Below are 57,671 nucleotides of genomic sequence, written 5' to 3' on the forward strand. Positions count from 1 at the left end.
CTATTTATCCGGCGGCACTTCTTTTTGATTTAAAAAGGTTTCATTATTGATCAAAAACTAAATCCTGAGCTTTTTTGAGCTCCGAATAAAAAAATCTCTTTTATATTAAACTTTTGTAACGATTGTTTACAATCCGCCGTCTTATAAAAACACAACAATGCATTGCGATGAAAAAACTCTTTTTTATACCTGTCTTATTACTATTTATATTGACCGCGTGCGAAAAAAATGAAACTGATTTCCTGGATGACGAAAAAACCCCAGCAGCTTCTACCAGCTTGAGCCGTAGTTTTTATTATCCTGAAGAAGATTTAACACTAGCACAAACCTATGTTCAGCACATAAATCCATTATTTAAGTTCGATGAAAATGACAATCTGGTATTGGATTTCGATGTTCCATACACTTACGGGCATGACGATGTAACTCTTATAATCAATAAAAATAATTTGAAAGAAGGCTATTCCGGCACATATAATATAACATCTTCACCAGCCAGCGATGTTGCGGCCTATTATTTATATCGTATAACCGGTTCTTCTTCAAACAGATTTTTACCAGGAAACTCTACAGGATCACTTAAAATTCTCGCGTATGACAGCCGCTTTAAAACCTTTACAGGAAATTACAATTTCACGATAAACAGCATTAATGATCCGGTTTCTTCTGCCATTAATAATTTCAAAGAAACTACTATTTCTATTTCAGGAAGTTTTGAAAACATTAAGTTGAAATAGGGGAATCTGCGATTGGATTTGGCCGAAATATTATTTATCTCAGATTCCTTCCACTATTATTTCATTGGCTTTTTCGGTGTTAACAGCACTCATTTTTATTTTCTGCTGTACATAGCTGTTGATAATATAAACCAAACCAATAGCTATCACCATGGAAAGTATTACTACCATTCCTAATGTATCGTAGTGATCTATTTTCCCGTCATTCCTTTGCACAACAATTAAGCCCGCAATAGCAGAGGCGATCCCTCCGGAAAATTGTTGTACGGAAGAGTTGATACTCATGAATGCACCACGGTCTTCAGGCTCGGGAATAGCAGTCATCAGTGCCGAAGCAGATATCATTCGTGAAGCTATCCCAACAAAAAGTACAACGTTTATGGATATTACCATCCACAGAGGAGTAATGCCTAACCTTGTATAGATCGCAACCATCATCATACTTATTACTGAGCCTGTAATAAACACGGTGTACTTTCCTATTTTATCACTTAATTTCCCAATTAATGGACCAAAAACCATAGAAAAAATTCCGGTTACACCATAAAGAACCGGCAATTGTTCACGTGTTAAACCCATATTATTAACCCCGAATGCGGTACCAAAAGGCATCATCATAAAACCACCCGTGGCAAGACAGGTTGTTGCAAGAAATGCTTTTAAATAATTTGAATTAGACAGGGTTTTAAACATATGTTGAAAGGGGTTGCGATCGGATATAAACCTCAAATGGGCTGTAACTGGTTTTAAGTAAATCAGAATAACAATACCCAGCATTACCCCGAATGAAGCTATCATCCAGAATGGGGCATGCCATCCGAAATGATTTGATAACAGCAAACCTATTGGCAGACCAAAAATCTGACTGGCGGCAAAAGCCGATTGAACGAAGCCCATTACCCGGCCGCGCTGATCCATTCGAAATAAATCACTGATAATTGCGAAACTTACAGAACTTATTACTCCTCCAAAAATTCCGGTTATAATACGTGCGAGGAGTAAAAAATGATAGGTTGGGGCAATAGCGCAAAGTATTGTACCCAAAATAAAACCTGTATAAAAGAATAATAATAGTTTTTTCCGATCCCATTTATCTGCAAAGCCAGCTGCAAGCAATCCTGAAGCGCCTGCACTGAAAGCGTATGCAGAAACTACCAAACCAAACTGAGAAGTGGTGATGTGTAATTCTTCAAGAAGCCGCTCCCCCAGGGGGGAAAGGACCATGAAATCGAGGACAATAGTAAATTGCAATATTGCCAGAATAGCAATTACTGTGATTTGATATTTTGTAAATCCATTGTTCTTCTCAGCAATTTCGGAACCACTCATTTCTTATATCTTCGCTAACCTAAAATGGTAAATAATCATTTTAAAATGTGTCGGTAAATGTAACAAATGAAGAGTGCTTATGCTTTTGAAAAGACGACTATTCCCTTCTTTAAAAAGACTAAAGCCAGATCTTACAAACTGGCTTCAATCTACTTATGAAAACATGCCTCTTAATGGACAATCAATAATATAACGCCTGCGAATCTAGTATATGACGCTTAAAGGAAATTATTTTATCTTCTTTATGTAAGATTTATTTTTCCTGAATTGAATAACCGTAATTTCCGGCCATATGCCTACTCTCCCCGCAAATCCCAAAAAGCCAAATCCGCGGTTTACATATAAATACCTGTTATTATAAGTGGCTAAACCCGCCCAGTTAGGATATCTGTATTTAACCGGACTCCATTTAAACCCAAACAATTCTATCCCGAACTGCATCCCATGTGTGTGACCAGATAGTGTTAGATGGACTTTTTCAGGATAATTTTTCACCTGGGCGTCCCAATGTGAAGGATCATGCGAAAGAAGAATTTTAACCGATCCATCTTCCGTGCCCTGCAATGCTTTATTTAAATTCCCTCTTTGGCCAAAGCCCAAACCCCAGTTTTCAACCCCTAATAAAGTAATACTATGTCCTTCCCTTTCAATCTTTACATGCTCATCCATTAAAAGTCTGAAACCAAGCTTTTTATGATTTTCCATTAACCGCTGGAGATTTAACACCTTTTCCTCCTGACTATTCCAGGTGATATAATCGCCGTAATCGTGATTTCCAAGTATGGAAAACTTTCCCGATTTGGCTTTAATTTGTTTAAAAACCGATATCCAGGGTTCAATTTCAGAAGCTTTATTGTTTACAAGGTCTCCGGTGAATACAAACACATCTGAACGCTGCGCATTAATCAAATCTATGCCCCTTTGAACGCCTTTCAGACTATCAAGGCTTCCTGAATGGATGTCGGAGATTTGAGTGAGCGTAAACCCATCAAATTTTTCCGGCAAATCATCAAAAAACAGCGTTGTCCGCCTTACCTTATAATGATATTTTCCCCGGGTTACTCCAAAAATGAAAGAAAGAAAAGGAACTAACGCTACTAACAACCCTATCTGGCTGAGGGTCTTGGATCGGGGGGGATAATGATTTATAAGACCTGCAAATGCGCGGTAAACGTCCTCAGCAAAAAGCACGAATACAAAGGTTAGTTTGGTAATGAATAAAGTAATAAAGACATTGAAAATCACGGTAAACAAGGGTGTAAATTTTCCGGTAGGAATAGCCTTATAAAAATTAACACTAAAGGCATTTAATACAACAAAGCTCGACAACCAAAACATAATGTAAACCAGACTTCTCCCCTCTTCATTAAGAGAGGTAGTTAGCGATCTCACTCCCTGAAAAACATACCAGTCGAGCACTAATGAAATGATACAAATAAATAAAACGGGGACATAGCTTAATCGGTGCATACAGCAATGATGTGAATTTTATCAATAGTCAAAGCGGCTATTAACTTAAATGACGAATGAATAACCAATATATCTTAGAGTTTTTGATTTATTTGCAGTTCTTTACAGAATTCAATAAAAAATGGATCAAAAGAATAATCCGCTGCACGGCAAAACACTGGAAATGATTTTAACTACGCTCGTAGAAAAATACGGATGGAAAGAATTAGCACGCTTAGTTCGGATAAACTGTTTTATTAGTAATCCAAGTATAAAATCAAGCTTAACTTTTTTGCGCAAGACGCCATGGGCGCGGCAGAAAGTGGAGGAACTGTATCTAAAAACAAATTCCTAATTTATACTCTCCAAAATTTTACACAAGTTATAATTTGGGAACCTGATATTTGACTATCAATTACCAAATATGCTTAAGCAAATCGCCCTGCTGTCTTTCCTTACTTTAATAACATTATCAGCGTTTCCATTAACTTATTATGTTGCCGTAAAAGGATCCGATCAAAATCCAGGAACAATTAAACAGCCTTTTGCGACTGTTCAAAAAGCGCAAAAGCTTGTAAAAGCTGGCGATACCGTATATATCCGCGGAGGTGTATACATGATGAATGAATCTCAAATTGCCAAAACACAAGGAATCTACTCTTATGTTACCGATTTAAGTAAAAGCGGCACTGAGAAAAGAAGAATTAATTATTGGGCATACCCGGGAGAAAAACCGGTGTTTAATTATTCAAATGTAAAACCTTCTACCCGTATAATCGCCTTTTATGTCTCCGGCTCTTACATCCATCTAAAAGGGTTTGAAGTTGTAGGGGTCCAGGTCACGCTTCTCAATCATACCCAGTCAGAATGTTTTGAAATTCGCGGAAGCAATAATATATACGAGCAGCTGAGTATGCATGACGGAAAAGCAATTGGCTTTTACTTACTCTCTGGTTCTAATAACCTTATTCTAAACTGCGATGCTTATAATAATTACGATTCGACTTCCGAAAGTGGGCGGGGTGGCAATAGTGACGGATTTGGTTGTCACGGGAAAAAAGGAGATGTAAATAATATTTTCATAGGGTGTCGGGCATGGTTTAACAGCGATGACGGTTATGACTGCATAAATTCTTTTGAACCGGTAATATTCGAAAATTGCTGGGCTATTTACAATGGTTATTCAACTACATTTAAAAGCCTGGCCGATGGTAATGGCTTCAAGGCTGGAGGTTATGGAGCAAGGGCAGCAAGTGACCTGCCAAAGCCTATCCCCAGAAATGTGGTCAGATTCTGCCTTTCGGTACGGAATAAAGCCAATGGATTTTACTCCAATCACCATATATCAGGAAGCGATTGGTATAACAATACAGCAGCTTTTAATGGCATAAATTTTAACTTACTGAACCGTTTACCTGATAATAAAACCGATGTTCCGGGCTATGTACATAAAATGAGAAACAACCTGGGTTTTATGGCTCGAAACAAAGAAGTAGATAATTTAAATACAGTGGAATCTGATGTTAATCATAATTATTTTAACCTTCAGGTAAAAGTTGATTCAAAGGATTTCATTAGCGTCAATGAAAAAGAACTCTTTAGGCCCCGAAAAGCTGATGGTAATTTACCCGATGTGAATTTTCTTCTGCTTACAAAAAACAGTGATTTGATTGATGCAGGGATAGGAATCGGGTATCCGTTTAAGGGTAGTAGCGCAGATTTGGGGTATAATGAATATTAGAATAAAGCCATATTCATAACTAACTAGTCGACAAATCGTTATAAGCATTTATTTTCCGGAAACAAATAGGTTTTTTATTTGGTCCCTTAAATTATGCCCTTTGGAACAGTAATTGTTCTAACAACCGAAATCAATTAACATCTATCAATTATGGAAACTACAGAAATAAAAAGCGAAATTCTGCACGATCTGGTTCAGATAAATAACGATCGGATTGAGGGCTATAGTCGCGCGATTAAAGAATTAAAAGATGGTGATGCTGACCTAAAAGAGTTGTTTTCAGGTATGATTTCAGAGAGCACAGAATACAAATCACAACTCGTTTCTGCCGGTGCCAAACCTGATAACGACACGACAAATAGTGGTAAGATTTACCGTGCATGGATGGATGTAAAAGCAATATTTACAGGCCACGATCGGAAAGCAGTATTATCAAATTGTGAATTTGGTGAAGATGCAGCTCAAAAGGCCTATAAAACTGCACTTGAAGAAGAGAATCTTCCTTCAGATATTCGGGCTCTTCTCTCTCAACAAAAACTAGCATTAAAAGCGTCTCACGACAAAATTAAAATGCTTCGCGATTTTCAGGATTAACAAATATCAAGTTTTATTAACGACTAACGAAGCACAGCTAACCTGTGCTTCGTTTTTTTTTACAAACTTAACCGTATCTCTTTTTTAAATTTTATTTGGGAAAAACAAACATTGGCACTCTCTTTCAGAACTATTTTGACATAACAAAAAAAGTCTTCAAACGGGGAGAATGAAGACTTTTTAACTAACCAATTATAAACCTGTCACAAATATACAAGTATTATCATTATATCAAAAATTATTTGAAAAAAATATTGAAATATCAACAGATCAAAAACTTTGTTACCTAAAACAAAATAAAACCAAATGAAATCCGCGTTCCACTAAAACTATAATCCTCGTTCTCACAGCAAAAAAAAACTCCTTCATTTCTGAAAGAGTTTTCTTATATTTTATTTATTCTTATTGAATCCGGCCAGTTCTTCTGTCTTTTCCTCTACCTATTACATAACCTGTTCCTGCGCCAATAACGCCTCCTATTATTGCTCCTCTGGCATCCTTTTTATCAATCAAAATACCTGTTATAGCACCAGCTCCTGCTCCAATTGCAGCGCCCTTAGCAGCATGACTCCAACCTTTTTTACGCGCAGCTTGTGGCTGAGAATAGGTATAAGTTTCTTGTACACCTTTAACATATGTTCTTCTTGGCGATGAATTAGAAGCATAAATAACTCTTTCTCTTACAGGCATTGATTGTTGAAGAGCGAGAATTCGTTCTCTTTCTTCAGCTATCTCAATTTCCTTCGCTTCAGCACGTTGAAAGCTATCTAATTTCAAACTGTCCCGAACTTGTCTGTAAGCCTCTTGTTTCAATTGCGAACTCGTTTGCGAGCTGTTATTGCAAGCTGCAAATATTGCAGCTACTGCAAAAATCATTACGAATCTTTTCATAATACTATTTATTCTGTGTGTGTGTGTTGTGTGTATTAATTTAACGATTACATTTTAACCTTATTGCCGTTATCGTATTTTTAATACTTCTGATATATACTTTTCAAAAACCGGTCCAAAAAAGAAAATACGGCACTCTAAAAACAAATTTTCAAGAAAACGATTCTATCTAGAAAAGCAGTATGGATTTTAGTACAGAACTGTATAAAGTCAGGGAAAAACAACAGGTAAGTCTGAAAGATTTTCCAACGTCGGCTGATGGAGGTATGGATAAAGAAACCTCTGTAGAACTTTTAAACAACTTAAAAAAAGAACTCTTTGAACTGCAGGAAAAACTGTATGCGGACAATAAAAAATCTTTGCTTATAATTTTTCAAGCCAAAGATGCGGCTGGAAAAGATAGTGCCATTAAACATGTGATGAGCGGACTTAATCCCCAGGGTTGCCAGGTTTATAGCTTTAAACAGCCCAATTCTGAAGAACTTGATCATGATTTTTTATGGAGACATTATAAAGCATTACCTGAAAGGGGAAGAATAGGTATACATAACAGGTCTCATTATGAGAATGTGTTAGTATGCAAAGTTCATCCCGAATATGCAGCAAAGGAAAGCAACGTTCCGATCACGCAGATTGATAAAGATTTTTGGAATTCAAGATATTCAAGTATCCGGAACTTTGAGGAACATCTGACTGAAACAGGCACCGTAATTCTTAAATTCTTTCTGCACATATCTAAACATGAGCAAAAAAAACGTTTTTTAAAACGGATCGAAGACGGTACTAAAAACTGGAAATTTTCTTCAGCTGATCTGGATGAACGTAAACTCTGGACAAATTATATGGAAGCCTATCAGGATGCATTCACAGAAACCAGCACCGAAAAAAGCCCCTGGTTTGTTATTCCCTCTGATAAAAAATGGTTTGCAAGGGTAGCTATTTGCCAGATTATTCTTGAGAAGTTTAAAGCAATGGATTTAAACTATCCAGTCTTAAGTCAAACGGAATTAGAAAATCTGGAAGTTCAGAAAGAAACGCTTCTTTCTGAAAACGATTCAAATAATTAACCCTTCCGAATCTATTAAATTAGAGAACGAGGTACGATCCAGATTTATAGAGCAATTAAATCAAATTAGCTAATAAATTCCGTACCTTTGCGCCAACGGAATACAAAAATGCTATTCTTTCTTTCCTGCTAATCATCTTTGATTAAAATTCGCCTTGCCGCTAAGCCGTTGCCGCCCGGGAATTATTTTCTATTTAGTTGCTTCTCTTTACAGGGAATCCTCTGAACTCCGGAAATCAGTACAAGAAGAATAAATAAAAATCAATACCATGGCGAAATCTCAGGCAACCTTCATGAAAAAGCAACTCGAAAAAAACAGGCAAAAAAAGAAAGAAGATAAAGAACAACGTAAACAGGATCGTCAACAAAATTCTACAGGTGGTGATTTAGAAAACATGATGGCTTACGTCAATGAATTTGGGGAGCTAACAACAACCCCTCCGGAGAAAAAATAATTTTCAAACAGAATAAAAAGACTGTCAATATCATGAGGGTCTTTTTTTATGGCCTTAATTGAGGAATTATGTGCATAAAGTCGCAGATCCAATCAGCCTCAATCCTAATACCGATTACTTAACTTTCGATTCCTTTAGCCCGTTTATCCGAAATAATAATAAGAATCCGGCCAGTGTTAATAGCTCCGACTTATAAATTTGAGAATTTAAGAATTTTTAACTTCAAACAATTCGCTTATACTTTTGTATCTTGTCACATTGCTTTTGTGTATCATGAAGAAAAAAATCCTGGTTGTAGAAAAAGACAAAGAAATCCTTAACATTATTTCTTACATATTAGAGGATGAGGGGTATGAGGTGGAGAGTTTGCGATCTGTAAAGGGACTTATTGAAAAAATCTATACGTATAAGCCCGATGCAATTCTACTAGACATAATAGTTCCCGGTGTTGAAGATTCTGACATATGCCAGGCAATTAAACAGACAAAAAACATCAATCATATTCCACTGGTTGTTTTAACCACACATCCGGTGGTCACTGCATCAATAAAAGAAATATGTGCTGATGAAGTAATTTCGAAGCCGTTTGATATAAACAACCTGGTTCAAATTATAAGTAATCAACTCGCGGCCTGATAAGCTAAGCTATCTGTAAACGATAAGCTTTCTCAACCATTCGGGTTAAGATATCAAGATCGAATGGCTTTGGCAATGCTAAATCCGCTCCTGCTTTCTCTGCAAGAGTCTCAATATCATTATTTGCAGTTAAATAAATTACAGGAATTTTATGATATTCGGGATGATTCTTAATTGTTTGCGTAGCTTCAATACCACCTACTCCCGGTATCCAATTATCCATAATTATTACTGAAGGATTAGCATTTTCAACCTTCTCAATGATATCATCTACATTAAAACTTTTGACAACTTCCCACCCGGAATCAGTTAATGCATACTCAAGTATATCCAATATATCCAAGTCGTCATCACATACAAGAATTCGCTTCATTAGAATTTTATTAGGTAACTAATATAATTACATTGATTTTATTTATTTGTTTTTAATTAAACAAAAACCATACCGATATTTTTGTAGAGTCTTATTAAACAAGTCGTTACCCAAATAAAAAATATTTTTTTTGGCAACAATTCTGTATTTCAATCCGTAGAAAAAGTAATTGAAGAATAAGATGAACATTAAAGATATTAGAGAAACAAATCATTATGTTGTATTTAGGATAGGGGCCGATACTGACATTAAAAACGGACGGATTAAAATGGTTGAAAGGGCGTTAAAAGCACTAGAAGCAAAAGAAGACTATATTGCTTGCCAAGCTCTCCTGGATGCATTAAAATATCAGGAAATTGAAATTAAGCAGGCTATTTAAAAATAAAGTTACTGGATTGCCTCTTGTTTTAGAGACAGATTCATATATCAAACCTTTTTTTAAGAAGAATAAGCATTTGAATGATGGGTAAATTCAACCTCACTCAGATGCTTATTTTATACAGAACAAATATTGAATCTTACTTCTGCCTTAAAGTTTGTACTTATTTCAAGATAGCTTTTGACAAGTTGATCACGACTCCTTTGTATTCTTTGTAGGTTCTATATCATTGTCAACCTCAAGCTGCTCTTTAACCTCTTCAGTTTGAACCCGCAATTCAGGGGCGTTCATCGGATTCTCAGGAGGCAATTCGTCACCTAACAATACTCCCCAATGCTTAAAAATCGTTGACCGGTCGAAAGTAACTTTGACAATCGCGATGATTGGCAACGCTAAAAACATACCCGAAATACCGGCAATACTGCCACCGATAAATACACCCAGAATCGCTGCGAGAGCGTTGATTTTCACTTTCGAACCAACTATTCGTGGCATCAAAATATTATTATCCAAAAACTGCACAAATGCAATTGTTCCAAGCACGGCGAGAATGGGCCAGATTTCTTCAGATGAGGTCAGCGTTAACAATACTCCGATTACATTTCCGATCAATGCACCCACATATGGGATAAGATTGAGAAAGGCAAAAATAACCGCAATAAGTAAAGCATGTTTAATGCCGATCAGTAATAAAATGCCTCCCAATAAAACAGTTACATAGCTAATTTGAATCAGTAAACCCAAAAGGTAACTCTTGATAATTACCTTAGTCTCCAGCATTGCCTCACGCACTTTTTGATGGTTCTCTTCGGGAAACCACAAAAAGACGAAACGTAATAAAAGATTCTTATAAAACAGAAAAAGATATATATAGATAGGTAATAGTCCGATGAAAATCAGGGTTGATGTTACTGAACCTGCAGCACCGGAAAGCAGGTTTCCGCCATAATTCAGTAGTTTATTCGCTTGTTCATCCAGAAGTTTAGCTTGCTGCTGAGTAGAAAAATCGCTTATTTCATTAATCCAGTTGCTAATGGAAATAAGATGTTTATTTACATTCTTTTTTATCTCTGGAAAGTCTGCGATTAAAGAAGAGACCTGTGAAGAGAAGAACCAAACTATTAAAGCAACTACAATAGCGAGCAGAAGTATTGAAAGAAATATTGCAAGCGCTTCCGGAATTTTCTTACGCTTCAAGAAGTTATATACAGGCAATAACATTATACTGATAAAGAAAGCCATCAATACCGGCATAATGAGCTCTTTACCTACTACTATTAAATATCCCAGTAGTATTATTCCCAATAGTTCGATAGACCTGCGAACGGTTACGGGCATTTCTTTCATATTATAAAATATTAAACGCAGAATCTTTAATCGGGCACTTGCGTTGATGGTATAAGTAAATGAAGGAAAAAAAGTTTTTTTAAGGATAAATATTTTGCAGGTCTTAACTAAGCTCTAACCTGTCCATCTCCTCTAACCACCCATTTATAGCTTGTAAGTTCATCCAGTCCCATTGGCCCGCGGGCGTGAAGCTTTTGTGTGCTGATTCCGATCTCTGCACCAAGCCCGAACTGCGCTCCATCGGTAAAAGCAGTAGAAGCATTAGCGTAAACAGCAGCTGCATCCACAGCATTCAGAAACTTTTCAATCGACTGGGCATCTTCAGAAATAATTGCTTCACTGTGCTTAGAGCTGAAATCAGAGATGTGTTCTAACGCTTCATCAAGATTTTTTACAGTTTTAACCGACATTTTGTAGGAAAGAAACTCTGTGCCAAAATGCTCTTCACTCGCATGCTGCAATAAACCATCAGGATAACTTCCTTTTAGCGACTCATAAGCAGGCCCATCAGCAAAAATTTCCACATCCGATTTAATTAAATCTTCTGTTATAGCTGGCAAATCATTTAAACGGCTTTCATGAATAATCAGGCAGTCGAGTGCATTGCAAACGCTAACCCTGCGTGTCTTACTATTGTTTATTATCGATGTTCCTTTTTGAACGTCGCCACTGGCATCAAAATAAGTATGCACAATTCCTGCACCTGTTTCGATTACCGGCACTTTTGCACTTTTTCGAACATAGTCGATTAAGCTCTGACTTCCGCGAGGAATGATTACATCTACATAACCCACTGCATTCAAAAGAGCCTCAGTGGCGGCCCTGTCGGATGGAAGAAGTACTGCAACGTTTTTATCAACGCCATGCTTTTCCAATACACTATGAATTACGGATATAATGGCCTCATTAGAATATGAAGCATCGCTTCCTCCTTTTAATATACAGGCGTTACCGGTTTTAAAGCATAGTGAAAAAACATCAAAACTAACATTCGGACGAGCCTCATATATTACCCCGATAACCCCCATCGGAACACTGACTTTTTTTAATTTCAATCCATTATCCAGATTTTTTTCTAAAAGAACCTTTCCTAAAGGTGATTGAAGATTTGCAACATTTTTAATATCATTTGCGATGTCATGTATTCGCTTTTCGGTAACCATCAAACGATCATATTTGGGATCTTCAACATCCATACGATCCAGATCCTTTTGATTTTCAGCCAGTATATTTGGAATTTGTTTAATGGCTTCAGCAGAAACCTCAAGAAGAATTGCACTTACTTTCTCTTTATCAAGAAGTCCTAAAGAGCGACTCGCCCGCTGCACATTATTAAATATATCCTGTAGTTCCATATTAAGCAATTTCGGAGTTCAAAAATAAGTAATCATAATGAACTAATGGTTTCTGTTTTTTCTGGCCGATGCGCTCCGCGGCTTTATCAGAACTATACTCCGCAATTCCCAGACCCACTTGCTTACCATTTTCATCAATTAATTTAATGATGTCTCCTTTTTGAAAGTCTTCTTTAATTTTTATTACGCCAACCGGGAGTAAGCTACTCGCTTTTGAAGACGTTAAAGCAATTCTTGCACCTTCATTTATCAAAACAATTCCCTTTGCGTAATTTTCAGAATGTGCAAGCCATTTCTTTTTACCTGATGCTATTTTCTGCGGCATAAATCGAGTGTTTACGACCTGCTCATCCAATACATCAGTGATGATATTTTCTTTCTTTCCATTTGCAATATGAACGGCGATTCCTAATTGTGCCACTTTATGTGCCATATTAGATTTTGTAACCATTCCTCCCCTGCCAAACTGAGACTTGTGGGTAGTTATGAATGAAGAAAATCCAGTCATTGATGAACTAACTTCCCTAATCACTTCCGATTTACTGTCCTTCGGATCACCATTATAAATCCCGTCAACATTGCTTAAAATAATCAGGGCATCTGCATTAAGCATAGATGCAATTAAACCGGCAAGCTCATCATTATCAGTAAACATCAGTTCCGTAACAGAAATGACGTCATTCTCATTTACAACAGGTATTACATTATGCTGGAGAAGAATATTAAAGCAGTTCTTCATATTCAGATAATGCAGCCGATCACGAAAATCTTCTTTGGTAACCAAAACCTGGGCACATACGAGGTCCTGCTTTTCAAATAGTTCAGAGTACTTATTGATCAGTTTAACCTGGCCAATTGAAGCAAAAAGCTGCCGGGTTGCAACAGCGTCGTATTTATCTGATACAGTTAGCAGGCTTTTTCCTGAAGCTACGGCGCCAGACGAAACAAGAATAACTTCTTTCCCCTGTTTTTTTATCACAGAAATTTGCTCAACCAAATGTGCCATACGCTCAAAGTCGGGTAAGCCGTTTTCTTTGGTAAGTACATTAGAGCCGATTTTTATGATTATGCGTTTGTATGATAAAGCCATATTAAAAGGTGAAATTAAGAAGATATGGTGAAAGGAAAAGAATGAAGGGTAGATTTTCTAGCAAAAGCAATGTTGCCAAATCTGGTTAATTGGAAATTTGACTGGTTCGGGATCTGCAAAGATTTGAAAACTCCCGAAAAGTTTTCAAATCTGTAAATCTTTATTCCAGCAACAAATCCGTCTCATCCAATAGATTCATCTGAATTGTGTCGCTGCCTGCAATTCCTTCAACAGAACCACGAATATGCGCGGCATTCAGCAAAACCTTATCCAGCTGCTTCTCACGTGATTTCCACAGCCGCTCCATTGCTTCGCGTTCCTTTTGAATAGAGAGCCTCATACTCATAAAACCTTCGCGTATAGCCTTCCATTGCTCGTTAAATTCTGAACTGGTAAGATAGTCGTACATCATGTGCATTTTATCGCCCTTGTTATCCTGAGACTTAGACACATTATACAATTTTATGATACTATCTCTTAATACAAACGCGACTGCTTTTACCTCATCAAATGAGCATATCCATACACCATCTTTTTCGCCAAAGCAATCCATACCTTTTGGATAGCACTGAGTAACGATTACGGCCACATCAACTCCTACACCACGCATGTCTTTTTTAAGTTTCTCTATCCAGTCGTTAGAAAAATCTTTTGTTCGCTTACTTTCAAAGATAATTCTGCCGCATTCCTGACCATATTGATTTCGAACTGTTTGTACGCAATCTGCGCCCCTTACACCTTTTCCAACCTCAGAAATAATATCAAAAGGGAAATTACTTCGCAACAGCTCTTCTAAAATCAACTCCTGAACTTCGCCCTGTAACTGCATAGAACCTTGTTCAGCCTTACGCTTCATTTCCTCTGCAAGTTTTTTCTGATCATCCAGCTGCTTTTCCAATTCGCGAACCTTGAGCTGAAATTCGGTTTCCTTTAAGGTGTTTTTTTCGTGTTCTTGTTTTCTGATCTGCTCGGTTAGGTCATTCCGCTGTTCCTGCAGCTTTCGCTGAAGCTGTATTTCGAGTTCTTCCTCCCTTGTTTTAAGAAGCTGCTCCTTTTTTAGAAACTCCAGCTCCTGTATGCGCGCCAGCTTAAGCTTCTCTTCAGTTTCTTTGTTCGCTGTTTCTAATAACTCAACTTTATTCTGAAAATCCTGAGATATCGTTTTACGTAGATTTTCCTCTAGCGAAAGCTGTAAAGTCTGTTTTTCATGCTGCAGCTTTTTGTCGAACTCCTGTAACTGCTGCTGCTCCCTATTGCTAAACTCTTCTAATTTCCTTTGGTACTCCTCTTCCTTTTGCTTGGTAAACGAAAGCATTTTCTCCCGCAGCTCTTTCTTATACTCCTCGGTCATAGCCTCTTCAATAGGAAAAGTATGACCACATCCCGGACATTTTACTTCTGTAGACATTTAATAATATTGAAATTTGAAGATATAGAAAATTTCCGCTTTTGCAGGGAAGGAATATTATTTAGCGTTGAAACGCATCAAAGCCTATAAGGTTTTTTGGGAACCTTATAGGCTTAAATATTTTAATTAACGGCCTATTTCCAGCCCAATAGCTTTTGCAATCATAGCCATTTTACTCAGCCATGTTTTTAATAACTGTTCTTTTCCTTTCGGATACTTAACAGTAATAAGATATTCACTTTTATCTGTTGCAGACTCCGTATTCAAGAAATCAAACGGAAGAGTATTATCTAAATATTTCCCGAAGTTATGCTCAAGAGCTATCGACGCAGCCTTAATATTGCCCGAGGTCCATTCCTCCTGTTCATATAATTCTAATATCTCTGTCTCTGTGCGTCCTGCCAGGACAGCAAAATCAATCGCTGAAAAACCCTGGGCATAAGCCACCCCTTTTACAATTTTTCCAAAATGCATTGTGTATTTTTTTTTAACCCATCAAATCAATCCACTAATTTTCAATAAACAGGTAGTTTATTGAAAATTTCCCCTAGTGTAACACTAATATAGTAATTTTTTAAAAAAATCTCGTATTTATTTTCAAACAAAAAAATCCCCCTTTTGACCTTTTTAACCCTCTTGACTTTGGCTTTTAAATCCAAACCAGCCTAGAATTCTCCGATCATGATTTTGACCTCATATAAAAAAGGTCCTGCCCCTGTTAAACATTGATTATAGCAGTAAACTCATTTAATTTTGTCTCAGGATAATACCTGTAGAAGAATTCATTGGAAAACTTAGCCATAATAAGCAGACCATAATGTTCAAGTAAATTCGAATTTCTGCTTATTTTACTTATTGAACAATCCTCTATCTCAAAAACAATATGATTTTCATTTTTAATTACTGCATAAAGGTTTGCTAAATCATCCTCATAAATTTTGATCTTTTCTCCGATATACATCTTTTCCAAGGATCGCGATACAGGAGACCAGCGGGTTTGGTTATTCAAATAAAATTTTCGGCCTTTATCACTTTTAGTAATTTCAATATTCATTCCGTTTATACACACAGATATAACAGTATTATCTGTTTCAGAATGTTTAACCGCATTTGTAAGTAGTTCTATTAAAATTTGTTTGCAGTTGCTAATTTTGAATGAATATTGTTCTGACGGAAGATGAGTTTTCAAAAACGATATGATCTCGTTTAACAAAGGATACATTGCCAATGAATCGTTGCTAAAAATGAATTCCTTCTTAACTTCTGTCATTGTGGCAACTGGTTCGTTTTCCCAAAACATAGTTTCATTATGAACTTTACTCATTATTATTATCTAGAAAAATTCTTAAAATCAGTTTAAATAGTTTTTATTCCGGTTTAATCCAGATTTGATTTTCATTAAGAATCATCGTATTTCTAAGAGAGTGTTGTGTGTGTACTTGAATTCAAAAACTACAATGAAACCGTTTTTTTATCTCTTACTGACTTCGATCAAAAAAGGTTTCATTTTTATTAAAGTAACACTTTCCCGGGGTGGCAAATCTCACATCTTAATCGGGAGATTAAGATTTTTCGATATATGAAAGCGGGTGCTTTTTACGAGAAAAAAAACAACCCGTTTTGAATTTCGTTGAAAAATAATCCCATCCAGACTCTTAATTCGGAGGCTAGACTATTTACTGGATGATCTGTACAAAGCTCAGCTTTCAGAATAAATACTTACAACCTGTTCGCGAAGGTTATATTTAGAAGCCATCACTTCTCCGTATGCGCCGGCTGTTCTAATTGCTATAAAATCGCCCCGGAACGATTCAGGCATCTCCACTTCTTTCCCAAAGCAGTCTGTCGATTCGCAAATCGGACCAACAATATCGTACTTTAAAATCTCAACATCAGCTTTAGTTTCCCTTGAAAGATTCTCCATCTTGTGGAAGGCCTGATATAAGGCTGGACGCATCAATTCAGTCATACCGGCATCTAACACTAAAAAGTGCTTTTTTATACCGTTTTTCACATATAAAACCCGGCTGATTAATGTTCCGCAATGAGCCACAATCGCTCTTCCTAATTCAAAATGGATCTCCTGCCCTGGTTTACGTTCCAAAAATTCATTGAATATTTTAAAATATTCTTCAAAATCAGCTATTGGTTTTTCATCAGGATTATGATAATCGATGCCCAAACCACCACCGACATTTAATATTTGGAGTATAAATCCGCGTTCTTCGAACCAGGCTTTGATCTCATTAACTTTAACACAAAGGCTTTTAAAAACATTCAGGTTTGTTATCTGAGAGCCTATGTGGAAATGAATTCCGATCAAAACAAGATTGGCTGATTTTTTTAATACTTCAGCACAAGCAGGCAAATCCCATTGATTTACACCAAATTTATTTTCCTCTAAGCCGGTAGTAATATTATGATGAGTATAGGCATCCACATTCGGATTTATCCGAATTGCTACTCTTGCCGTTTTTCCGACCTTTTCAGCAAGTTCATTTATAACCTGCAGTTCCTGAATCGATTCGATATTGAAACAAAAAATATCCTGTTCAAGTGCTTCAATAATCTCACGATCAGATTTACCAACTCCTGCAAAAACAATGTTATCGGGTGAAAACCCTACTTCAATAGCTTTTTTGACCTCATTTCCGCTTACACAGTCGGCACCAAATCCCGCTTCACGAACCATCTTTATTACCTTCTCATTAAAGTTTGCTTTCATTGCATAATGCACATGAAAATCGTACTTATCGGCCGCAGTCTTACACGCAGACAGAGTTTGCTGCAATAGATTAAGATCGTAATAATAAAAAGGTGTTTCTATTGATTGGAAACGATTAACAGTTTCGGTATTAAACATTATTTTATTGACATTTTGTTCCTGAAGAACAGATTAATAAGAGACGAGCTACGCTTAGTCATCCCAACAAAAGAATCCAATGAGATTTTCTCTTGTCGAATGGCAAGATGCAGTTAAAACAATCTGCTATGCAAACTCCTTAAAGCTTCAGTTTTATCTGAAGTGTCGACCAATACTGATATATTATAATGACTCGCACCATAAGAAATCATGCGGATTGAGATGTGTTTAATCGATTCAAAAACCCTCGCCGCATAACCATGCGACTCGTAAGAGAAATCTCCAACAACACAAATAATACTCTGATCTGTAGTTACATCAACGGTTCCAAAATCTTCAAGAGCCTTGACAATATCATTAAGGTATCGTGTATCATCAATAGTAACAGCTACGGCAACTTCAGAGGTTGTAATCATATCAATCGGCGTTTTATAACGCTCAAAAATCTCGAATACCTTTCTTAAAAAACCATATGCTAAAAGCATCCTGCTGGATTGAATTCTTATAGATGTAATGCCATCTTTAGCTGCAATAGATTTTATTGCATTTTTTTCACTTTCATTAGTAATTAAAGTACCCGGAGCGGAAGGTTCCATGGTATTTAATAACCTGACAGGGATTTTATATTTCTGAGCAGGAAATACACTTTGCGGATGGAGAATTTTAGCTCCGAAATAAGCAAGTTCGGCTGCCTCTTCAAAAGACAGCTGGGCAATAGGTTTTGTACCCTTAACAATACGAGGGTCATTGTTATGCATACCGTCGATATCCGTCCATATTTGAACCTCATCTGCCCTAATTGCCGCTCCGATTAACGAAGCTGTATAGTCACTTCCTCCCCTGCGAAGATTATCTATTTCGCCAAAGGCATTTCTGCAAATATATCCCTGGGTTATAAATAATATATTACCCGGATGTAAATCCAATAATTGTTGAAGATGAGAACCAATGTAATCTACTAAAGGCTCATTATCCTCATCAATCTTCATAAAATCTAAAGCTGGCAGCAATACGGACTTTTGTCCTATTTCAGAAAGATAAAAATGATACAAAGTGGTTGATAGCAATTCACCCTGTGCCAGGATAATTTTTTCTTCGACAGGTGTAAAAAGTTCAGATGCGTAAGAACCAATAAGAGTAAAATGGTAATCGATAAGTTCTTTTCCATTCTTCAACCCTTCCTCTGTGGAAAACAGCTCATTTATAAAAACAATATATTTTTCGTAAAGCGCATCTGTAAGTTCTTTTGCCTTTCGTTTATCTCCGTCTAAAAATGCCTGCGAAATTGCTACAAGACTATTTGTAGTTCCTGACACAGCCGATAGAACAACGATTTGCTTTTGCTTCGGATCGATGATATCTAATAAACTTTTCATCCTTTCCGGGCTTCCTACTGATGTACCTCCAAATTTTAAAATCTTCATTTGAACTAATATTTCTTTGTGTATGAAAGGGCCCCTGCTTCTTTTATTACAAGGGAAATTCAATTTTAACGGTTAAAAATCTTTTAATATCAGAAAATAGCATCTGATTATTGAGGCGCAAAATTAGTTAAATGCTTGATATTATAAGGGCAAGTAGAAAATTCTTTATTTTTTAATACCGTTGAAAAAAATCAATAAATAAACCAAAACCAAATCCAACATCATTTGTAATTTATTAACTGATTTGTAATTTATTTAAAGTCAATACCGATGGACAAGTCAAGATTTTTCGAAAAAACAGACAAAGATTTAATCAGCGTTTTTGCTGATGATGAACTTAATTATTGGGCACTTAAGTGGGGAGTTTCTAAAGAAACCATAAAGAGTGCTATTAAAGCCTCTGGAAGCAATTCCGTTTCAAAAGTCTACACATATCTGGCAAATGCTAATAAACTAAAGCTTAGCTAAAAGTTTAAACAATTTCGAAAATCCTGCAGAATACTCTGCAGGATTTTTTTTTAATAAGCCGAGTTTCATTTCATTCTAAACCTAATCAACAGTTCAAACTCATTGCCAGGCGATGCTCAGTTGATTAAATTAATCACGCTCCCAGAAAAAAGGTGGAGTAATGCCAAGCGAACGGAGATAAACATAAGCTTGCCCTCTGTGATGAATTTCATTATCAATCAAATATAGAATTGTAGAATAAGCTGGCCCTTCATATTGACCAAAGCCATTATTACTTCCTGAAAACGCTCCCGGGATATTTGAGGCCACAATGCATTGATTTGTGTCGTTACATTATCCCATTGCTTAAGGATTTCTTCTTTTGTTTTTGGCAAATTTCCACTAACATGCCCAAAATCATTCATTGATTTCCATAGATTTGAAACCAGCCCTGAAATACCTCCTCCAGCGAGGTCTATCATTTCCATTATCAGTTCGGAAAAGGGACGCATCCCTCTAATAGAATAACTGAAAATCTTATCTTCCGGAAATGTTTCTATTACTTTACGTGTAAGGCGGCGGTGCCCCTGCCAGTGTTCAAGTAGCTGGTCCTGACTAATTACCACGCCTGCTGTTTCTGTCAACTGATTTGTTTCCATGATTTTTTTGTTTTTTATACAGCACAAAGAAAGTACGGGCAAATGACAGCCCTATGTCAGCAGGAATAGCTCACTGAAAAAAATTCTCGGCTCGATTACGATAAAGATCTTTGATAACAGAAAAAAACTTTTTTTTACAAAAAGAGGCCGCCTTTTCCAGACAGCCTCGTTCCTAACAATTTAATCACCTTTTACATTTACTATTTCAGTTCTGACGCAAGAACAACACCTTCTTCCATTTTTTCGGCTTCTCTCTTTCCTACTACTTTCTCTTTAATTTTATCTATGTCGGCGTCTCTAACAAAATCAATAAGATTACTGTAAACTGAATGAAATCCAAAGTTTCCTTTTGTCATTTCATGTATCGCGTTCTCTTTGGTCCAGTTCTGAAACAGCACGCGATACATGGCTATAAGCATTCCGGTGCGATCTGATCCATGCCAGCAATGTATTAAGATAGGACCCTTTCTGTCATTAATTAATTTTAAGGCCTTAATTACGTCACGCTCTTTAATGTCGCCGGCCTTCATAGAGATATGATGAAGATTCAGGTCGGTTTTTCTGGCCTTTTTATTATCCTTCCAATAACGGCGCAGGTTCAACACTTCGGAAAGACCTGTCTCCTGTAATGAAATAAAATCGTTCTGATCAGGTTGTTCTGAACGATAAATCCCTTCATCTATCTTATATACATTCTTCAAACGCCCAATGGCTAGACGTTCAGCTTTAGTTATTAATGCGCTCTCACTTTCTGAACTTTTTGTAGAAGCAGAGGTAACGTCATCAGAAATTGCTGCGGATGATTTCTCTGCACTGACTAAATTACTCAAGGATTTATCCTGAGCCAGTAGTGTAAAACCAAAAAATGTTAATGGCATAAACAGTGTGCTTTCAATAAAACTCCCATACCGTTATGAACCCAAATTTAAACAGTTTATTATATCATAAATCACTCAATATCAGGTGTTACAATTTTCTGACAGAAAAAAAATGGCATTTTTTAGTGATAAATCAATGCCTTATATATAAAAATGATTCAAAAATAAAGGGTCTCTTAATCGGGTTCATCCATCAATAAATTACTTTCCTGAAATATTTTAAACAAGCAAAATATCCTTCAGACACAAAAGCCCTAAAATCTTTTCATAATGGTTATAACAGCTGCTTTAAATGTAAATATGACAGTAATAAATTTAAACTGCAACTTTGCCTAAATAAGAAAACCAGATCTTCATGCTGGCCTTCATTGTAAAGAAAATGATAGTTTTCCATCCTGAAAAAACATTCTTATATTCAAAAAAAGTATTCTAAATGAAAGGGCTCAAAATAGTTTGTACCATCGGAGTAATCTTCAGTATTCTGGCTTTCATAGTTCCTGAGGATATCGTCGAAGTATTGAACTCCCGCTTGTATCAATTTAATAAAGAGAATCCATCGACCAATCTTTTCCTGCATCTTGATAAAAGTGTTTATTCTCAGAATGAAGACGTCTGGTTTAAGGCTTATGTACTTGCAGGCGCAGTAATAGATAGTAAAGTTCTATATGTACGACTGACAAACGAGAAAAAGCAGATTATGATTGCTGAACAGTTTCCGGTATACGATATCAGGAGTCATGGCGAGATTCTTTTACCCGATACCCTTAAAGATGGCAACTATTATTTATACGCCTATACTGATCGTATGATTAATTTTAAGGAAGAGGATATTTTTGTTCAGAATGTCAGGGTTCAAAGAAATGTTGCCAAACGATTGCAAGCCAACGCTTCAGTTACGGACACTGCAAATATAAAAAGAGGCCAAAATATTGAAGTTGTGATTCAACTTAGCGAGGGAATAAAACTGCTCAAAGGCATTAGGGGGAAATATGAACTAATTGATGATAAGACGATAATAAAAAGTGCCCGTATAACAACCAATAATTTCGGAGAGGCATTTATCAATTTTAAATATCCTCAACTTGCCGACGAAAAGAGCCTGAAAGTAAGGGCAATTTTTAACAGGAATTCCGATTATGCTGAATTGGAACTTAATCTGCGGCATGAGACAAATCCCTTAAAAATTAAGCTTTTCCCCGAAGGCGGGCACTTACTTCCGGGTTTTTCTTCCAAAGTAGTCGTGGAGGCTTTGGATATCAATAAATATCCGGTGAGCACCTGGTTAAGTTTAATGGAAAATGACCGCCTTATTAAGCGATTCAAAACAGACAAATACGGTACCGGATCTTTTTTACTAAAACCTTCCAAAAACGCCATTTACACCATTAACTATACAGATGGTAAAAAGTCCAGTGCCTCGTATCCCGTTTTGGTTGAAGATAAAGGATATGCTTTATCCGTCGTCCACCAGGGCGACCGGCTTATTGCATCTATTAAAAATCATGGTGAGGTAGAAAATGCCGTACTTGTTTTTAGAACTATTGAAGATGTATTACTTGCTAAATCTATTGTCATTCCAACAGGTGATTCGGTAGTTGTACCTTTTGTTTTTAAGGATATTCCTAAAAATGTAGTGAGTGTTTTTGTGCTGAATGAAGCTGGGAATGTGCTGTGTGAACGTTTGGTTTTAAACAAACCCGGAAAAGAAGACTATAATGTAAACATACGCACAGAGCAGTTAAGTTATGGACCCCGGAAAAAAGTAATCGTAAACATAGAGGTTAAAGATTCGGATGGGAACCCGGTTACCTCAAACCTTTCAGTGGCCGCGGTAGAAAAATCAAGAATAGATCCTGAAGCATACCGCACAATCTTGAGTTCGTATTACTACCGTTTTCTGGATGGTACCAATTGCAACAGATACATTCCCGCTACCATTGAAAAGGATATTGATAATTTGTTAATTACAAAGCACTGGTTAAACAGCAGCACTCAGTATATCGCAAATTATACTTCTATAGGTCCTGTTCATTTAATTGAAAATACAGGTGGCATTACAGGATCTGTTAAATCTCTTTATAAAAGAAAGTTTGATTTAAAAAACCTTACTATATTATCTAAAGAGAAAGGTGTAATTGTACCTGTAAATGCAAACGGATCTTTTTCAATAAAACCTGAAAGTCTTGTTTCTAACCGGGGCAATAAATGGAAGATGCTGCAAAGTCTGGAATTTTTACAACAATACGAACTTAAATTTAATGCGTTTGATTTGGATTTTGATAAGCAAATTACCGGAGGGAATGCTTTATTTATACCCAATGTATTTAGTGCTTTTGCAAGTAACAAGCCAGTAGAAGTCACAAAAGTTGGCAACGTCATTCAGTTAAAAACTGTCGAAATAAAAGGAAAAGGATCACCTATAGATAGTTATGAATCCAGGACAGTACAAACAATCGGATGTGATGCATATATCTGCAGAAACAATATATTGAATTGTCCCAATCATACAGGTGATGGAGGCATTCCTGAAGAAGGAAAAGTTTATGCTTCTAAAAATGGGCCTGTGGTATACCGCTGTCGCACCAAATCAGATGAAATGTTTATTAAGAACATTATTAAGCCTAAAGATTTTCAGGCAACTGATTTCGAAAAAGAAAAAATTGAAGAACTGGCCCTGGAAACAACTGTTTACTGGGATCCCAATTTTGGAACTAATGCCAGCGGAAAAAACACCTTTAGTTTTTTCACCAATGATGCAAAAGGAGACTTCCTGATTATAGCACAGGGTATCGATGTAAAAACATTAAGACCTATGTTTGGCAAAACAGGTTTTACTGTAAAATAAATTAATCTGTTCTGGCCGCAGAACTACCCTTTAAATAGATCAGAAGGTTTTATACTAATCATTCATTTTTCAGAATATAGTCTTCCCTGGCCCGCAATATATAGTTCATGTTTTCTGAAGCCCATTCGGATAATTGTACCAGCTGACCCAATAAACTTCTGCCAAGTTCTGTTAGCTGGTATTCTACTTTAGGAGGAATTTGAGGATAAACGGTACGTGTCACCAATCCATCCCTTTCTAAATGCTTTAATGTAACGGTAAGCATTCGCTGAGAAATCCCATGTATCCCTTTTTTTAATTCCCCGAAACGTAATTTATCCGATTTTCCAAGCATAATAATTGTATGTACCGACCATTTATCGCCTATTCTGTCGATTACATCGGTAACAGGACAATAATGATTTGTCGAATGATTGTCAGAAAAATGGTCGATCACGTTCTCTTGTGTGCCTTTATGCTCTTTATTCCCATTAGTTACTTTCATATAACTGAGTAATTAAATTGTGCCGTATTGCAAGGTACTAAGTTACTTAATAGCTTTGAGTTATCAAAAGTAACTATTGTAAAATTATGGACATACTATCATTATTGAATTGGAGATACGCAACAAAACGCATGACCGGCAAAAAAATACCACAGGAAAAAGTGGAGGTAATTCTGGAAAGCATCAGATTATCAGCTTCATCTATTGGTTTACAGCCATATCGTGTCCTGGTAATTGAAGACAAAGACTTACTTGAAAAGATCAAATCAATAGCAAATAATCAGGCTCAGATAACAGAGGCCTCCCATTTGTTAGTTTTCGCAGCCTGGTCGAATGTTACTGAAGCATCTGTAGATGAGTATTTGAACCTGATTGCCACTGAGCGTAATGTAACTTTAGAATCATTGGGGACAATGAAGGGTTATATGGCCGGTTTAACTCTAAACTCAGCCGAACAAAACTTTAACTGGGCGGCAAGACAGGCATATATAGCTTTAGGAACAGCATTAATTGCTGCTGCTTCGCAAGAAGTGGACGCCACACCAATGGAAGGTTTTGATTCTGCCGCTCTTGACGAATTGTTGGGACTGCAGGAAAAAGGATTAAAAAGCGTAAGCATTTTACCTCTCGGATACAGAGACCTTAATCAGGATTGGCTTGTGAACCTTCCTAAAGTAAGAACTCCTAAACAGAAATTTTTCGTATCAATTTAATCATCATCAAATAATTTAAAGTATAAACAAATGAAATCATCACTAATTGCAGTAGCACTGGTTGCCTCAGCTTTAAGCTTAAAAGCACAAACTAAATGGGTAATAGACCCTGTACATTCATCAGTAAATTTCAACATCGAGCACCTAGTGATCTCGGAAGTTGAAGGAAAATTTAAAACATATAACGGAACAATCAGCGCTGCAAAGCCAGATTTAACTGATGCTGTGATAGATTTCACCGTGGATGTTAGCAGTATTGATACTGATAACGACATGCGCGATAAGCATTTAACTTCGGCAGACTTTTTTGATGCGGCAAAATATCCTAAAATGACTTTCAAGAGCACCTCATTAAAGAAAGTGTCTGGAAATAAATATGTTTTGAACGGTAATCTAACGATTCATGGAATAACCAAACCGGCAAAATTTGATGTGGTTTATGGTGGAACTGCAAAAGATGGCTATGGCAATACTAAAGCTGGGTTTAAAGGAAAAGGAGTTATAAACCGTTTTGATTACGGTTTGAAGTATAATGCGTTAACTGAAGCTGGTGGCGCTGCCTTAGGAAAAGAAGTAGGTATTGATTTGAAATTGCAGTTTGCGCAGGCGAAGTAAGCTATCAAACCAGCATAAAAACCTATAAGATTTTAAAACTTATAGGTTTTTTTGTTCCTGCCATTTATAGATAAAAAAGTTCAATACAATTCTTCAGATTTTTCTTCAGGCCCGAAATCTCAAAATCTTATACTTCCACATCTATCCCAATTTGCTTTAAAAGCAGCGAAGCATTAAAAGTTTTGCACTCACCATGCTTTAATTTATAATCGAATATCATTTCTCCGTTTACTATCTGGATATCAAAATAAAAATTTCGGATATAATCAGGATATTTATTTTCGAGTTCAGCAAGCTGCAAGTCATGAGTCGCTACTATACCGACTCCATTTTGCGATACTAACTTTTCGATCACAGCTTTTGAGCCCTTATACTTATCTACGGAATTTGTGCCCCGAAGCATTTCGTCAATCAGGAAATAGACTTTTTCATCGCTTTTCAAAACATCTAAAAGCAATTGTAAACGATTGAGTTCCGCTTTAAAAGTAGAGATGCTTTCGTTTAATGAATCGCGGATTCGCATATAGGCAAAGAAGTTCATTACCGTAATCCGCATACTTTTTGCACATACAGGAGCCCCGGTAAAGGCCAGGATGGCATTGATTCCCAGGGTGCGTAAAAACGTACTCTTACCAGCCATATTAGAACCGGTAATGATATCTACAGAATGCGAATTATCTAAAGAAAAATCGTTATTGACACGGCTCTTAACCGGAATTAATGGATGTCCGATCTCTTTTGCGATGTAGGTGTAATTTTCATCGAACGCAATTTCCGGAAAACCATATTCAGGATAATTAGAATGTAAACTGCTTAAACTGATTAATGATTCAAAAGATGCCAGAACATTAAAAGCTTTAGGCATTAAGTCCCTGTTCGTTGCTTTCCAATTTTCAATGGCAATTAACTGGCGCACATCCCAGGCCATTATTCCATTTAATAGCGGGCCAATAAACATATTCAGACGATATTCTAAACGCCCCAATAAAACAGATAAAATCTTTAACTCGGCAGAGAATGTGACAGACTTAACACTTTTAAGTTCATCATGCAAGGAAAGGCAAAGTGTGGAGTTCCATTTCTGATCCTCTATTTTTTTGAAGGCATCTGAATATGAAGACAATGTTTTACCAGCTATACTTAACAGCCGGTCTGTTCTATTCACTTTTAACTGATTTGTTAATACCAGCACAGCATTTGAAAGAACAATTAAAATAAGCGGAATCAGGAGGAATGGAATATACCAGGCAGCTACAGCTAACAGGATAAAAATATAGGGAACGACCCGAATATATTTTCGAAGAAGCGATCCGGTGAAATCCCGTTCCTGTTGAAAGAACGCAAACAGGTTATTTACATCAGAAACATCTGTTTTCCTCGCAAAAAGCAGCATAGCTTTAACCTTCTGAACCCAATCCAGCTTTAATCTGAGTTCCTGAACAGCTTCCTGCCTTTGCAGGATATCATTTCGTGTAGCAGCACGGTTCAGCCAGTAAGCTAACATCTCCTTCCCCATCGGGCTTGCACATCGGTTAAGCAGACTGAATAAAGAAGCCTTTCCAAAAATATCCAGGTCAGATGAATAATTATGTGCATCGTTCATGAATTCAGAGCCGTCATCGTAAATATTTTCCTGATGGTTTATACTTGCGATTTCATTAAGGTTTACTGTTTTAAGAGCATTATAAAACAACTTTTCCTTTTCATATTTCCCCTGATGTTTTACCAGGAAAGCAAAACCCACAACTATAAGCAAAAAAACCAGTTCGGTAAGCCATATTATTTCATAACGTAAGGTTTCATAAACAATATATCCACCTATAAGAATTGAAAACAGCCGCAAAAATGAAAAGGTATTTACCAGTTTTTCATATCTTTTTATTTCGGTTTCTGATACTGAAATTTGTTGGTGGTAATAGTTTATAATAATGGATGTCATTTTATTTTTGGTAATATGATGTTTAAACAGCAAAAGTCAGTCTCGTATTTAGCGTTTGCCGTCACCCTGACCTTGTCGAATGGGTGTCGAATTTATTCTTTAGAGCCTTTAACGTGCAGCATAATTTCAGTTGCATGAGGTATACCCAAAGTTTTCCCGGGGTTTACCGTCAGGAACCGCTCAAGATAAACATCGATAATTCCTTGCAGAACTCTCCTTCTCGAAGCTTCAAATTCTTTTTCCATAGAAGCGAAACTTCCTACCGTCATCCTGCCGTTTGCGTCGACCAGAACAGAGAAATTATACACAAAATCTTTATAGGCTTTTTTGATGAGGATATCGTATTCAGGATACAGATATTCGTTTGAAGCACTGTAATTGAGATCTTCTTTATCTAAGATACTTCTTTCTGCGGTCACTTCTTTCACCTTGCTTTTAAATTCCACCGGATTTCTCGCTGCAAATAAACTATCGGCAATCAAAGGGAATGAATTTGCCCGTTTAATTAACTGCCGGATATACAATGTATCACGTGCATTAGGTTTGCGCATACTATCTGAATTCGCATGCAGGACATGCTTAATATAGTTTTCTGAATAAAAACGCATATAAACGGTAGATAGATCTTTATTCACCTTTTTTGACTGAACCCTTAACAATTGTAAAACCAGGCTGTCTTTATTTACATCAATCAGCCTTAACCATTCGCGGGCAAAATTCATTACCTGTCCATGATCATAATAAATGGGATAAAAGATATACCGTTTTTCAAAGGGACTATAAATTTTTACAGAATCTCCCGGAAGGAAATAAAGCGTCCACTCAGGTATTTGCTGAAAGCCTTGTTTACTGAAACTCAAACCGGTATCAAACTCTCGCCTGACTTCTATAAACTTTATACCCTCTACGGATTTAAAGGATTGTCGCTGAAGCTTCGACTTTCCCTGTTCACAACTGGCAAAAAACAGCACACAAAATATTGCATACCAACTGTATAAATAAATGTTCCTGAGCATTTCTGCGAATTAATGAATTCTTATCCAGCTAGCATAATATTTTGAAGATTTGTTTGAATTGTGCTTATAGAAAGATCTTTCCTAAGGTTATAATGACATCGTTTATTTAGGCGCTTCTAATAAAGCGTTTGTCATCTCGACGGCAGGAGAGATCCTAGGCAATACGGGTGTTAAAGCGAAATTCTTCCTGTCGGTCATTTCAAGTATAACGAGACTGCGCAAGCAAGCATGAATACCAAAATAGAATTTAAACTAATGAATAAATCTAAAGCAACATACTCAAGAGATCTCCTGCGTCGAGATGACAAGTCGCATTTGGTTAGACATTCACTGCTGGTACAGCGAGAGATCTTGTTAATACAACGCTAGAAAATTCTTTAAAACATAATCTGGAATCGTAATTTCGCCTTATGCTAAATGAGAATCTGGACCCAAATGCCGAAAGGCTTTCCTCTTCAGAACGGGAAATAGAAAAGGTACTTCGCCCCCAGGTATTTGAAGATTTTACCGGTCAGCATAAAATCCTTGAAAACTTAAAGATTTTCGTACAGGCAGCAAAGCTCAGAGGTGAAGCGCTGGATCATGTACTCTTACATGGCCCTCCTGGATTAGGTAAAACCACACTTTCCAACATTATTGCCAATGAGATGGGTGTGGGGATAAAAATAACTTCAGGGCCGGTATTAGATAAACCGGGCGATTTAGCCGGGCTATTAACCAATCTTGAAGCGGGCGACATATTATTTATCGATGAAATCCATCGCTTAAGTCCGCTGGTAGAAGAGTATCTGTATTCTGCCATGGAAGATTTTAAAATTGATATTATGATTGAAACCGGCCCCAATGCAAGGTCAGTCCAGATATCATTAAATCCATTCACTTTAATTGGCGCAACTACTCGCTCCGGCCTGCTTACCGCTCCATTACGTGCACGTTTTGGAATCAATTCGAGGTTACAATATTATGATGCGAAACTCTTAACAACCATCGTACTTCGTTCCTCCTCAATCTTAAGTACTCCAATCAGCGATGAAGGAGCTTACGAAATTGCCCGAAGAAGCCGTGGTACACCCCGTATTGCAAACGCCCTTTTACGCCGGACGCGGGATTTTGCACAGATTAAAGGGAACGGCAGCATTGATACGAAAATAGCGAAATATGCTTTGAATGCCCTTAATGTTGACGAGCACGGACTTGATGAAATGGATAACCGTATCCTGGTAGCCATCATCGATAAGTTTAAAGGGGGGCCCGTGGGCGTAAAAACAATAGCCACCGCGGTTGGCGAAGATGAAGGTACTATAGAAGAAGTTTATGAACCTTTTTTAATACAAGAAGGTTTTCTGATGCGAACATCACGAGGAAGAGAAGTTACTGAATTAGCCTATAAACATTTAGGACGGTTGAAACCCGGAGGCTCGCAAACTTTATTTTAATTTTGTCATCCCGACAAAAGAGAGATTATTTTCTCCCTTGTCGGGATGACGAAATCTTATTACTAAAACTCATCCCTTGATGCAGCGTACAATTCGTACCAGTCCTGCCTGTCGAGTTCAATATCAAAAGAATTGGCAATGTTTCGGATACGGTTCTCGTCTGTGGTACCAATCAAAGGTATAGCACCTAATTTAACAAGCCAGGCAACTGCCAGCGATTCAATATCCGCATTATATTTAGGACTTATCTCTTCAAGTTTTTTCCTAACCTTTACGGCCAGGCCATCAGTTCCGTTAGCAATACGACCTTCTGCCAGAGGTGCAGATACTAAAGGATGCATATACCGCTGCTTGATATAATCCATCTGCCCGTTTTGAAGAGCAGCAGTATTTAACAGATTAAGCTCAATATGATTGGTTACAATAGGCTTTTTTAAATAGGAGGCTAAAAGCTGATGTTGAAAAACAGAAAAATTGGCGACACCTATGTTCTTAATCTTACCCGACTCCTTTAGCTGGTCAAGAATTAAAGCAGTCTCCTCCAGGTTAGATATCGGATCAAGCTGGTTCAATAAAAAGATATCAATATAATCTGTCTTTAGTTTTCGTAAAGAATTATCCACGCTCTTTAAAATATGTTCTTTCGAGGTGTTGTAATGCTTTACTCTAATTTCAGAATTGCCTTCATTTGGAAGCAGCATTCCACATTTGGTAAACAAGACAATATCTTCTCTTTTGAAAGATTTTTTTGCCATTACTTCGCCAAAAAGTTCTTCACATTGATATGAGCCATAAACATCAGCATGATCGAATGTATTAATACCTAATTCCAGGCATAGGTTAATGATACTCTCCATCGTTGCAGATGTATTCCTCACTTCGTCCCAACGGTAAAAACCATATACCGCCGGTGATACTTTAGGGCCTGAATCGCTTAAATATATTTTCTCCATATCAGTGTTAAAATACAATTATCGCATTTAATGCAACAGCATAAAAATTAATTAGCTTTTTATTTCAAATGAGCGCAAAAAGAAATCAAATTATAGTACAGAAGCAAAAACAATTGAGATCGCGCAAACCATAAATATTAGCAGAGATGAAATATTAAAACTATTCCTCATACTCTTTTTGAACAGCAAATAAGCCACAAATCCATATAACGCACATAACAGCAAAAAAAAACCGTGAAAAACCGCCTTTTCAGCTGCGTAGTAGGAACGGATGGCTTCACCCGACAACAAAATCAGGTTTACAGATAAGGAATAAATTACATAAAAGGCAATTAATATCCAGCCTGTTTTTTTTATTCGCCAAAATAATGTAATGGCAACAAATGGCAGCAGAAAATTAACAAAGTAGAAGATAAACTGTGGACCTGAGTGAAAAATACTTTTAGAAATAGCTGTAGGCAGACCTTCAACCAGAATCAACCGGTAAAGTGCGAAACAGAATACCATTATACTTACTATAGTAATATTCTTGTCCGTTACAGGATGTTCTGTTTGATTATCTTCCGGCATATTCAAATTAACGTAAGAACTGATATATTTACATATTCAAGATTCTGATGATTTTCGATTTCCGCCTGAAAGTATTTCATACAGTTGCACACAAATTAAGCTTTACAAAAGCGGCTACAGAATTATTTATCTCTCAGCCAGCCATAACCAAACATATTCATGAATTAGAACAACAACTAGGTACAGCCTTATTTAAGCGAAACGGAAATACAATTTTACTTACTCCAGCCGGTGTAATTTTACTTCAGTACGCCGAAAAAATTTTCGAAACCTACAAAGCATTAGAAACAGAGCTTTCGCAATTAAATGATATTACAGGCGGTAATTTACGGATCGGTGCCAGTACTACCATCGCACAAAACATTCTCCCAAGAATTCTTGCGTTGTTTAAGAAATCTTATCCAGGCGTTTCATTTACTTTTGTTCAGGGCAATACAGATTCAATAACACTACAGGTAATCGCAGAAAAAATTGATATCGCCCTGGTTGAGGGGAGCTCCCATTTCCCGCAGGTTACCTACGAACCTTTTACCAAAGATGAAATCGTTTTAGTAACAAGGCCCGGCAGTAATTTGTCTAAACAATCAGAAATAACACCGAAAGAGTTGCTTAAAATCCCTCTCGTTCTTCGCGAACAGGGGTCAGGAACGCTTGATGTTGTTTTTAAAGCCCTTGCGCAAGTAAAGATCAATCCAAAGGATTTAAACGTTGAAACTACTTTTCAAAACAGCAGCAGTATTAAACAATATCTTGCGCATTCAGAAACGGCTGCATTTCTATCGATACAATCCGTCTTGAAAGAATTAAAATATAATGAACTGACCGTTATAGAGATTGAAAATCTTGATATTTTCAGAACTTTTCAGTTCATCCAACTGCATGGAAACTCTTCCAAACTAATTGATTTGTTTAAACGCTTCTGTAAGACCCATAACCTGAAGTTATAGTGGATTACCTTTTGTGATTTGTGCCGGGCTTTACATAGATCCATATTTGTAGGGAAGAAACCCTTACAATTATGGAACATATTAAAACAGATATTTGCATTATAGGCGCCGGACCGGTTGGACTTTTCGCAGTATTTGAGGCCGGTTTACTAAAAATGCGCTGCCACTTAATTGATGTTTTACCACAGGTTGGCGGACAACTTTCAGAGATATATCCTCAAAAACCGATTTATGACATTCCCGGGTTCCCGGTAGTAAATGCCCAGGACCTTGTCAATGGATTAATGGATCAGATTGCGACTTTTAAACCAAGCTTTTCTCTTGGAGAACGGGTTGATCATCTTGAACGCCTTGAGGATGGTTCTTTTATTGTTCGCACCAACGAAAATACCGAAGTGCATAGTAAGGCAGTTGTAATTGCCGGCGGACTGGGATGCTTTGAACCTCGTAAACCAGCTATCGAAGGTTTAGAGCAATATGAAGGGAAAGGTGTTTCGTACATGGTTAGAAACCCGGAATTATTCAGAGATAAAAAACTGGTATTATCCGGTGGTGGAGACTCTGCCTTAGACTGGACCATTTTCCTTTCTGAAGTAGCTTCAGAAATTACCCTGGTGCACCGTGGCGACACCTTCAGGGGGGCTCCTGATTCTGCGGAAAAGGTATTTGAACTGGCAAAAGATGGTAAGATAAATCTTGTTCTTCAATCTCACATCACTGCAATACACGGTAATGGACACCTAAAAGAAGTAACTATCCAGGGCAAGAATAATGATGTTTCTACATTAGAAACCGACTATTTAATCCCTCTGTTTGGACTAACACCTAAGCTTGGGCCAATTGCAGAATGGGGATTAAATATTGACAAATCGGCAATCGAAGTGAACACCGTGGACTATTCCACGAATATTGATGGAATTTTTGCGATAGGCGATATCAATACTTATCCGGGTAAACTAAAATTAATCCTTTGCGGATTTCATGAAGCAGCTTTAATGGCTCAAGGGGCTTTCAGATTTGTATATCCTGATCAAAAATTGAGTTTTAAATATACCACCGTTTACGGAGTAAATACATTTTGATATGATTAATATTACTGTTGAAAATAAAGACGGCGACATTCAGATCATTGAAATTCCTGAAGGAATCAATCTGAATTTAATGGAAACTTTAAAGGCATATGAATATAACATCAGGGCAACCTGTGGTGGCATGGCGCTTTGTTCCGACTGCCATTGCCAGGTGCAGGACGGGTGGGAAAAACTCTCGGGTGCGCAGGAACAGGAATTAATTACCCTTGATTCACGCCCGGATGCAACAGATAGCAGCAGACTGGCATGCCAGATAAAAATAAGTCCTGAAATTAATGGCCTGTCGATTAAGCTTATAGGTGAAGGCGATTAAAGAGCAAATGATATCATTTGCTCAAATTCATACCACCTACATTAACAACAAATCCTAAGCTGAATACTGAATTACCGGCAGTAAGATATTTACGGTTTTTTAAACCAAAATTACTTCCTGTAGTGTATTGCAACTGAAAAGCATCGCTTAAACGCATGCGGGTAAAAAAAATCGGTTCAATAAAAATATTATCCTCTTTAGGCTGATCAATATTATTAATCTTGAAATCTTTCATATTAAGATAACTGCCCCTTATTGCTGTACCATAGTTTAAAGGAATGCGCTTACCAAACAAGCGAACCCCTCTTTCCTTTCTAGAGCTGTAATTCACCTGCAAAAAACCCTTACTAAACATCATTTCCTGTCGCTCAGAACTTATGAGAGCACCATTCGATGCAAAATCACTGTAAATCCGCTCGCTCTTCCCGCGGCCAAGGCCCGCGTAAATTTCCAGTATTCTATTATCATCAGGCCCGAAAGTACTAAAGTACCCCCCTCCTATCTCCAGCATATTTTGCCTATAATCTTTCTTGTTCTGATCCCGGTTAATGAATGCGCCATTCAGAATAACTCCAAAATTACTTGATACAGCATAAGCCGTGTTTAAACTTGCATTTCCTCTGAGTGACAGATTACCGCTGGCATGAAGCTCCCCCTGCTGGCTGAGCATTGGAGTGTTTGGCACATTGGGCATATATAAAGAGGTGCAGCTGCTGGATAAAATAGAAAAAATAATGGCTATACTTAAAACGTGTTTATTCATAATTCTTGCCTGCTCTAAAACTACAGGTTAATACATTTAATATGTGAAAGCGCAAAAAAACAACAACTGACTTGATAACAGGTTTAATTGCCATTTATTATTTATATGCTAAAGAAAAAAAATTTCCACCACAAAAAGAGATTTTGGCCTGAATATTGAACATATAATTAACTATAGATATATAGAAGAAAACAATCAGTTAAACTACTATTATGAAAAGCTATTTTTTAATTCCGTTTATGATGGCAACTATGTTGCTGATGAACACCTGTGCAGTAAATCCGGTGACCGGAAAAAAGCAGGTGGTGTTAATGTCTGAAGCTCAGGAAATAGCTATAGGTCAGGAAGCAGATCCCCAAATAATAGCGCAGTATGGCTTATATGAGGACAAAGCGTTACAAGATTTCATTAATCAGAAAGGTAAAGCTATGGCGGCTATATCCCACAGGCCAAACTTAAATTACCAATTCCGGATCGTCGATTCTGAAGTTATTAATGCCTTTGCTGTACCCGGAGGATATGTATATTTTACAAGAGGTATAATGGCTCATTTTAACGACGAAGCTCAGTTTGCAGGAGTTTTAGGTCATGAAATAGGACACATTACTGCCCGCCATTCGGTTGTACAGCAAAGAAATGCGATGCTGGGACAGGTGGGCCTAATTGCGGGCATGATTATTTCTCCTGAATTTGGCCAGTTTGCTCAACAAGCCTCGCAAGGCCTTGGACTATTGTTTTTAAAATTCGGCCGTGATGATGAAAGACAATCGGATGAATTAGGAGTGGAATATTCCTCCAAAATCGGTTATGATGCTCATCATATGGCAGACTTCTTCACAACGTTAGAAAGAAGTTCAGCAAGAAGCGGGGCTGAAGAATTACCTGATTTCCTGTCATCTCATCCAAATCCTGGCAGCCGGAATATCACTGTTAATAAATTAGCAACTGAATGGAACCAGAAACTGAGCCTTACTAATCCACAAGTTAATCGCAACACTTACCTTAAACGTATCGACGGCTTAATTTATGGCGAAGACCCCAAACAAGGTTTTGTTGAGAATAATGCCTTTTATCATCCGGTATTAAAATTCCAGTTTCAAATTCCTACCGGGTGGAAGCATCAAAATTCGCCTCAAACCTTTCAAATGGCACCTTCAAATGGAAAAGCTATGATGATGCTGACCATGGCCCCGGGTAAATCATTGCAGGAAGCAGCAAGCGCTGTGGTGCAACAAAATAGTTTAACTGTTGTAGACTCAAGAGAAACCACTGTCAATGGATTAAGAGCTATAGCTATGGTTGCCGATCAAAAACAAGAGCAAGGCACTTTGAGAACGTTGTCTTACCTCATACAACATGGCGAGAACATTTACCTGATGCTTGGAGTAACCAGCGCTGCAGATTTTAATAACTACGGCCAATATTTCACAAACTCTATGCAAAGCTTTAAACCGTTAACGGATGCCGCAAAACTGAATAAAAAACCAGACAGGATACATATTAAAACGGTAAAACAAGCAAGCACCTTAGATCAGGCATTACGTAGCTTTAATATGCCGTCGGCAAAATTAGAAGAACTTGCTATTTTGAATGGGATGAAATTAACAGACAGATTAACAGCAGGAACTCTGATAAAGGTTGTTGAACAATAAATTATATTTGTACATTGAAAGACGATCATAGAGCGTAAACTCCTTTCAACTCTATGATCGTCTTTTTATATAAATCGTATTTAACTTACCACTTTTTATAAGGCAAAAACTTACCATCCATAGTAATTTTCACCCTGTCGCCATTAGGATTTTCTAATTTTTCAATATTCATTGTAAAATCAATTGCACTCATTATCCCATCACCCATTTTTTCATGAATTACCGCCTTCATGGATTCTCCATAGATAAGAACAATTTCATACAGCCTGTAAATTAAAGGATCCGTAGGGGGCATAACACTTTCGCTGCCTTTTGAAGGAAATTTTTGCAAGGCAAGTTCAGCCTCCTGAGGTAATCCTAAGAGTTGTACAACAGATTTCGCTTCAGCGGTATCCATTGAATTCTGGCCGAATAAGGCAGAAGCCGTCCACACCACATTTCGATTAATTTGGTCTGCTAATTGCTGAAATGTGATTGATTTACTTTGCATGGCCTCAATAATCAAGGCTGTCGATTGCTCTTTAGTCATAATTCTGAATAAATAATTAAAAAATTAGTAACAAATCAAATAAAAACAACTAAAAATATCAATAAATAAGCTATTTATCAACGACAAATGAAATTATAATTTTTACTTAAAAGGTTATAACTTTGAGTAAGGAAACAGAGGCAATTCTTTGAGTATTCAACACAAGCAAAAAACCGATGATGAATGAAAGATTATAAGTACTATATCGATTCAGGCTTATTGGATTTATATGTAATGGGGCAGACAACACCCGAAGAGAGCCAGGCAATTGAGCAAATTGCGGTATCCGATCCAGATTTCCGGAAAGAGATCTCAACTATAGAACGTTCCCTCGAAAATTATGCAAAAATTCATGAGGTAGAACCGAATCCGCTTATCAGGCCGTTTTTGATGGCAACTATTGATTTTTCCGACAGGATGCAAAGTGGTGAAATGCTCTCTTTCCCACCTGTATTGAACGAAAGTTCAAAAATCGATGATTTTTCGGAATGGTTGAATCGCGAAGACATGATATTGCCTGAACAATTTGACGATGTTTATGCAAAAATTCTGAGCTATAGCCCGCAAATAATAACCGCCATCGTATGGATTAAAGAAATGGCTCCTCAGGAGGTGCACGATCATGAGTTTGAAAAATTTCTTATAGTTGAAGGAACGTGCGACATTACTATTGAAAATTCGGTATATCAGTTAGTTCCAGGCGACTATCTGTCAATTCCTCTTTACAAATCTCATTTTGTAACTGTAACTTCAGAAATTCCCTGTAAAGTAATTTTACAAAGAGTAGCAGCATAACCTTTAATAGATTGACCTCGCTTAATTAAATTTCCGCTCTAAAATAACAGCCTTTCTGATATATTTGCTCCCTTAATATATCGAACATGCTTACACACCATGTATTATTCTGGCTTAAAGCCGATACATCCGAAGAAACAAAACAAGCTTTCAGGGCAGGTCTAGATTCTCTGCAAAACATTGAATCAATCAGATCAATTTATATTGGTACCCCTGCTCCCATAGAAAGACCGGTAGTTGACACAACATATTCTTTTTCTTTATTGATCGTTTTTGATGATCTGGCTGGTCATGACATTTATCAGGTTCATCCATTGCACAAAACATTTCTGGATAATTTCAGATCATTATTTGAAAAAGTGGTCATTTATGACGCAAGGTAGATTTATCTGAAATTTGAAAAAATTTTCATAAATCACTTTCATAAAAATCCTTAATCGTATTCAGGATTTTATCACTGCCAAAGGGTTTAATTATAAACCTTTAATATTTTTATATTGATGAGATTTTTCCTGGTCAAGAGAACTGATTGAAGAACTTACAATGTAAATAGTAATAGGTTTCGGTAAAATTAATGCACTATACTCATCCAGAAATTGCCAGCCATCAATAAAAGGCATTTCTATATCCAGGAAAATCAAGTCGGGTAAATTCTGAGATTTAGTCTGGTTTTGTGCAAAAAAATCCCGTCATAAAATTGTAGCAATTTACCGGGGATTCCTGATTTCTCTAAAATCCTTCGGGTTAAAATTGTATTTGTTAAATGACATAGTTTATACACCATAATTATTTAACTATGAAATGTCGAAGATTGTTATCCATTTTTCTCTTTTCAATTTCTGTTGCTTTTTTTGCTTGTAACAATGCTCCAAAAGGCGATAAGGTCAAAATCTCCGATGCGGAACATTCAGAATCTATAGAAGAAGGTCAATCCTATACAGTGGATACTACTATTTCAAGAATCAGCTTTACAGGATATGGTGTAGGAAAAAATCATCCTGGCAATTTCCATTTAAGTTCCGGGCATATCACCATTTCAAAAAAACAAATATCAGGCGGTAAATTTTCAATTAATATTAAGTCCATTGAGCTTGAACAAGAAGACGACATGATTCAGAAAAAACTAAAACCCCACCTTTTAAGCGGCGATTTTTTTGACGCAGAAAAATTTGGAACAGCACAATTTGAAATAACAAAAGTAAAACCTTATAAAGCTGCGAAACTGGTGTTTCAATAACAGAGGGAGCCAATTTTAACATAAGCGGCAATTTAACTTTAAAAAATGTCGTTAAAAATATCACCTTCCCGGCCAGAATCGATCTGAATGAAAATGAATTAAGAGCTAAGGCTAATTTTGACATAGACCGCCGTCAATGGCAAATAAATTTCAGAAGTGATAAGAGTTTAGGTGATAAATTTATTTCTGAAACTGTAAATATCAATCTGGATATTCTGGCCAAAAAACAAACTCATTAAAATACAGAAAGTTATACAATTTTGAAAATAATTCATCTTTTTACTGCAACATCTTAGTATCAATTAAAGTATAACAACCGTCCTTCCCAAAAGGACATTTTCATAGGTAGATGTAGGGTTGGATCTGATCCAACCCTTTTTTATTTCACAAGGACTGATGTCTTTTATTTTCGCGCTTTTAATGACGAAAATTCTATTGTTATTCACTTATTTATTGGAAAAAATCGCTTAATTTATCCCCTGGAAAGAACAGTTAACAGGTACAATAATAGCTGGCTTTCCGGCGGATCTATTTACCTATTTTCAGTAGTCTATTTTGGAAACATTCAAATCCATACCATCCTTTCTCCACTTGAGTTTAATATATGCGCCGAATTGCATTTTTTGACTGAACGAGGAGAGACATAACTGATTTAAACTTTAAAGAAATTTGCAATTACTAATTTTGCCCAATGATTCATTTAAACTCTAAACTTCCAAATGTCGGCACTACAATATTTTCTGTGATGTCTAAATTGGCTGCGGACCACAATGCTATAAATCTGTCTCAGGGCTTCCCGGATTTTGAAGGACCTGCTGAACTTAAAGAACTAACACACAAATACATGCTTGAGGGGAAAAACCAATATGCACCTATGGGTGGTGTTCCGGTTTTAAACGAAAGAATATCAGAAAAAGTAAACAACTTATATGGTGCTGTATATGATCCTGAAAAGGAGGTCACCATTACGGCTGGTGGCACACAGGCAATTTTCACAGCTTTAGCGTCAACCATTAATGCCGGTGATGAAGTTGTTATTTTTGAGCCCGCGTATGATTCTTATGCTCCCTCGGTAAAGCTTTTGGGTGGCTTGGTTAAACCACTCGAACTTTCTCCTCCCGACTACAAAATTGACTGGAACATGGTGAAGAAGCTTATTACAAACCGCACGAAAATGATCATTCTTAATTCGCCTCAGAACCCAACAGCAACGATACTAAAACAGGAAGACATTAACCATTTGATAACCATTACAAAAGGTACAGATATATTAATTCTGAGTGATGAAGTTTATGAGCATATGGTTTATGACGGATATGAGCATTTAAGTATGGCGAAGTTTCCTGAGTTACGCGAAAGATGCTTCATCACTACATCATTTGGCAAGCTTTTCCATAATACAGGGTGGAAAATTGGCTATTGTCTGGCACCAGAATTTCTAATGAACGAATTTCGTAAAATTCATCAGTACCTGATTTTCAGTGTTAACACCCCTATGCAATATGCAATAGCCGACATGCTGAGGCAAAATGATTATTACACCTCTTTAAATCAGTTTTTTGATGAGAAACGAAAGTTTTTCAGAGAATTATTACAACAAACACGTTTTCAACTATTACCTTGTGAGGGATCGTATTTTCAATGTGTAGGAATAAGAGGAATAACTAATGAAAATGATGTTGAATTTGCCAAGCGATTGACAAAAGAGTTTGGCGTAGCATCTATTCCAACTTCGGCGTTCTACTCAAAATCAACAGATTTTGGAGTAATAAGATTTTGCTTTGCTAAAAAGCAAGAAACTTTAGAAAATGCCGTTGAGAGATTAACTAAAGTTTAATTTATATTCATTAAGACAACTAATTAATGAGCGCATTAAAAATTACCACATTTCAGGCATATCTTTTTTGGGAAAATATTGAAAAAAATCTCAAAAACCTTGCCTTACGCCTATCCGGTATCCGAGAAAAAACCGACTTGATTGTACTTCCTGAAATGTTTAACACAGGATTTTCTATGAATACCGTAGAGTTGGCCGAGGAAATGAATGGTCTTACTATGCAATGGATGCTTCAGCAGGCAAAACGCTTTGAAAGCGTAGTTACCGGAAGCCTTATTATCAAAGAAAAAAACAAATATTACAACCGCTTAATTTGGATGCGCCCTGACGGCACCTTCGAAAAATACGACAAAAGGCATCTTTTCGGGATTGGTAAAGAGGACGATTTTTATACTGCAGGTAAAGATAAATTGATAGTTGAATTAAATGGCTGGAAGATTTGTCCAGTTATTTGCTATGACCTCCGTTTTCCCGTGTGGTTAAGAAATAAAGACCCGGAGTATGATTTATTACTGATCGTAGCAAACTGGCCGGAGCGGCGCTCGTTACACTGGCGGACGCTTATTCCCGCACGTGCGGTCGAAAACCTTTCATTTGTTGTTGGAGTAAATCGGGTAGGTCACGATGGTAACGAAATTTATCATTCCGGAGACTCTATGTGCATTGACCCTAATGGTAAAACAGTTTACTACAAACCGAACGATGAGGATCTTTATACATTTTCAATTTCAAAAGATGAAGTAGTAAAAGCCAGGCGGCTATTTCCGTTCTTAAAAGACGCGGATAACTTTAAGATTTTGGATTAGAAATTTAACCGAAAACCTGTTAGAGATAATTTTTATAGTTTCAATCTTTTCTAAGTTTGTCTTGTTAAGCTTATATTCAACCCATACCTGATAATTATCATAGCCGTTATTAAAGAAAATGTTCAAAGAAATCGGGAATAAACCCCTCAGATACTTCATCATAGCCATCTACTTTTTAATTATACTTTTTTGTGCCATCGAAATAAATTTCCTTTATCTGTTTGGTTACTCTCCAACCTACAGGGATATCAAAACGCCTAATATGCGGATTGCATCAGAACTTTATACCGCAGATGGAAAACTTATCGGAAGATATTATAAAGAAAACCGTACTCCTATAGATTTTAAGCAAATTACCCAGGGTACAATTAATGCCCTTGTTGCAACAGAAGATGCACGTTTTTACAATCATTACGGAGTCGATATATATTCAGTCTTCTCCAGTGCAGCTTCTACTTTCACAGGTGACAAGCGCGGCGGAAGTACAATTACCCAGCAACTTGCAAAGAATCTTTATCGAACCCGGAACAATAAACAACAAGGTTTTATAAAACATATTCCCCTCGCGAGAACATTAGTATACAAATTAAAAGAATGGACAACTGCTCTGAAACTGGAGCATCAATATTCTAAAAATGAAATACTTACAATGTATTTCAATACCGTAACCTTTGGTAGCAATACGTATGGTTTAAAAACCGCGGCGAAAAAATATTTCAATAAAGAGCCCGAAAAACTTGACATCCAGCATTCTGCTATGCTTGTTGGGATGTTAAAGGCTACTACAACGTATAATCCTGATAATAATCCTGAAAAAACTCTTGAACGACGTAATGTTGTATTGTCTCAGATGGAGAAGTATAATTACATTTCTAAACAAGAATTTGAGAGGTATAAATCAAGACCTCTTGGCCTTACCAAAGGAGAAGTGGTTGAAGATAACCGTGGCGATTCTTACCTGCGTTCTGCTGTTTCCAGGTACCTTGAAGACTGGTGCGAATCGAACGGATATGACCTTTACGAATCAGGATTAAAAATATATACAACTATTGATTCAAAACTCCAGCAATATGCTGAAGAAGCGATGAAGGAACAGATGAAAATTCTCCAGCAACGTTTGAATAATGCGTGGGGAGATCAGAACCCATGGAGAGATTCGAATGGTGACGAGATTAAAGATTTTCCCGAGAAAGCGGCCCAGCGACTTCCGGTATATTCTTATCTTAAAAAGAAATATAACAACAACCAGGACTCTATAAACTACTATCTGAATAAGCCTAAAAAGATGAAAATTTTTAGCTGGAATGGTGATAAAGAGGTTGAATATTCTACTATCGACTCCATTAAGTATTATGCCAAAATACTTAATACAGGTATGATGACCATGGACCCAATGAACGGGCACATTAAAGTTTGGGTTGGAGGAGTGGATTTTGATCACTTCAATTTTGATCACGTAAATCAGGCCAAACGTCAGGCAGGTTCAACCTTTAAGCCATTCGCCTACCTTGCAGCATTAGAAAGCGGAATGAGTCCCTGCGACAAATTTGTAGATAAACCCGTAAAAATTGAATACGATGAAAACAATACGACATTGTATTGGGAACCAAAAAATGCTGATTATAATTTCACAGGAAGGGAGATGACGTTAAGGCATGCCATGGGACGCTCTGTAAATTCTGTTACTGCACAAATCACCCAACAGGTTGGCTGGGATAATGTAGTTAAATACGCCCACGAATGCGGCATTGAAAGCAAATTAAAATCCGTGCCTTCGGTTAGCCTGGGATCAAACGATGTTTCAGTTTACGAAATGGTTAAGGCCTATGGTACTTTTTTGAATAATGGAAAAAAGACAGAACCAATATTGGTTTATAAAATTACAGATAACGAAGGCCATGTACTGGAAGAATTTAAAGCGAAACAAAAGCAGGTAATCAGTGAAGAAATTGCGTGGTTAATGCTCTACATGTTCCGCGGGGGTATGGACGAACCAGGCGGAACTTCTCAGGCTCTATGGGAATGGGATCTTTGGAAAAAAGGCAATCAGATCGGAGGAAAAACCGGAACATCATCTGATTACGTAGATGGTTGGTATATGGGTATCACTAAAGATTTGGTTACTGGCATATGGGTTGGCTGCGATGAAAGAAGCGTGCATTTCAGATCATCCGGAACGGGAGAAGGCTCACATACAGCTTTGCCTATTTTTGGAAGGTTTATGGAAAAGGTTTACCACGATCCTTCAACCGGTTATACCTATGGTCCTTTTCCTAAACCTACGGTTGATATTACCAGAGAATACAACTGTCAAACAGTAATAATACCTTCAGATACCTTAACTGTTGATACTACTATGACCGATTCATTGATGGTACCTGAAGAATCAGAAGTTGAAGAGCCGGCTGATTCTGCGTTTCAGAACAAGCCCTACCAGAAACCATCTGACAATAAACCTAGTACACCGACGAATCCGACTCAACCACAAATAAAGACAGAGCCACAAACGAACAGAGAAAAAAGACAGGAAGCCAGGCGTCAAAGACGAGAAGAACAAAACAATTAATTAATTTTTTTAATTATATACTACTCTGTAGCATTACGAATTAAATAACCGTATTTTAGATTATAAATGGTTTTATATGACTAACCTGGACTCTTTTAGGGAAAAAGCACTAAAAATTTGCCTTGCCCTTATCATAATTTTTATTGCGGGCTCCCTTCCAGCAAATGCGCAATATTTTGGTCAGAATCTTGTTCGCTACAAGAATCTAAAATTTAAAGTTAATCAGTCACGGCACTTTGAGTTATACGATTATTTAAAAAATGATAGCATAACCACGCGGTTTTTACAGGAGTCGGAAGTTTGGTATGATTTACATCAGCAAGTATTCAGAGATACATTCTCAAAAAGAAACCCAATAATTTTATATGAAAACCACCCTGATTTTCAATCTACAACGGCTATCTCAGGCGGTGTGGGTGTTGGAACGGGCGGTGTTACTGAAGGTTTGAAAAACCGTGTTGTCATGCCCTTAATGTCGCTGAATCATCAAACGCGGCATGTACTGGGTCATGAGCTCGTTCATGCGTTTCAATATCATTCCCTTATAGAAGGCGATTCAACAAATCTTGAAAATATAGGTAATCTACCCTTATGGATGGTCGAAGGGATGGCCGAATATTTATCTATCGGAAAAGTAGATGCATTCACCGGGATGTGGATGCGTGATGCATACCTTAACAAAGACATTCCAACTCTTAGAGATCTGACCACCAATAACAGATATTTCCCATACAGATACGGGCAGGCTTTCTGGACATACATTGGCTCAACCTACGGTGATACTATTATTGTCCCTCTTTTTAAAGCCACAGCCAAATATGGATATGAAATGGCTATCAGAAGAACATTCGGATACGATGAGAAAACCTTATCGAATTTATGGAGAACCAGCATTGAAAACACCTACAAACCTCTCCTAAAAGACACTTCTCAGGTTCCGATCGGGAAAAATGTACTTAACTCAACCAATGCCGGAGAGATGAACGTTGCACCGGCAGTATCTCCTGATGGAAAATATATTGCCTTTTTATCTGAAAAGGAATTACTCAGTATCGACCTGTTTCTCGCAGATGCACAAACGGGGAAAATCATCCGAAAGCTCACAAGCAAAGCTACAAACACCCATATAGATGAATTTAGTTTTATAGAATCTGCCGGTGCATGGTCACCCGATAGCCGAAGATTTGCTTTCAGTGCGTTTAGCAGTGGCCGGACAAAACTTTTCGTCGTAGACGTCACTAATGGGAGGAATCAATTAGTCGAATCTATGGGCGATGTTGGCGAGTTCAGCAACTTAAGTTTTGCCCCTAACGGAGAGGAAATTGCTTTTACAGGATTAAAAAACGGTTATAGCGATTTGTTCATTTATAATCTCCGCACTAAAAAATTAACCCAGCTTACCAATGACAAGTATTCAGATTATGCCCCTAGCTTCTCTCCTGATGGGCGTTCTCTGGTGTTTACAAGTGACAGAACCACATTAGATGCTGCTTCTAACAGGAGTGTTGAAATAACTCACTCCTTGGCAATTATGGATCTGTCTACAAAACAAATAAAAAATGTGCCGGTATTTGAGGGTGCCAATAATATGAATCCTCAATTTTCCGGAAACAGTCAGCAGATCTATTTCCTGTCTAACAGAGACGGATTCAGAAACATGTACAGGTATACACTTTCTAGCGGAAAAACAGAACAGCTAACAGATTATTTTACTGGAATAAGCGGAATAACCGAATATTCACCGGCTCTTAGCCTGTCTCTTAAAGATGACGTAGTTTATTCCTATTACAGAGCTCAAAAGTATACCATTTATAACGCGAAAGCCACCGATTTTAAAGCAGTCGAAGTATCTCCAACTGCAATAAATTTTGATGCGGCAATTCTGCCTCCCGTGAAAAGCACAGGGGTTGATTTAATAAATGCCAACCTCGATAACTTCGAACGTTTTGAAACCATTGCTCCTGAATCTATTAAACAAGTTCCTTACAGACCTCAATTTAAACTGGATTACCTTTCCAGCAATGGAGTTGGAGCTCAGGTTGGCCGCTTAGGAACTGGACTTTCAAGTGGAGTCCAGGGAATTTTCAGCGATATTCTGGGTGGAAATCAAATACAGGCAGCGGCAGCAGTAAACGGGGAAATATATGACTTCGGCGGACAGGTAGCTTACATCAACCAACAAACACGTGTTAACTGGGGTGCCGCGGTATCACACATTCCCTATGTGTCGGGTTTCTCAAATGCGTCTATAGAAGATGACCCTAATGTTGGACAGGTTTATGTCGAGAACTACGATATATTGAGAACCTTTGAAGATCAGGTACAGGCATTTAGTTCATATCCTTTCTCCAGAATCTCGCGTTTCGAACTTGGAACCGGAATTTCAAGATATAGTTACCGCCTGGACCGATACAGTAATGTTTATGAGTATTTTGGGGGAAATACTATAGGTCGTCAGTTTGCAGCCGATAAGAGAAAAGTATCAAGAGAAGAAGCAGCAGAAGATTACCGTGCTTACGGTATAGATTTTAAACCCTTTACAATTTATCAATTAAATGGAGCTTTTGTTGGGGACAACTCTTTGATGGGTATTACTTCTCCCCTGGCGGGATTTCGTTACCGGTTTGGTGCAGAAAGTTATTTAGGCGATTATAGCTTCACAGCAGTAACTGCAGATTTTCGTAAATATCATCGTATTAAACCAGTAACTTTTGCGGTTAGAGCTTATAGTTATTCCCGCTTAGGAAAAGATCAGAATAGATTATACCCTTTATTTATCGGCTACCCGTATTTTGTCCGCGGATATGAGGCAAATTCTTTTTACAAAAGAGGAACTGCCATTAATACACCAGGGCAATTTAGCTTAAGCCAATTAACTGGTTCAAAGATAGCTGTTTTTAACTTTGAAGTAAGACTGCCCTTTACCGGACCCAAGCGCTTATCTGCTATCGAATCAAAATTCTTGTTCTCTGATTTAAATGCCTTCTTTGATGTTGGCCTGGCCTATGATCAGGATTCAAAGGTAACTTTCAGATCTCAGCCACGCACCTATTCAGGGTTTAATGTGCAAGATGGTTCAAATACTGTAACAGAACGTATTCCGGCCATGAGTGCAGGCTTATCGTTACGGGTAAATGTATTTGGATATTTTATTCTTGAACCATATGCTGCTATACCTTTTCAGCGTAAAGATGTTAGCGGACCTGTATTTGGTTTGACATTTGCACCCGGATGGTAATACTAAAAAAAGAATAAAAAAAGCGGCTCTGGTCGCTTTTTTTATTACATCACATTAATTCTTTTATCAACCCGGATAAAAGGATGTATTAATATTTTCTCAAAGTCAAGACCAATACTTAAATCCAGCCAATCCGGATTTACCGCTCTAACTAATTTTTCCTTTTGAGCCCTGGTAAATTTGCTGATTAAATTAAACCTTTGTACCGCCGCCTCTTCAGTTTTCATCTCCTCAAAATAAATCAGCCTTGTTAATTGCTGCGCCGAATCAAAAAACAGGCTGGGCATTTGGCGATAAAAATTTACGGTCTTTAAAAGATCTGCACTCATACCTACATGTAATGACGTACGATTGCGGTCGGTAACAATAAACACATATCTTTTCATATCTTTTTCTTGAGTATTAAAAATATTTTGCTAATTTTATGAGCATAAAGTTACTAACTATTTTAGCAAAACAAAATTTATTTTAAAATGGCTAACATTTCTAATAATCTTCGGTACCTGAGAAAGAAAAAAGGGCTTACCCAACAGCAATTTGCTGATTTGATGGAAATTAAACGGTCCCTTGTTGGAGCATACGAAGAAGACAGAGCCGATCCCCGATACGAATTGCTAAAAAAATTCGCAATATTTTACGACTTATCTATTGATGAACTCATCAATGAAGAGATTAACGATAAATGGAAACCCAAGCCTAAAAGCGATCCCTCCAACTTACGCGTGTTAAGTATTTCTGTTGATTCAGAAGACCGGGAGAACATTGAATTGGTGCCTGTAAAAGCCAGCGCCGGTTATTTAAACGGATATGCTGACCCTCAATTCATCAGTGAACTTCCCAGGTTTCATCTTCCATTTTTAAAACAGGGAACATTCAGAGCATTTGAAATAAAAGGCGACTCTATGCTACCTTTACCTTCGGGAACAATTGTTATTGGAGAATACCTTGAAAACTGGAACGATTTAAAAGCTGGTGATACTTACATATTCATCACTAAAGAAGATGGTGTAGTATACAAACGTGCGGGAAATAAATTTAAAGAAAACAAGACAATCAAACTAATTTCCGACAACCCGGTTTATGATCCATACAACGTTCCTTCAGAACAGGTTCTTGAAATATGGAAATCAAAAGCATACATTTCAACCGTATTCCCTGAACCTTTACAGGAGCCAACCATGGAAAGTCTTACCTCAATGATGGCTCAAATGCAAAAATCAATAGCACAATTAAAACCGGGCAACAACTAAGTTACATCCGAGCATTAATCTTTTATTTATTTTGGTATTCCAATTAGAAAATCAAACCAAAATGAAAAAAATTTTATTGATGATGTCTTTAGTAGCCGGAATAGTTACTTTCAGCATGGCACAGGGTGGTGGACAACAGGGGACACCCGAAGAACGTGCGCAAAGAAGCCTTGACCGGATTAAAACTTCTGCTTCAATTACATTTACTCCCGAGCAGGAATCCAAAGTTAAGGCAATTCTGATCTCTCAGAGCAAGTCTCAGGATAGTCTTATAGCTGTTGCAGGGGCTGGAGCCGACCGGATGGCTGCCTTTCAAAAATTAGCTCCGATTCGGGCCGCCAATGATGTTAAAATCATGGCACTTTTAAATGACGAGCAAAAGAAGGCTTACACCACTTACCTCGAAGCCCGTCGTCAGCGTATGCAGCAAGGTGGCCAGGGCGGTGCCACTCCCAAACCTGCAGGACAGCGTTAATACCATAAGCAAGAAAAGAAATCCTAAATTTTCACATTTTATACATCACTTAAATACACTTAATTATGAAGAAATTATTAGTAATTGCTGCCTTAGTGGCTGGCACGGTAAGCTTGAGCTCGGCTCAGGGACAAGGAGGTCAGCAACGCACTCCGGAGGAAAGAGCTAAAATGAGCGTTGATAGAATGAAAACAACAATTACTAGCTTATCTGCCGATCAGGAAGCAAAACTGATAGCACTTTCACTTGCTCAAAGTAAATCTCAGGATAGCTTATCTGCGGCTATAACCGCAAAAGTGACCTCCGTATTAAACGACGATCAAAAGAAAACCTACGCTGCATATATTGCAGAACGAGGAAATCGTGGCGGATTTGGTGGCGGAGGCCAAAGGGGCGGTGGAGCTGGCGGAACAATGCCGAGCCCTGAAGAAAGAGCTAAAATGAGTGTTGAAAGATTAAAAACAGCTGCATCTTTGACACTTACCCCTGAACAGGAAGGTAAATTATTAGCGATCATGGTAGATCAGTCTAAAGCACAAACTGCACTGGCTGCGGCAATCTCTGCTAAAACACTGGCTATACTTAATGATGAGCAAAAAAAGGCTTATACCACTATGCTTGAACAAAGACGGCAAGGTGGACAAGGCGGTGGAGGCCCTCGGCCGGCTGGTCAGTAATAATTCATCCCAACGATTAAAAGGTGAGTGTTTATACACTCACCTTTTTTTTGTGTTAACATTTTTTAACAATTGACCGTTAAACCTTTTGTTTTCAATTCCTTCTATCTATTAAACACTATAGATATGAAAAAAATAATTTTAAGCGCAATCCTGTTTTTAGGATTAACAGCCACCGGCTTTTCACAGGAAAGAACTCAACGAGTGCAGAAAACCCCGGAAGAAAGAGCACATAGAATAACTGATGCATTGGATAAAAAACTATCCCTGACAGACAATCAAAAAACACAGATCTACCAGATTAACCTCGAACGTGCTCAGGCAATGAGCAATTCCAGGGGCACAAAAAGAGATGGCAAGGATCTTTCGAATAAAAAAGCACAGTTTGAAGCTGGCGAGGACAGAATTTTAAGTATTCTGAATGACAGCCAAAAAGCGACCTATAATCAACTAAAAGCGGAACGAGAGGCAAAATTCAAAAACCGCCAGGGAGATCATCCCAAAAAGTTGAAAAAATAATTTCAGGGTTCTATGATTTAACAATAAAAAAGCGGCTTTTTACAGGCCGCTTTTTTAATTTAGAGCTTTTGCTGGAATTTTGAAAAACATAAACCAATTTATCGATCAAAAGCTCAAGGAAAGAGCAAATGACTCTTCATTAAGAAAGCTTTCGTTAAGCTCTGGCTTAGTTGATTTTTGCTCAAACGATTATCTGGGATTCTCTAAATCTGAGAGACTTAAGTCGTTAGTAGAATCTCACCTTATACACTACCCCTCCTATCGCATCGGGTCTACTGGTTCAAGGCTGATATCAGGGAATGATGATTTTACCGAAAAGCTTGAATCCGAAATCGCGCTTTTTCATAAATCAGAATCCTCACTAATTTTTAATTCCGGATATGATGCCAATGTAGGTCTGTTTTCATCCATTCCTAAGCGCGGCGACACAATTATTCTGGATGAACTTATACACGCTTCGATAATTGACGGCGCACGATTAAGCTATGCTAACCGCTATACTTTTAAACATAACGATTTGAACAGTTTAGAAGAAAAGCTGAAACTTGCTAAAGGGAATATTTTCATTGGAATTGAAAGCATTTATTCGATGGACGGAGATGCCGCTCCTTTAAAAGACATTATTCTATTGGCCGACAAATATTCCGCCGCTGTGATTGTAGATGAAGCCCATTCTGTGGGAATATTTGGCAAAAATGGAAGGGGTCTGGTTGACGAATACAATTTAACAGATAAAGTATTTGCAAGGATAGTAACTTTTGGAAAAGCCTTAGGATGCCACGGGGCGGCGATACTTTGCGATCAAAACCTGCAACAATACCTTGTTAATTTTGCCAGATCATTCATCTACACTACAGCCGCATCGTTTTATACGCATCTAAGTATTAAGATGGCTTACAAACATCTTTTAGAAACTGATATTTCTCTCATTCATCAAAAAATTAATTTATTTAAACAGGAAACTCAGGGAATAAAGTCTCTTTTTTCAGACAGCAAGTCTACTATCCAGTGTTTATTAATTGAAGGTAATACTAAAGCAAAACGCATGGCATCGATCTTACAGGATAAAGGCTTTGACGTTAGAGCTATTCTGCATCCGACGGTACCATCCGGAAAAGAAAGGCTAAGGATTTGCCTGCATACTTCTAATAAGGATTCCGAAATTATAAGCCTGATTCACGAATTAAAAGAGAATATATGAAACCACTTTTTATAAGCGGAATAGGAACTGATATTGGCAAAACTGTGGTATCAGCAATACTTGTCGAAAGGTTAAAAGCTGATTACTGGAAACCCATTCAGTCGGGGGATTTGGACAACTCTGACACAAAAAAAGTAAGAGCCCTTGTATCAAATACCATTTCTATGTTTCATCAGGAAAGTTATCAGCTTAGTCAGCCCTTCTCACCTCACAAATCGGCAGCAATTGATGGAATTGAAATCGACTTAAAATTAATTTCTCAACCCCAAACATCAAAAAAACTTGTTATTGAAGGTGCAGGAGGTTTAATGGTACCACTTAACAAATCACAATATATTGCAGATTTAATTTCACATCTCGATGCTGAAGTAATTTTGGTGGTAAAGCACTACCTGGGAAGTATTAATCACACTTTATTAAGTTTAGAACTTTTAAAAAACAGAAATATTCCCCTTAAAGGAATTATTTTTAACGGAGAAACCGACAGCTATTCGGAGCAGGCGATTCTCGATCATAGCAAACTTTCAATTCTCGGACGGGTTCCTATGGTGAATGAATTAAACCCTGAAAAAATTATAGAATTAGGCAAGGCATTAAATATCGATTAAAATCATTTCTCTCAAATCTATCTCCATGAAAATAGCGGTTATCGGTTCAGGCACTATGGGAAACGGCATTGCCCATACCTTTGCTCAATTTGGCCACAAGGTTTGTCTGGTTGACACCTCCGAAGAAGCCTTGATTAAAGGAATTGAAACAATCACCAGGAATCTTGACCGGCAACTCACTAAAGGTAATATTACAGATTCTGAGAAGGCTTCAACCCTGAATAATATTCAAACTTTCCCTGATTTAAAATCTGCTGTCGCCAATACTGATCTGGTTATTGAAGCAGCAACAGAAAATCTGAACATCAAATTAAATTTATTTAAAAGCCTTGATAATTACTGTGCTAAGGAAACCATTCTTGCATCTAATACATCCTCCATTTCAATCTCCCAGATTGCATCAGCAACCAATCGTGCTGATAAAGTAATTGGAATGCATTTCATGAACCCGGTGCCCTTAATGAAGCTGGTAGAAGTGATCAGAGGTAAAGAAACATCCGATGAAACCACACGAATTGTTATGGACACAGCTATTCAGCTTGATAAGATTCCTGTAGAGGTTAATGATGCCCCGGGTTTTGTGGCAAACCGCATTTTGATGCCCATGATAAATGAAGCAATAATTACATTAAAAGAAGGTGTTGCCGGTGTGGAAGAGATTGATACCGTTATGAAGCTTGGTATGTCTCATCCGATGGGACCTCTTCAATTAGCAGATTATATTGGGCTGGATGTATGTCTTGCCATTATGAATGTAATGTATGAAGGATTTAAAAACACTAAATATGAGCCTTCCTCATTACTAAAAGAGATGGTTGAAGAAGGACAAATGGGGATAAAATCTGGTGTGGGCTTTTATCAATACATTATTGGTAGCAAGGAGTTTATTGTAGCTCCCCGCTTTAAAAAACAATAATTACATTCTCTCAGGAACCTCAATTCCTAAAAGTCTCATCCCCTTTTTTATAATTGATCCTGTTGTTGCCGATAGCGAAAGTCTGAATTTCTTCAACTCTTCATCATCCAGTTTCAAAATTGGCTCTTCATGGTAAAACTTATTATACTGCTTGGCCAATTCGTAAATATAATTAGCAACCTGGGCCGGACTATATTCTCTTGCTGCGGCAGATAAAGCCTCAGGATATTTGTTTAATGCCAGAACCAATTCACGCTCTGTAGAGGTGAAGGTATCGACTTTATTAAATTCGACCTTATCAATACCAGCTTTTGAAATAATAGAACGTATACGGGCATGTGTATATTGAATAAACGGCCCCGTATGCCCCTGAAAATCTATAGATTCATTCGGATCGAATAACAAACGTTTTTTAGGTTCTACTTTTAGCAGAAAGTATTTTAACGCACCCAGGCCAATCATCCTGTAAAGTTCCTTCTTCTCCTCTTCAGAGAAACCATCAACTTTTCCAAGCTCTTCAGTTCTTGATCTGGCAGTCTCAACCATTTCATCGATTAAATCATCCGCATCAACCACCGTTCCCTCTCTCGATTTCATTTTACCTGATGGCAGATCGACCATCCCATAAGATAAATGATACAAGCCCTTTGCCCATGATTTACCCAATTTTTCAAGAATCAGAAAAAGCACCTTAAAATGATAGTCCTGCTCGTTACCCACTACATATAACGACTCATCCATCCCGAAATCATCATACTTTAATTGCGCGGTTCCTAAATCTTGTGTAATATAAACAGAGGTCCCGTCACCCCGAAGCACGAGTTTCTCATCCAGGCCCTCAGCGGTAAGATCAATCCATACAGATTTATCCTCTTTTTTAAAGAAAACACCTTTTGATAAGCCTTCATCAATAATATTCTTCCCTAATAAATAGGTATCAGACTCAAAATAGAATTTCTTAAAATCAACACCGAGTTTTTTATAAGTTTCATCAAACCCTGCATAAACCCAGGTATTCATGGTCTTCCAAAGATTGATCACTTCTTCATCACCCGCCTCCCACTGCTGAAGCATTTGCTGTGCTTCTTTAATCATTAAGGCATTCTTCTTCGCGTCTTCTTCACTTTGACCCGCAGACTTCAACTCATCAATTTGCTTCTTATATTCCTTATCAAAAATCACATAGTATTTCCCTACTAAATGATCGCCTTTTAAACCGCTGCTTTCCGGCGTTTCAGCATTTCCAAATTTCTTCCATGCCAGCATTGACTTGCAAATATGAATTCCTCTGTCGTTAACCAGATTCGCCTTAATTACATCATATCCGTTTGCCGACAATATCTCGGCAACCGAATATCCCAAAAGGTTATTACGAACATGACCCAAATGCAAAGGTTTGTTAGTATTAGGTGATGAATACTCAACCATTACTTTCTTTCCGTTCGCTGGGAAATGTCCAAAACTATCTTGCGAAATTTGTTCTTTATAAAGTGTATGAAGAAAGGAATCAGTAAGCGAAAGATTCAAAAAGCCCTTTATAACATTAAATTTAGAAACATGCGAAATGTTATCAACCATGTATTGCCCAATATCTGCTCCTGTTTGTTCAGGAGACTTTCTAGATATGCGGGTAAGAGGAAAGGTTACGACAGTGACGTCACCTTCAAACTCTTTTCTGGTTTCCTGGAGGCCAATTTCTGTTTCTTTTAATTCTGTATAATATAATGCCTTTACAGCATCAAGGGTTCCTTTGATTATAAAATCCATCGGCCAAAATTAATCATAATAGAATAACCTTAGGAAGAATATATTTAAAGAATTGCGGTAAATTTGAATAGCAACATCCATTTTATGAAAAACGGCAGGTTTAACATACGGGTTGGTTCAGAAATTGGTACTCTTCGTTGTTTAATCATCCATAGTCCTGACAGTGGAATTGGAAGAGTAGCACCTTCCCAGGCACAAAACTGGCTTTTTGAAGATATCATACACCTTGAAACCGTCAGAAAAAAGGAGTATGATTTCTATGTGAAAATACTGATGTATTTTCTGGATCCTGAAAAAATAAAGGGAAAACTGGAAGATATAGATTTACCTGAAAATAAAAGGGAGTTCTTTAATCCCGGAAAACTGGGTTTCCATGCCTCCGCTAAGGTTATAGAATTTGAAAGATTATTAACGGACATATTGAGTCTGGACGATATAAAAAATAAGCTTACAGCCTCGGTTTGTGCGCTGGAAGGATGTAATTATGCTGTGCAACAGGACCTTATTAATACAGCACCTGTTGAACTGGCAAAAACTTTAATTTCAGGTTCGCATTTAGATGGCGGCATGCTCTTCCCGCCCATTCCCAACCTTATTTTCACACGGGATGTTGGTATCGCCATAAATAATTTTATATTGGTTAATAAACCAGCCAAAGCGCCTCGTTCGAGGGAAACTCTGTTAGCCAGATATATTTTTTTTAACCATCCCTTATTTGAAAATTATCGTGATAATATCCTGGAAATCCCGGATACTCTTCAATACTTTTTACGGCCCGGGGAAGAACACGGTGAGAGAACAACCATTGAGGGTGGCGATGTAATGGTAGTAAGCCCCGATCATGTTTTGATTGGTTGCACAGAGCGAACCTCTGCCAGCGGTGCCAGCGAAACCATAAAATTACTTTTTGAGCGAAAGGTAGTGAAGAAAGTAACGGTTGTAAAAATCCCGTCGAAGCGCGATTTTATGCATATCGACACTATTTTCACACAAGTAAACAGAAACACATGGGTTGTACTCGGTTCATTGTCGTCTCAAAAGTTTAACAAAGGTTCCGAAGCAATAGATTATATTTCTGAAAAAAGGAATAGGGAAAAGCCTGAGATCCTTCAGTTTGAGAGAGATAAAATAAATGAACTGAAATCGTTCGACTGCATAGAATCATTATTGGATGATATAAGTAAAAATGATTTAGGGAGTACCGAAAAAACACAATTCATTTATTCAGGAAATAATGTTTTCCCCTTTGACGTGCGCGAGCAATGGACAGACTCCTGTAATTTACTGGCTCTCAAAGAAGGTGTTGTTTTGGGTTACGACCGAAATGACCAAACGATCGAGGCTTTTAAGGAAAAAGGATTCAACGTAATTGCAGCAGCCGATTTAATATCAAAACTTGAGAATGGAGAAACTTCTGCAGAAGCCCTTGAAAACACTCTTATACTGATGCCCTCCGCAGAATTATCCAGAGCCAGGGGTGGTTTTCATTGCATGAGCATGCCGCTTTTCAGAGAAGACCTCAGGCTTTACAAAGGTGAAGGACTCACAAACAGCCCTGCCTCAACAATTTTGATGATCAGGCCTGTGAACTTCACATTCAATGAACAAACTGCCCAAAGCAATGCTTTCCAGGACAAAAAAAGCAAGGATCTGAAGGTTCATAAAAAGGCTCTGAAGGAATTTGACAATTTGGTATCAGTATTAAAGGAGAACGATTTGAACGTAATGGTGATCGAAGATAATCCTGAACCTCATACGCCTGATTCAATCTTTCCTAACAACTGGATATCTACCCATCGAGGAGGCAAAGTCTTTATTTATCCAATGAATGCCACTAATCGTCGTTTTGAAAAGCGCCCTGAAATCCTGGACGAATTGCGAAACAGGTTTCAAATTGAAACTGAAATCGATTTAAGTTATCTCGAAGCCGAAGGCAAATTTCTTGAAGGGACAGGAAGTATGGTGCTGGACAGGCAAAACAAATTTGCATATGCCTGCATATCACCCAGAACAGACATAAAAGCCCTGAACATATTCTGCGATCTGAGCGGTTATAAACCCATAATTTTTCATGGATATGATAAAAAAGGGACAGCTATTTACCATACTAACGTAATGATGTGTATCGGAGAGTCATTTGCAGTAGTCTGCCTTGATTCAATAAGCAATAAAGAGGAGAGAAAACATGTTATCAACTCACTTCAATCCGCTGGAAAAGAAATAATCGAAATCTCATTTGCTCAGATGCACAAATTTGCCGGAAATATGCTTGAACTAAAAAACACAAAAGGCGAGAGTCTACTGGTTATGTCTCATCAGGCACTGCAATCACTCAATTCAAAGCAAATACAGCAACTGGAGCATTATTGTAAAATCATTTCCTCTCCTTTACCGACCATCGAAAACTCTGGCGGCGGAAGCGTAAGATGTATGATAGCGGAAATCTACCTGGAATTACAACCTGGTATCTAACCAGTCGTGGTTATATTGCATTTGATTCCAGGAACACGAATCAGTAATGCAACCAGAAAAACTGAAGTATTATATAAAAACCTCCAATAAAACCATCATGAACATACAGCAATGAATATGCACGCTTGTTTTCCGGGCAGGCTGATGATAGCCCGCCCGGCCATGCTGTTCGGACGGTGTCATCTCCGATTAAAAAATAAATTATATTCTAATAAAAAAATAAGCGTATAAATCCTTAAAAAAATCTCATTTTTGCCAAAATTTAATAGATGCAGAGCTACGAAGAATTTATAGATCTCAGTGTTGGTTTTCCACAAGAA

Annotated in this window: 59 protein-coding genes (1 of these 59 cut by a window edge); 34 read left to right on the plus strand and 25 right to left on the minus strand. The window is 37.5% G+C overall.

Features of this window, described 5'->3' with window-relative positions:
* Positions 1-167: 167 nt before the first annotated feature.
* Positions 168-737, plus strand: a complete 570-nt coding sequence (locus WG906_RS02125) for a hypothetical protein (RefSeq protein ID WP_339990866.1) — start codon at positions 168-170, stop codon at positions 735-737.
* Between the two features lie 39 nt (positions 738-776).
* On the opposite strand, the gene WG906_RS02130 is transcribed toward WG906_RS02125, so the two are convergent.
* Both WG906_RS02130 and WG906_RS02135 read right to left on the minus strand, forming a co-directional pair.
* Positions 777-2,066: an MFS transporter gene (locus WG906_RS02130; RefSeq protein ID WP_339990867.1), complete on the minus strand. Its 1,290-nt coding sequence runs from the start codon at positions 2,064-2,066 to the stop codon at positions 777-779.
* 228 nt (positions 2,067-2,294) lie between these two features.
* On the minus strand, positions 2,295-3,536 hold the full coding sequence (locus tag WG906_RS02135; RefSeq protein ID WP_339990868.1) for a metallophosphoesterase: 1,242 nt from the start codon (positions 3,534-3,536) through the stop codon (positions 2,295-2,297).
* Positions 3,537-3,657: 121 nt separating this feature from the next.
* Between WG906_RS02135 and WG906_RS02140 the strand changes: the two genes are divergently transcribed.
* The 3 genes from WG906_RS02140 (at position 3,658) to WG906_RS02150 (ending at position 5,850) form a co-directional block, all read left to right on the plus strand.
* Complete coding sequence (locus tag WG906_RS02140; RefSeq protein ID WP_339990869.1) at positions 3,658-3,870, plus strand: VF530 family protein; 213 nt, start codon at positions 3,658-3,660, stop codon at positions 3,868-3,870.
* 69 nt (positions 3,871-3,939) lie between these two features.
* Positions 3,940-5,256, plus strand: a complete 1,317-nt coding sequence (locus tag WG906_RS02145) for a right-handed parallel beta-helix repeat-containing protein (RefSeq protein WP_339990870.1) — start codon at positions 3,940-3,942, stop codon at positions 5,254-5,256.
* 150 nt (positions 5,257-5,406) lie between these two features.
* On the plus strand, positions 5,407-5,850 hold the full coding sequence (locus WG906_RS02150; protein WP_339990871.1) for a PA2169 family four-helix-bundle protein: 444 nt from the start codon (positions 5,407-5,409) through the stop codon (positions 5,848-5,850).
* Between the two features lie 402 nt (positions 5,851-6,252).
* Here WG906_RS02150 and WG906_RS02155 read toward each other — a convergent pair whose 3' ends face one another.
* Entirely contained in the window at positions 6,253-6,741 is a 489-nt protein-coding gene (locus WG906_RS02155; protein WP_339990872.1) for a YMGG-like glycine zipper-containing protein, read from the minus strand.
* 182 nt (positions 6,742-6,923) lie between these two features.
* Here WG906_RS02155 and WG906_RS02160 point away from each other — a divergent pair, with 182 nt between their 5' ends.
* The 3 genes from WG906_RS02160 (at position 6,924) to WG906_RS02170 (ending at position 8,898) form a co-directional block, all read left to right on the plus strand.
* Entirely contained in the window at positions 6,924-7,808 is an 885-nt protein-coding gene (locus WG906_RS02160; protein WP_339990873.1) for a polyphosphate kinase 2 family protein, read from the plus strand.
* Between the two features lie 268 nt (positions 7,809-8,076).
* Positions 8,077-8,262, plus strand: coding sequence for a hypothetical protein (locus tag WG906_RS02165; RefSeq protein WP_339990874.1), 186 nt, complete (start codon positions 8,077-8,079; stop codon positions 8,260-8,262).
* A gap of 273 nt (positions 8,263-8,535) precedes the next feature.
* On the plus strand, positions 8,536-8,898 hold the full coding sequence (locus WG906_RS02170; RefSeq protein ID WP_339990875.1) for a response regulator transcription factor: 363 nt from the start codon (positions 8,536-8,538) through the stop codon (positions 8,896-8,898).
* A 4-nt stretch (positions 8,899-8,902) separates the two neighbouring features.
* Here the strand turns inward: WG906_RS02170 and WG906_RS02175 are convergent, their stop codons facing one another.
* On the minus strand, positions 8,903-9,271 hold the full coding sequence (locus WG906_RS02175) for a response regulator (RefSeq protein WP_339990876.1): 369 nt from the start codon (positions 9,269-9,271) through the stop codon (positions 8,903-8,905).
* 181 nt (positions 9,272-9,452) lie between these two features.
* Between WG906_RS02175 and WG906_RS02180 the strand changes: the two genes are divergently transcribed.
* Positions 9,453-9,650, plus strand: coding sequence for a hypothetical protein (locus tag WG906_RS02180; RefSeq protein WP_339990877.1), 198 nt, complete (start codon positions 9,453-9,455; stop codon positions 9,648-9,650).
* A gap of 192 nt (positions 9,651-9,842) precedes the next feature.
* Here WG906_RS02180 and WG906_RS02185 read toward each other — a convergent pair whose 3' ends face one another.
* From WG906_RS02185 to WG906_RS02220, 8 genes are all read right to left on the minus strand, one after another.
* A complete protein-coding gene (locus tag WG906_RS02185; protein ID WP_339990878.1) occupies positions 9,843-10,997 on the minus strand; it encodes an AI-2E family transporter in 1,155 nt (384 codons plus the stop codon).
* A gap of 107 nt (positions 10,998-11,104) precedes the next feature.
* Positions 11,105-12,352: a glutamate-5-semialdehyde dehydrogenase gene (locus WG906_RS02190; protein ID WP_339990879.1), complete on the minus strand. Its 1,248-nt coding sequence runs from the start codon at positions 12,350-12,352 to the stop codon at positions 11,105-11,107.
* Between the two features lies 1 nt (position 12,353).
* Entirely contained in the window at positions 12,354-13,442 is a 1,089-nt protein-coding gene (gene proB, locus WG906_RS02195; RefSeq protein ID WP_339990880.1) for a glutamate 5-kinase, read from the minus strand.
* A gap of 160 nt (positions 13,443-13,602) precedes the next feature.
* The gene (locus tag WG906_RS02200) at positions 13,603-14,850 is read right to left on the minus strand and encodes a DUF2130 domain-containing protein (protein WP_339990881.1); all 1,248 of its coding nucleotides are present in this window, start codon (positions 14,848-14,850) and stop codon (positions 13,603-13,605) included.
* A 126-nt stretch (positions 14,851-14,976) separates the two neighbouring features.
* Positions 14,977-15,324, minus strand: coding sequence for a hypothetical protein (locus tag WG906_RS02205; protein ID WP_339990882.1), 348 nt, complete (start codon positions 15,322-15,324; stop codon positions 14,977-14,979).
* A 244-nt stretch (positions 15,325-15,568) separates the two neighbouring features.
* Entirely contained in the window at positions 15,569-16,174 is a 606-nt protein-coding gene (locus WG906_RS02210; protein WP_339990883.1) for an ATP-binding protein, read from the minus strand.
* Positions 16,175-16,549: 375 nt separating this feature from the next.
* Positions 16,550-17,713: a diaminopimelate decarboxylase gene (lysA, locus tag WG906_RS02215; protein WP_339990884.1), complete on the minus strand. Its 1,164-nt coding sequence runs from the start codon at positions 17,711-17,713 to the stop codon at positions 16,550-16,552.
* A gap of 113 nt (positions 17,714-17,826) precedes the next feature.
* A complete protein-coding gene (locus WG906_RS02220) occupies positions 17,827-19,137 on the minus strand; it encodes an aspartate kinase (RefSeq protein ID WP_339990885.1) in 1,311 nt (436 codons plus the stop codon).
* A 270-nt stretch (positions 19,138-19,407) separates the two neighbouring features.
* On the opposite strand from WG906_RS02220, the gene WG906_RS02225 reads away from it, so the two are divergent.
* Positions 19,408-19,605, plus strand: a complete 198-nt coding sequence (locus WG906_RS02225) for a DUF3606 domain-containing protein (RefSeq protein WP_339990886.1) — start codon at positions 19,408-19,410, stop codon at positions 19,603-19,605.
* 129 nt (positions 19,606-19,734) lie between these two features.
* On the opposite strand, the gene WG906_RS02230 is transcribed toward WG906_RS02225, so the two are convergent.
* The 3 genes from WG906_RS02230 to WG906_RS02240 all read right to left on the minus strand — a co-directional run bounded on the left by WG906_RS02230 (position 19,735) and on the right by WG906_RS02240 (position 21,121).
* The gene (locus tag WG906_RS02230) at positions 19,735-19,827 is read right to left on the minus strand and encodes a DinB family protein (protein ID WP_339990887.1); all 93 of its coding nucleotides are present in this window, start codon (positions 19,825-19,827) and stop codon (positions 19,735-19,737) included.
* Positions 19,824-20,243, minus strand: coding sequence for a DinB family protein (locus tag WG906_RS02235; protein WP_339990888.1), 420 nt, complete (start codon positions 20,241-20,243; stop codon positions 19,824-19,826). The genes WG906_RS02230 and WG906_RS02235 overlap by 4 nt, the downstream gene beginning before the upstream one ends.
* A 200-nt stretch (positions 20,244-20,443) precedes the next feature.
* Positions 20,444-21,121, minus strand: coding sequence for a phosphatase domain-containing putative toxin (locus tag WG906_RS02240; RefSeq protein WP_339990889.1), 678 nt, complete (start codon positions 21,119-21,121; stop codon positions 20,444-20,446).
* A 433-nt stretch (positions 21,122-21,554) separates the two neighbouring features.
* On the opposite strand from WG906_RS02240, the gene WG906_RS02245 reads away from it, so the two are divergent.
* Positions 21,555-23,966 (plus strand): hypothetical protein, encoded by a 2,412-nt coding sequence (locus tag WG906_RS02245; protein ID WP_339990890.1) that lies wholly within the window; start codon positions 21,555-21,557, stop codon positions 23,964-23,966.
* 58 nt (positions 23,967-24,024) lie between these two features.
* On the opposite strand, the gene WG906_RS02250 is transcribed toward WG906_RS02245, so the two are convergent.
* On the minus strand, positions 24,025-24,450 hold the full coding sequence (locus WG906_RS02250) for a winged helix-turn-helix transcriptional regulator (protein WP_339990891.1): 426 nt from the start codon (positions 24,448-24,450) through the stop codon (positions 24,025-24,027).
* Between the two features lie 86 nt (positions 24,451-24,536).
* Between WG906_RS02250 and WG906_RS02255 the strand changes: the two genes are divergently transcribed.
* Entirely contained in the window at positions 24,537-25,163 is a 627-nt protein-coding gene (locus tag WG906_RS02255; protein ID WP_339990892.1) for an NAD(P)H-dependent oxidoreductase, read from the plus strand.
* Positions 25,164-25,193: 30 nt separating this feature from the next.
* Entirely contained in the window at positions 25,194-25,778 is a 585-nt protein-coding gene (locus WG906_RS02260; protein ID WP_339990893.1) for a YceI family protein, read from the plus strand.
* 127 nt (positions 25,779-25,905) lie between these two features.
* Here the strand turns inward: WG906_RS02260 and WG906_RS02265 are convergent, their stop codons facing one another.
* Entirely contained in the window at positions 25,906-27,717 is a 1,812-nt protein-coding gene (locus WG906_RS02265) for a MutS-related protein (protein WP_339990894.1), read from the minus strand.
* Positions 27,718-27,809: 92 nt separating this feature from the next.
* A complete protein-coding gene (locus tag WG906_RS02270) occupies positions 27,810-28,733 on the minus strand; it encodes a hypothetical protein (protein ID WP_339990895.1) in 924 nt (307 codons plus the stop codon).
* Between the two features lie 410 nt (positions 28,734-29,143).
* Here WG906_RS02270 and ruvB point away from each other — a divergent pair, with 410 nt between their 5' ends.
* Positions 29,144-30,169, plus strand: a complete 1,026-nt coding sequence (ruvB, locus tag WG906_RS02275; RefSeq protein ID WP_339990896.1) for a Holliday junction branch migration DNA helicase RuvB — start codon at positions 29,144-29,146, stop codon at positions 30,167-30,169.
* A gap of 62 nt (positions 30,170-30,231) precedes the next feature.
* Here ruvB and WG906_RS02280 read toward each other — a convergent pair whose 3' ends face one another.
* Positions 30,232-31,122: an aldo/keto reductase gene (locus tag WG906_RS02280; RefSeq protein ID WP_339990897.1), complete on the minus strand. Its 891-nt coding sequence runs from the start codon at positions 31,120-31,122 to the stop codon at positions 30,232-30,234.
* Between the two features lie 90 nt (positions 31,123-31,212).
* The gene (locus WG906_RS02285; RefSeq protein ID WP_339990898.1) at positions 31,213-31,692 is read right to left on the minus strand and encodes a hypothetical protein; all 480 of its coding nucleotides are present in this window, start codon (positions 31,690-31,692) and stop codon (positions 31,213-31,215) included.
* Positions 31,693-31,739: 47 nt separating this feature from the next.
* Between WG906_RS02285 and WG906_RS02290 the strand changes: the two genes are divergently transcribed.
* The 3 genes from WG906_RS02290 (at position 31,740) to WG906_RS02300 (ending at position 34,043) form a co-directional block, all read left to right on the plus strand.
* Entirely contained in the window at positions 31,740-32,639 is a 900-nt protein-coding gene (locus tag WG906_RS02290; protein ID WP_339990899.1) for a LysR substrate-binding domain-containing protein, read from the plus strand.
* Between the two features lie 71 nt (positions 32,640-32,710).
* A complete protein-coding gene (locus WG906_RS02295; protein WP_339990900.1) occupies positions 32,711-33,721 on the plus strand; it encodes an NAD(P)/FAD-dependent oxidoreductase in 1,011 nt (336 codons plus the stop codon).
* 1 nt (position 33,722) lies between these two features.
* The gene (locus WG906_RS02300) at positions 33,723-34,043 is read left to right on the plus strand and encodes a 2Fe-2S iron-sulfur cluster-binding protein (protein WP_339990901.1); all 321 of its coding nucleotides are present in this window, start codon (positions 33,723-33,725) and stop codon (positions 34,041-34,043) included.
* A gap of 13 nt (positions 34,044-34,056) precedes the next feature.
* Here the strand turns inward: WG906_RS02300 and WG906_RS02305 are convergent, their stop codons facing one another.
* Positions 34,057-34,806 (minus strand): hypothetical protein, encoded by a 750-nt coding sequence (locus WG906_RS02305; protein ID WP_339990902.1) that lies wholly within the window; start codon positions 34,804-34,806, stop codon positions 34,057-34,059.
* 212 nt (positions 34,807-35,018) lie between these two features.
* Between WG906_RS02305 and WG906_RS02310 the strand changes: the two genes are divergently transcribed.
* Complete coding sequence (locus tag WG906_RS02310) at positions 35,019-36,458, plus strand: M48 family metalloprotease (protein ID WP_339990903.1); 1,440 nt, start codon at positions 35,019-35,021, stop codon at positions 36,456-36,458.
* A gap of 85 nt (positions 36,459-36,543) precedes the next feature.
* On the opposite strand, the gene cynS is transcribed toward WG906_RS02310, so the two are convergent.
* Positions 36,544-36,987: a cyanase gene (gene cynS / locus WG906_RS02315; RefSeq protein WP_339990904.1), complete on the minus strand. Its 444-nt coding sequence runs from the start codon at positions 36,985-36,987 to the stop codon at positions 36,544-36,546.
* A 183-nt stretch (positions 36,988-37,170) separates the two neighbouring features.
* Between cynS and WG906_RS02320 the strand changes: the two genes are divergently transcribed.
* Both WG906_RS02320 and WG906_RS02325 read left to right on the plus strand, forming a co-directional pair.
* Complete coding sequence (locus tag WG906_RS02320; protein WP_339990905.1) at positions 37,171-37,782, plus strand: cupin domain-containing protein; 612 nt, start codon at positions 37,171-37,173, stop codon at positions 37,780-37,782.
* A gap of 86 nt (positions 37,783-37,868) precedes the next feature.
* Complete coding sequence (locus WG906_RS02325) at positions 37,869-38,165, plus strand: Dabb family protein (RefSeq protein WP_339990906.1); 297 nt, start codon at positions 37,869-37,871, stop codon at positions 38,163-38,165.
* A gap of 90 nt (positions 38,166-38,255) precedes the next feature.
* Here the strand turns inward: WG906_RS02325 and WG906_RS02330 are convergent, their stop codons facing one another.
* Positions 38,256-38,423, minus strand: a complete 168-nt coding sequence (locus WG906_RS02330) for a hypothetical protein (RefSeq protein ID WP_339990907.1) — start codon at positions 38,421-38,423, stop codon at positions 38,256-38,258.
* 155 nt (positions 38,424-38,578) lie between these two features.
* Here WG906_RS02330 and WG906_RS02335 point away from each other — a divergent pair, with 155 nt between their 5' ends.
* The 6 genes from WG906_RS02335 (at position 38,579) to WG906_RS02355 (ending at position 47,466) form a co-directional block, all read left to right on the plus strand.
* On the plus strand, positions 38,579-39,019 hold the full coding sequence (locus WG906_RS02335) for a YceI family protein (protein ID WP_339990908.1): 441 nt from the start codon (positions 38,579-38,581) through the stop codon (positions 39,017-39,019).
* Positions 39,016-39,258, plus strand: a complete 243-nt coding sequence (locus WG906_RS19390) for a YceI family protein (RefSeq protein WP_431844458.1) — start codon at positions 39,016-39,018, stop codon at positions 39,256-39,258. Before WG906_RS02335 ends, WG906_RS19390 begins: the two co-directional genes overlap by 4 nt.
* 452 nt (positions 39,259-39,710) lie before the next feature.
* Positions 39,711-40,856, plus strand: a complete 1,146-nt coding sequence (locus WG906_RS02340) for a methionine aminotransferase (RefSeq protein ID WP_339990909.1) — start codon at positions 39,711-39,713, stop codon at positions 40,854-40,856.
* Between the two features lie 26 nt (positions 40,857-40,882).
* A complete protein-coding gene (locus WG906_RS02345; protein ID WP_339990910.1) occupies positions 40,883-41,662 on the plus strand; it encodes an amidohydrolase in 780 nt (259 codons plus the stop codon).
* A 118-nt stretch (positions 41,663-41,780) separates the two neighbouring features.
* On the plus strand, positions 41,781-44,228 hold the full coding sequence (locus WG906_RS02350; RefSeq protein ID WP_339990911.1) for a penicillin-binding protein 1A: 2,448 nt from the start codon (positions 41,781-41,783) through the stop codon (positions 44,226-44,228).
* 76 nt (positions 44,229-44,304) lie between these two features.
* On the plus strand, positions 44,305-47,466 hold the full coding sequence (locus WG906_RS02355) for a tolB protein precursor (RefSeq protein WP_339990912.1): 3,162 nt from the start codon (positions 44,305-44,307) through the stop codon (positions 47,464-47,466).
* A gap of 44 nt (positions 47,467-47,510) precedes the next feature.
* On the opposite strand, the gene WG906_RS02360 is transcribed toward WG906_RS02355, so the two are convergent.
* A complete protein-coding gene (locus WG906_RS02360) occupies positions 47,511-47,852 on the minus strand; it encodes a GIY-YIG nuclease family protein (RefSeq protein WP_339990913.1) in 342 nt (113 codons plus the stop codon).
* 87 nt (positions 47,853-47,939) lie between these two features.
* Here WG906_RS02360 and WG906_RS02365 point away from each other — a divergent pair, with 87 nt between their 5' ends.
* The 7 genes from WG906_RS02365 (at position 47,940) to WG906_RS02395 (ending at position 53,112) form a co-directional block, all read left to right on the plus strand.
* Positions 47,940-48,716: a helix-turn-helix domain-containing protein gene (locus tag WG906_RS02365; protein WP_339990914.1), complete on the plus strand. Its 777-nt coding sequence runs from the start codon at positions 47,940-47,942 to the stop codon at positions 48,714-48,716.
* A 61-nt stretch (positions 48,717-48,777) separates the two neighbouring features.
* Complete coding sequence (locus WG906_RS02370) at positions 48,778-49,191, plus strand: hypothetical protein (protein WP_339990915.1); 414 nt, start codon at positions 48,778-48,780, stop codon at positions 49,189-49,191.
* Between the two features lie 65 nt (positions 49,192-49,256).
* Positions 49,257-49,868 (plus strand): hypothetical protein, encoded by a 612-nt coding sequence (locus tag WG906_RS02375; RefSeq protein WP_339990916.1) that lies wholly within the window; start codon positions 49,257-49,259, stop codon positions 49,866-49,868.
* Positions 49,869-49,994: 126 nt separating this feature from the next.
* On the plus strand, positions 49,995-50,387 hold the full coding sequence (locus tag WG906_RS02380; RefSeq protein WP_339990917.1) for a DUF4890 domain-containing protein: 393 nt from the start codon (positions 49,995-49,997) through the stop codon (positions 50,385-50,387).
* 79 nt (positions 50,388-50,466) lie between these two features.
* Positions 50,467-51,588 carry an aminotransferase class I/II-fold pyridoxal phosphate-dependent enzyme gene (locus WG906_RS02385; protein ID WP_339990918.1) on the plus strand — a complete coding sequence of 374 codons (1,122 nt, stop codon included), beginning with the start codon at positions 50,467-50,469 and terminating at the stop codon, positions 51,586-51,588.
* On the plus strand, positions 51,585-52,196 hold the full coding sequence (gene bioD, locus WG906_RS02390; protein ID WP_339990919.1) for a dethiobiotin synthase: 612 nt from the start codon (positions 51,585-51,587) through the stop codon (positions 52,194-52,196). Before WG906_RS02385 ends, bioD begins: the two co-directional genes overlap by 4 nt.
* Before the next feature lie 25 nt (positions 52,197-52,221).
* A complete protein-coding gene (locus tag WG906_RS02395; RefSeq protein ID WP_339990920.1) occupies positions 52,222-53,112 on the plus strand; it encodes a 3-hydroxyacyl-CoA dehydrogenase NAD-binding domain-containing protein in 891 nt (296 codons plus the stop codon).
* On the opposite strand, the gene argS is transcribed toward WG906_RS02395, so the two are convergent.
* Positions 53,113-54,879, minus strand: a complete 1,767-nt coding sequence (gene argS / locus WG906_RS02400; RefSeq protein WP_339990921.1) for an arginine--tRNA ligase — start codon at positions 54,877-54,879, stop codon at positions 53,113-53,115.
* A gap of 63 nt (positions 54,880-54,942) precedes the next feature.
* Between argS and ctlX the strand changes: the two genes are divergently transcribed.
* Positions 54,943-57,351 (plus strand): citrulline utilization hydrolase CtlX, encoded by a 2,409-nt coding sequence (gene ctlX / locus WG906_RS02405; RefSeq protein WP_339990922.1) that lies wholly within the window; start codon positions 54,943-54,945, stop codon positions 57,349-57,351.
* A gap of 269 nt (positions 57,352-57,620) precedes the next feature.
* A protein-coding gene (locus WG906_RS02410) for an arginine decarboxylase (protein ID WP_339990923.1) crosses the window boundary here: on the plus strand, positions 57,621-57,671 show its 5' end (the start). The gene runs 1,335 nt beyond the window's last position; only the first 51 of its 1,386 coding nucleotides appear in the window; its start codon is at positions 57,621-57,623; its stop codon lies off the right edge, out of view.

Origin of the sequence: Pedobacter superstes, from assembly GCF_037622515.1 — a bacterium.
GTDB lineage: Bacteria > Bacteroidota > Bacteroidia > Sphingobacteriales > Sphingobacteriaceae > Paradesertivirga > Paradesertivirga superstes.

Coding starts and splice junctions, on each gene's coding strand:
- WG906_RS02320 (WP_339990905.1), top strand. CDS start 37,171: ATGAAAGATTATAAGTACTATATCGATTCAGGCTTATTGGATTTATAT.
- WG906_RS02245 (WP_339990890.1), top strand. CDS start 21,555: ATGAAAGGGCTCAAAATAGTTTGTACCATCGGAGTAATCTTCAGTATT.
- WG906_RS02345 (WP_339990910.1), top strand. CDS start 40,883: ATGAGCGCATTAAAAATTACCACATTTCAGGCATATCTTTTTTGGGAA.
- WG906_RS02310 (WP_339990903.1), top strand. CDS start 35,019: ATGAAAAGCTATTTTTTAATTCCGTTTATGATGGCAACTATGTTGCTG.
- WG906_RS02335 (WP_339990908.1), top strand. CDS start 38,579: ATGAAATGTCGAAGATTGTTATCCATTTTTCTCTTTTCAATTTCTGTT.
- WG906_RS02160 (WP_339990873.1), top strand. CDS start 6,924: ATGGATTTTAGTACAGAACTGTATAAAGTCAGGGAAAAACAACAGGTA.
- WG906_RS02285 (WP_339990898.1), bottom strand. CDS start 31,692: ATGCCGGAAGATAATCAAACAGAACATCCTGTAACGGACAAGAATATT.
- argS (WP_339990921.1), bottom strand. CDS start 54,879: ATGGATTTTATAATCAAAGGAACCCTTGATGCTGTAAAGGCATTATAT.
- WG906_RS02200 (WP_339990881.1), bottom strand. CDS start 14,850: ATGTCTACAGAAGTAAAATGTCCGGGATGTGGTCATACTTTTCCTATT.
- WG906_RS02240 (WP_339990889.1), bottom strand. CDS start 21,121: ATGCCATTAACATTTTTTGGTTTTACACTACTGGCTCAGGATAAATCC.
- ruvB (WP_339990896.1), top strand. CDS start 29,144: ATGCTAAATGAGAATCTGGACCCAAATGCCGAAAGGCTTTCCTCTTCA.
- WG906_RS02260 (WP_339990893.1), top strand. CDS start 25,194: ATGAAATCATCACTAATTGCAGTAGCACTGGTTGCCTCAGCTTTAAGC.
- WG906_RS02255 (WP_339990892.1), top strand. CDS start 24,537: ATGGACATACTATCATTATTGAATTGGAGATACGCAACAAAACGCATG.
- WG906_RS02135 (WP_339990868.1), bottom strand. CDS start 3,536: ATGCACCGATTAAGCTATGTCCCCGTTTTATTTATTTGTATCATTTCA.
- WG906_RS02145 (WP_339990870.1), top strand. CDS start 3,940: ATGCTTAAGCAAATCGCCCTGCTGTCTTTCCTTACTTTAATAACATTA.
- WG906_RS02375 (WP_339990916.1), top strand. CDS start 49,257: ATGAAGAAATTATTAGTAATTGCTGCCTTAGTGGCTGGCACGGTAAGC.
- WG906_RS02370 (WP_339990915.1), top strand. CDS start 48,778: ATGAAAAAAATTTTATTGATGATGTCTTTAGTAGCCGGAATAGTTACT.
- proB (WP_339990880.1), bottom strand. CDS start 13,442: ATGGCTTTATCATACAAACGCATAATCATAAAAATCGGCTCTAATGTA.
- WG906_RS02175 (WP_339990876.1), bottom strand. CDS start 9,271: ATGAAGCGAATTCTTGTATGTGATGACGACTTGGATATATTGGATATA.
- WG906_RS02290 (WP_339990899.1), top strand. CDS start 31,740: ATGATTTTCGATTTCCGCCTGAAAGTATTTCATACAGTTGCACACAAA.
- cynS (WP_339990904.1), bottom strand. CDS start 36,987: ATGACTAAAGAGCAATCGACAGCCTTGATTATTGAGGCCATGCAAAGT.
- WG906_RS02125 (WP_339990866.1), top strand. CDS start 168: ATGAAAAAACTCTTTTTTATACCTGTCTTATTACTATTTATATTGACC.
- WG906_RS02350 (WP_339990911.1), top strand. CDS start 41,781: ATGTTCAAAGAAATCGGGAATAAACCCCTCAGATACTTCATCATAGCC.
- WG906_RS02165 (WP_339990874.1), top strand. CDS start 8,077: ATGGCGAAATCTCAGGCAACCTTCATGAAAAAGCAACTCGAAAAAAAC.
- lysA (WP_339990884.1), bottom strand. CDS start 17,713: ATGTTTAATACCGAAACTGTTAATCGTTTCCAATCAATAGAAACACCT.
- WG906_RS02235 (WP_339990888.1), bottom strand. CDS start 20,243: ATGGAAACAAATCAGTTGACAGAAACAGCAGGCGTGGTAATTAGTCAG.
- WG906_RS02190 (WP_339990879.1), bottom strand. CDS start 12,352: ATGGAACTACAGGATATATTTAATAATGTGCAGCGGGCGAGTCGCTCT.
- WG906_RS02360 (WP_339990913.1), bottom strand. CDS start 47,852: ATGAAAAGATATGTGTTTATTGTTACCGACCGCAATCGTACGTCATTA.
- WG906_RS02280 (WP_339990897.1), bottom strand. CDS start 31,122: ATGGAGAAAATATATTTAAGCGATTCAGGCCCTAAAGTATCACCGGCG.
- WG906_RS02140 (WP_339990869.1), top strand. CDS start 3,658: ATGGATCAAAAGAATAATCCGCTGCACGGCAAAACACTGGAAATGATT.
- WG906_RS02155 (WP_339990872.1), bottom strand. CDS start 6,741: ATGAAAAGATTCGTAATGATTTTTGCAGTAGCTGCAATATTTGCAGCT.
- WG906_RS02205 (WP_339990882.1), bottom strand. CDS start 15,324: ATGCATTTTGGAAAAATTGTAAAAGGGGTGGCTTATGCCCAGGGTTTT.
- WG906_RS02185 (WP_339990878.1), bottom strand. CDS start 10,997: ATGAAAGAAATGCCCGTAACCGTTCGCAGGTCTATCGAACTATTGGGA.
- WG906_RS02295 (WP_339990900.1), top strand. CDS start 32,711: ATGGAACATATTAAAACAGATATTTGCATTATAGGCGCCGGACCGGTT.
- WG906_RS02180 (WP_339990877.1), top strand. CDS start 9,453: ATGAACATTAAAGATATTAGAGAAACAAATCATTATGTTGTATTTAGG.
- WG906_RS02270 (WP_339990895.1), bottom strand. CDS start 28,733: ATGCTCAGGAACATTTATTTATACAGTTGGTATGCAATATTTTGTGTG.
- WG906_RS02265 (WP_339990894.1), bottom strand. CDS start 27,717: ATGACATCCATTATTATAAACTATTACCACCAACAAATTTCAGTATCA.
- WG906_RS02170 (WP_339990875.1), top strand. CDS start 8,536: ATGAAGAAAAAAATCCTGGTTGTAGAAAAAGACAAAGAAATCCTTAAC.
- WG906_RS02380 (WP_339990917.1), top strand. CDS start 49,995: ATGAAAAAAATAATTTTAAGCGCAATCCTGTTTTTAGGATTAACAGCC.
- WG906_RS02130 (WP_339990867.1), bottom strand. CDS start 2,066: ATGAGTGGTTCCGAAATTGCTGAGAAGAACAATGGATTTACAAAATAT.
- WG906_RS02365 (WP_339990914.1), top strand. CDS start 47,940: ATGGCTAACATTTCTAATAATCTTCGGTACCTGAGAAAGAAAAAAGGG.
- WG906_RS02340 (WP_339990909.1), top strand. CDS start 39,711: ATGATTCATTTAAACTCTAAACTTCCAAATGTCGGCACTACAATATTT.
- WG906_RS02300 (WP_339990901.1), top strand. CDS start 33,723: ATGATTAATATTACTGTTGAAAATAAAGACGGCGACATTCAGATCATT.
- WG906_RS02325 (WP_339990906.1), top strand. CDS start 37,869: ATGCTTACACACCATGTATTATTCTGGCTTAAAGCCGATACATCCGAA.
- WG906_RS02225 (WP_339990886.1), top strand. CDS start 19,408: ATGGACAAGTCAAGATTTTTCGAAAAAACAGACAAAGATTTAATCAGC.
- WG906_RS02150 (WP_339990871.1), top strand. CDS start 5,407: ATGGAAACTACAGAAATAAAAAGCGAAATTCTGCACGATCTGGTTCAG.
- WG906_RS02210 (WP_339990883.1), bottom strand. CDS start 16,174: ATGAGTAAAGTTCATAATGAAACTATGTTTTGGGAAAACGAACCAGTT.
- WG906_RS02305 (WP_339990902.1), bottom strand. CDS start 34,806: ATGAATAAACACGTTTTAAGTATAGCCATTATTTTTTCTATTTTATCC.
- WG906_RS02250 (WP_339990891.1), bottom strand. CDS start 24,450: ATGAAAGTAACTAATGGGAATAAAGAGCATAAAGGCACACAAGAGAAC.
- WG906_RS02355 (WP_339990912.1), top strand. CDS start 44,305: ATGACTAACCTGGACTCTTTTAGGGAAAAAGCACTAAAAATTTGCCTT.
- WG906_RS02395 (WP_339990920.1), top strand. CDS start 52,222: ATGAAAATAGCGGTTATCGGTTCAGGCACTATGGGAAACGGCATTGCC.
- WG906_RS02220 (WP_339990885.1), bottom strand. CDS start 19,137: ATGAAGATTTTAAAATTTGGAGGTACATCAGTAGGAAGCCCGGAAAGG.
- bioD (WP_339990919.1), top strand. CDS start 51,585: ATGAAACCACTTTTTATAAGCGGAATAGGAACTGATATTGGCAAAACT.